55 protein-coding genes and 1 pseudogene (1 of these 56 only partly in view) are annotated in these 53,980 nt (G+C 67.1%); 29 read left to right on the top strand and 27 right to left on the bottom strand.

Features of this window, described 5'->3' with window-relative positions:
* Positions 1 to 82 precede the first annotated feature (82 nt).
* The 3 genes from LGY53_RS22125 to LGY53_RS22115 are packed head-to-tail and all read right to left on the bottom strand — an operon-like array spanning position 83 to position 1,828.
* Complete coding sequence (locus LGY53_RS22125) at positions 83 to 454, bottom strand: DUF3817 domain-containing protein (protein ID WP_374111212.1); 372 nt, start codon at positions 452 to 454, stop codon at positions 83 to 85.
* Positions 451 to 903 carry a transcriptional regulator gene (locus LGY53_RS22120; protein WP_167472557.1) on the bottom strand — a complete coding sequence of 151 codons (453 nt, stop codon included), beginning with the start codon at positions 901 to 903 and terminating at the stop codon, positions 451 to 453. The genes LGY53_RS22125 and LGY53_RS22120 overlap by 4 nt, the downstream gene beginning before the upstream one ends.
* Positions 904 to 952: 49 nt before the next feature.
* Positions 953 to 1,828 carry an oxidoreductase gene (locus tag LGY53_RS22115; protein ID WP_225728600.1) on the bottom strand — a complete coding sequence of 292 codons (876 nt, stop codon included), beginning with the start codon at positions 1,826 to 1,828 and terminating at the stop codon, positions 953 to 955.
* Positions 1,829 to 1,976: 148 nt separating this feature from the next.
* On the opposite strand from LGY53_RS22115, the gene LGY53_RS22110 reads away from it, so the two are divergent.
* From LGY53_RS22110 to LGY53_RS22085, 6 genes are all read left to right on the top strand, one after another.
* Positions 1,977 to 2,606: a TetR/AcrR family transcriptional regulator gene (locus LGY53_RS22110; RefSeq protein ID WP_225728599.1), complete on the top strand. Its 630-nt coding sequence runs from the start codon at positions 1,977 to 1,979 to the stop codon at positions 2,604 to 2,606.
* Between the two features lie 88 nt (positions 2,607 to 2,694).
* Positions 2,695 to 4,728 carry an MDR family MFS transporter gene (locus LGY53_RS22105; RefSeq protein ID WP_225728598.1) on the top strand — a complete coding sequence of 678 codons (2,034 nt, stop codon included), beginning with the start codon at positions 2,695 to 2,697 and terminating at the stop codon, positions 4,726 to 4,728.
* 58 nt (positions 4,729 to 4,786) lie between these two features.
* Positions 4,787 to 5,449: a PadR family transcriptional regulator gene (locus LGY53_RS22100; RefSeq protein WP_225728597.1), complete on the top strand. Its 663-nt coding sequence runs from the start codon at positions 4,787 to 4,789 to the stop codon at positions 5,447 to 5,449.
* 181 nt (positions 5,450 to 5,630) lie between these two features.
* Positions 5,631 to 6,839, top strand: a complete 1,209-nt coding sequence (locus tag LGY53_RS22095) for an FAD-dependent monooxygenase (protein ID WP_225728596.1) — start codon at positions 5,631 to 5,633, stop codon at positions 6,837 to 6,839.
* A gap of 179 nt (positions 6,840 to 7,018) precedes the next feature.
* Positions 7,019 to 8,218, top strand: a complete 1,200-nt coding sequence (locus LGY53_RS22090) for an NAD(P)/FAD-dependent oxidoreductase (protein ID WP_225728595.1) — start codon at positions 7,019 to 7,021, stop codon at positions 8,216 to 8,218.
* 34 nt (positions 8,219 to 8,252) lie between these two features.
* Positions 8,253 to 9,173 (top strand): LysR family transcriptional regulator, encoded by a 921-nt coding sequence (locus LGY53_RS22085; RefSeq protein WP_225728594.1) that lies wholly within the window; start codon positions 8,253 to 8,255, stop codon positions 9,171 to 9,173.
* A 75-nt stretch (positions 9,174 to 9,248) separates the two neighbouring features.
* On the opposite strand, the gene LGY53_RS22080 is transcribed toward LGY53_RS22085, so the two are convergent.
* Positions 9,249 to 10,061: a helix-turn-helix domain-containing protein gene (locus LGY53_RS22080; protein ID WP_225728593.1), complete on the bottom strand. Its 813-nt coding sequence runs from the start codon at positions 10,059 to 10,061 to the stop codon at positions 9,249 to 9,251.
* 133 nt (positions 10,062 to 10,194) lie between these two features.
* Here LGY53_RS22080 and LGY53_RS22075 point away from each other — a divergent pair, with 133 nt between their 5' ends.
* Together LGY53_RS22075 and LGY53_RS22070 are read left to right on the top strand one after the other, a co-directional pair.
* The gene (locus tag LGY53_RS22075; protein ID WP_225728592.1) at positions 10,195 to 10,641 is read left to right on the top strand and encodes a hypothetical protein; all 447 of its coding nucleotides are present in this window, start codon (positions 10,195 to 10,197) and stop codon (positions 10,639 to 10,641) included.
* Complete coding sequence (locus LGY53_RS22070; RefSeq protein WP_225728591.1) at positions 10,638 to 11,654, top strand: NAD(P)-dependent alcohol dehydrogenase; 1,017 nt, start codon at positions 10,638 to 10,640, stop codon at positions 11,652 to 11,654. The genes LGY53_RS22075 and LGY53_RS22070 overlap by 4 nt, the downstream gene beginning before the upstream one ends.
* 6 nt (positions 11,655 to 11,660) lie before the next feature.
* Here the strand turns inward: LGY53_RS22070 and LGY53_RS22065 are convergent, their stop codons facing one another.
* On the bottom strand, positions 11,661 to 11,885 hold the full coding sequence (locus tag LGY53_RS22065) for a hypothetical protein (protein WP_225728590.1): 225 nt from the start codon (positions 11,883 to 11,885) through the stop codon (positions 11,661 to 11,663).
* A 35-nt stretch (positions 11,886 to 11,920) separates the two neighbouring features.
* Positions 11,921 to 12,637 carry an HNH endonuclease family protein gene (locus tag LGY53_RS22060; protein ID WP_225728589.1) on the bottom strand — a complete coding sequence of 239 codons (717 nt, stop codon included), beginning with the start codon at positions 12,635 to 12,637 and terminating at the stop codon, positions 11,921 to 11,923.
* A gap of 669 nt (positions 12,638 to 13,306) precedes the next feature.
* Between LGY53_RS22060 and LGY53_RS22055 the strand changes: the two genes are divergently transcribed.
* Complete coding sequence (locus LGY53_RS22055; protein ID WP_225728588.1) at positions 13,307 to 14,179, top strand: haloalkane dehalogenase; 873 nt, start codon at positions 13,307 to 13,309, stop codon at positions 14,177 to 14,179.
* An 85-nt stretch (positions 14,180 to 14,264) separates the two neighbouring features.
* Complete coding sequence (locus LGY53_RS22050; protein WP_225728587.1) at positions 14,265 to 15,131, top strand: RNA polymerase sigma factor; 867 nt, start codon at positions 14,265 to 14,267, stop codon at positions 15,129 to 15,131.
* Here LGY53_RS22050 and LGY53_RS22045 read toward each other — a convergent pair.
* A complete protein-coding gene (locus tag LGY53_RS22045) occupies positions 15,128 to 16,249 on the bottom strand; it encodes a TDT family transporter (RefSeq protein WP_225728586.1) in 1,122 nt (373 codons plus the stop codon). The genes LGY53_RS22050 and LGY53_RS22045 overlap by 4 nt on opposite strands.
* 71 nt (positions 16,250 to 16,320) lie before the next feature.
* Here LGY53_RS22045 and LGY53_RS22040 point away from each other — a divergent pair, with 71 nt between their 5' ends.
* Entirely contained in the window at positions 16,321 to 17,241 is a 921-nt protein-coding gene (locus LGY53_RS22040; RefSeq protein WP_225728585.1) for a LysR family transcriptional regulator, read from the top strand.
* 3 nt (positions 17,242 to 17,244) lie between these two features.
* Here the strand turns inward: LGY53_RS22040 and LGY53_RS22035 are convergent, their stop codons facing one another.
* The 4 genes from LGY53_RS22035 to LGY53_RS22020 form a co-directional block, all read right to left on the bottom strand.
* Positions 17,245 to 17,901 carry a phosphate uptake regulator PhoU gene (locus LGY53_RS22035; protein WP_225728584.1) on the bottom strand — a complete coding sequence of 219 codons (657 nt, stop codon included), beginning with the start codon at positions 17,899 to 17,901 and terminating at the stop codon, positions 17,245 to 17,247.
* Between the two features lie 68 nt (positions 17,902 to 17,969).
* Positions 17,970 to 18,344 carry a DUF4377 domain-containing protein gene (locus tag LGY53_RS22030; protein ID WP_225728583.1) on the bottom strand — a complete coding sequence of 125 codons (375 nt, stop codon included), beginning with the start codon at positions 18,342 to 18,344 and terminating at the stop codon, positions 17,970 to 17,972.
* A 57-nt stretch (positions 18,345 to 18,401) separates the two neighbouring features.
* Positions 18,402 to 19,259 carry a family 16 glycosylhydrolase gene (locus tag LGY53_RS22025; RefSeq protein WP_225728582.1) on the bottom strand — a complete coding sequence of 286 codons (858 nt, stop codon included), beginning with the start codon at positions 19,257 to 19,259 and terminating at the stop codon, positions 18,402 to 18,404.
* Positions 19,260 to 19,383: 124 nt separating this feature from the next.
* Entirely contained in the window at positions 19,384 to 19,785 is a 402-nt protein-coding gene (locus tag LGY53_RS22020; RefSeq protein ID WP_225728581.1) for a PPOX class F420-dependent oxidoreductase, read from the bottom strand.
* A gap of 131 nt (positions 19,786 to 19,916) precedes the next feature.
* Between LGY53_RS22020 and LGY53_RS22015 the strand changes: the two genes are divergently transcribed.
* The 13 genes from LGY53_RS22015 to LGY53_RS21955 all read left to right on the top strand — a co-directional run bounded on the left by LGY53_RS22015 (position 19,917) and on the right by LGY53_RS21955 (position 32,723).
* The gene (locus tag LGY53_RS22015) at positions 19,917 to 21,008 is read left to right on the top strand and encodes a calcium:proton antiporter (protein WP_374111216.1); all 1,092 of its coding nucleotides are present in this window, start codon (positions 19,917 to 19,919) and stop codon (positions 21,006 to 21,008) included.
* 367 nt (positions 21,009 to 21,375) lie between these two features.
* Entirely contained in the window at positions 21,376 to 22,215 is an 840-nt protein-coding gene (locus tag LGY53_RS22010) for an ABC transporter permease (protein WP_167472576.1), read from the top strand.
* Entirely contained in the window at positions 22,215 to 23,078 is an 864-nt protein-coding gene (locus LGY53_RS22005) for an MlaE family ABC transporter permease (protein WP_374111211.1), read from the top strand. Before LGY53_RS22010 ends, LGY53_RS22005 begins: the two co-directional genes overlap by 1 nt.
* A 3-nt stretch (positions 23,079 to 23,081) precedes the next feature.
* Positions 23,082 to 24,131 (top strand): mammalian cell entry protein, encoded by a 1,050-nt coding sequence (locus tag LGY53_RS22000; RefSeq protein ID WP_225728580.1) that lies wholly within the window; start codon positions 23,082 to 23,084, stop codon positions 24,129 to 24,131.
* Positions 24,128 to 25,132: an MlaD family protein gene (locus LGY53_RS21995; RefSeq protein ID WP_225728579.1), complete on the top strand. Its 1,005-nt coding sequence runs from the start codon at positions 24,128 to 24,130 to the stop codon at positions 25,130 to 25,132. The genes LGY53_RS22000 and LGY53_RS21995 overlap by 4 nt, the downstream gene beginning before the upstream one ends.
* Entirely contained in the window at positions 25,129 to 26,154 is a 1,026-nt protein-coding gene (locus LGY53_RS21990; protein ID WP_225728611.1) for an MlaD family protein, read from the top strand. The genes LGY53_RS21995 and LGY53_RS21990 overlap by 4 nt, the downstream gene beginning before the upstream one ends.
* Complete coding sequence (locus tag LGY53_RS21985) at positions 26,154 to 27,257, top strand: MlaD family protein (protein ID WP_225728578.1); 1,104 nt, start codon at positions 26,154 to 26,156, stop codon at positions 27,255 to 27,257. Before LGY53_RS21990 ends, LGY53_RS21985 begins: the two co-directional genes overlap by 1 nt.
* Positions 27,254 to 28,300: an MlaD family protein gene (locus LGY53_RS21980; RefSeq protein ID WP_225728577.1), complete on the top strand. Its 1,047-nt coding sequence runs from the start codon at positions 27,254 to 27,256 to the stop codon at positions 28,298 to 28,300. Before LGY53_RS21985 ends, LGY53_RS21980 begins: the two co-directional genes overlap by 4 nt.
* Positions 28,297 to 29,253, top strand: coding sequence for an MlaD family protein (locus tag LGY53_RS21975; RefSeq protein WP_225728576.1), 957 nt, complete (start codon positions 28,297 to 28,299; stop codon positions 29,251 to 29,253). Before LGY53_RS21980 ends, LGY53_RS21975 begins: the two co-directional genes overlap by 4 nt.
* Positions 29,254 to 29,364: 111 nt before the next feature.
* Positions 29,365 to 29,733, top strand: a complete 369-nt coding sequence (locus LGY53_RS21970; protein ID WP_225728575.1) for a hypothetical protein — start codon at positions 29,365 to 29,367, stop codon at positions 29,731 to 29,733.
* A gap of 80 nt (positions 29,734 to 29,813) precedes the next feature.
* The gene (locus tag LGY53_RS21965) at positions 29,814 to 30,980 is read left to right on the top strand and encodes a histidine kinase (RefSeq protein WP_225728574.1); all 1,167 of its coding nucleotides are present in this window, start codon (positions 29,814 to 29,816) and stop codon (positions 30,978 to 30,980) included.
* Complete coding sequence (locus LGY53_RS21960) at positions 30,977 to 31,624, top strand: response regulator transcription factor (protein WP_225728573.1); 648 nt, start codon at positions 30,977 to 30,979, stop codon at positions 31,622 to 31,624. Before LGY53_RS21965 ends, LGY53_RS21960 begins: the two co-directional genes overlap by 4 nt.
* Before the next feature lie 85 nt (positions 31,625 to 31,709).
* On the top strand, positions 31,710 to 32,723 hold the full coding sequence (locus LGY53_RS21955) for a DUF418 domain-containing protein (protein ID WP_225728572.1): 1,014 nt from the start codon (positions 31,710 to 31,712) through the stop codon (positions 32,721 to 32,723).
* Between the two features lie 2 nt (positions 32,724 to 32,725).
* Here the strand turns inward: LGY53_RS21955 and LGY53_RS44180 are convergent, their stop codons facing one another.
* The gene (locus LGY53_RS44180) at positions 32,726 to 33,889 is read right to left on the bottom strand and encodes a cytochrome P450 (protein ID WP_225728571.1); all 1,164 of its coding nucleotides are present in this window, start codon (positions 33,887 to 33,889) and stop codon (positions 32,726 to 32,728) included.
* Positions 33,890 to 34,240: 351 nt separating this feature from the next.
* A pseudogene (locus tag LGY53_RS44460) lies at positions 34,241 to 34,732 on the bottom strand (SDR family oxidoreductase); the annotation flags it as partial.
* A gap of 146 nt (positions 34,733 to 34,878) precedes the next feature.
* On the opposite strand from LGY53_RS44460, the gene LGY53_RS43970 reads away from it, so the two are divergent.
* Positions 34,879 to 35,736, top strand: coding sequence for an AraC family transcriptional regulator (locus tag LGY53_RS43970; RefSeq protein ID WP_225728569.1), 858 nt, complete (start codon positions 34,879 to 34,881; stop codon positions 35,734 to 35,736).
* A gap of 173 nt (positions 35,737 to 35,909) precedes the next feature.
* On the opposite strand, the gene LGY53_RS21935 is transcribed toward LGY53_RS43970, so the two are convergent.
* Both LGY53_RS21935 and LGY53_RS21930 read right to left on the bottom strand, forming a co-directional pair.
* Entirely contained in the window at positions 35,910 to 36,629 is a 720-nt protein-coding gene (locus LGY53_RS21935) for a VIT family protein (protein WP_374111210.1), read from the bottom strand.
* Between the two features lie 64 nt (positions 36,630 to 36,693).
* Complete coding sequence (locus LGY53_RS21930; protein ID WP_225728568.1) at positions 36,694 to 37,929, bottom strand: NAD(P)/FAD-dependent oxidoreductase; 1,236 nt, start codon at positions 37,927 to 37,929, stop codon at positions 36,694 to 36,696.
* Between the two features lie 96 nt (positions 37,930 to 38,025).
* Here LGY53_RS21930 and LGY53_RS21925 point away from each other — a divergent pair, with 96 nt between their 5' ends.
* Positions 38,026 to 38,481, top strand: a complete 456-nt coding sequence (locus tag LGY53_RS21925) for a MarR family winged helix-turn-helix transcriptional regulator (RefSeq protein ID WP_225728567.1) — start codon at positions 38,026 to 38,028, stop codon at positions 38,479 to 38,481.
* On the opposite strand, the gene LGY53_RS21920 is transcribed toward LGY53_RS21925, so the two are convergent.
* A complete protein-coding gene (locus LGY53_RS21920; protein ID WP_225728566.1) occupies positions 38,478 to 39,632 on the bottom strand; it encodes a cytochrome P450 in 1,155 nt (384 codons plus the stop codon). The two genes, LGY53_RS21925 and LGY53_RS21920, sit on opposite strands and share 4 nt — an antisense overlap.
* Positions 39,632 to 40,444: an AraC family transcriptional regulator gene (locus LGY53_RS21915; RefSeq protein WP_225728565.1), complete on the bottom strand. Its 813-nt coding sequence runs from the start codon at positions 40,442 to 40,444 to the stop codon at positions 39,632 to 39,634. Before LGY53_RS21915 ends, LGY53_RS21920 begins: the two co-directional genes overlap by 1 nt.
* Positions 40,445 to 40,476: 32 nt before the next feature.
* On the opposite strand from LGY53_RS21915, the gene LGY53_RS21910 reads away from it, so the two are divergent.
* Positions 40,477 to 40,848 (top strand): DUF4345 domain-containing protein, encoded by a 372-nt coding sequence (locus LGY53_RS21910; RefSeq protein WP_225728564.1) that lies wholly within the window; start codon positions 40,477 to 40,479, stop codon positions 40,846 to 40,848.
* Between the two features lie 122 nt (positions 40,849 to 40,970).
* On the opposite strand, the gene LGY53_RS21905 is transcribed toward LGY53_RS21910, so the two are convergent.
* The 7 genes from LGY53_RS21905 to LGY53_RS21875 form a co-directional block, all read right to left on the bottom strand.
* On the bottom strand, positions 40,971 to 41,645 hold the full coding sequence (locus LGY53_RS21905; RefSeq protein ID WP_225728563.1) for a hypothetical protein: 675 nt from the start codon (positions 41,643 to 41,645) through the stop codon (positions 40,971 to 40,973).
* A gap of 332 nt (positions 41,646 to 41,977) precedes the next feature.
* Positions 41,978 to 44,866 (bottom strand): BTAD domain-containing putative transcriptional regulator, encoded by a 2,889-nt coding sequence (locus LGY53_RS21900; RefSeq protein ID WP_225728562.1) that lies wholly within the window; start codon positions 44,864 to 44,866, stop codon positions 41,978 to 41,980.
* Between the two features lie 185 nt (positions 44,867 to 45,051).
* Positions 45,052 to 45,999 (bottom strand): metallophosphoesterase, encoded by a 948-nt coding sequence (locus tag LGY53_RS21895; protein ID WP_225728561.1) that lies wholly within the window; start codon positions 45,997 to 45,999, stop codon positions 45,052 to 45,054.
* Entirely contained in the window at positions 45,996 to 46,550 is a 555-nt protein-coding gene (locus tag LGY53_RS21890; RefSeq protein ID WP_225728560.1) for a cupredoxin family copper-binding protein, read from the bottom strand. The genes LGY53_RS21895 and LGY53_RS21890 overlap by 4 nt, the downstream gene beginning before the upstream one ends.
* An 85-nt stretch (positions 46,551 to 46,635) precedes the next feature.
* Entirely contained in the window at positions 46,636 to 47,319 is a 684-nt protein-coding gene (locus LGY53_RS21885) for a ubiquinol-cytochrome c reductase iron-sulfur subunit (protein ID WP_225728559.1), read from the bottom strand.
* Positions 47,320 to 47,874: an RNA polymerase sigma factor gene (locus LGY53_RS21880; RefSeq protein WP_225728558.1), complete on the bottom strand. Its 555-nt coding sequence runs from the start codon at positions 47,872 to 47,874 to the stop codon at positions 47,320 to 47,322.
* 102 nt (positions 47,875 to 47,976) lie between these two features.
* Entirely contained in the window at positions 47,977 to 48,993 is a 1,017-nt protein-coding gene (locus tag LGY53_RS21875; protein ID WP_225728557.1) for an AraC family transcriptional regulator, read from the bottom strand.
* A gap of 69 nt (positions 48,994 to 49,062) precedes the next feature.
* On the opposite strand from LGY53_RS21875, the gene LGY53_RS21870 reads away from it, so the two are divergent.
* A complete protein-coding gene (locus LGY53_RS21870; RefSeq protein WP_225728556.1) occupies positions 49,063 to 50,556 on the top strand; it encodes an NAD(P)/FAD-dependent oxidoreductase in 1,494 nt (497 codons plus the stop codon).
* A gap of 83 nt (positions 50,557 to 50,639) precedes the next feature.
* Complete coding sequence (locus LGY53_RS21865; RefSeq protein WP_225728555.1) at positions 50,640 to 51,056, top strand: nitroreductase family deazaflavin-dependent oxidoreductase; 417 nt, start codon at positions 50,640 to 50,642, stop codon at positions 51,054 to 51,056.
* On the opposite strand, the gene LGY53_RS21860 is transcribed toward LGY53_RS21865, so the two are convergent.
* From LGY53_RS21860 to LGY53_RS21850, 3 genes are all read right to left on the bottom strand, one after another.
* Entirely contained in the window at positions 51,053 to 51,562 is a 510-nt protein-coding gene (locus LGY53_RS21860) for a hypothetical protein (protein WP_225728554.1), read from the bottom strand. The genes LGY53_RS21865 and LGY53_RS21860 overlap by 4 nt on opposite strands.
* A complete protein-coding gene (locus tag LGY53_RS21855) occupies positions 51,559 to 52,608 on the bottom strand; it encodes a MerR family transcriptional regulator (RefSeq protein WP_225728553.1) in 1,050 nt (349 codons plus the stop codon). Before LGY53_RS21855 ends, LGY53_RS21860 begins: the two co-directional genes overlap by 4 nt.
* Positions 52,609 to 52,904: 296 nt before the next feature.
* Positions 52,905 to 53,980: the 3' portion of an MFS transporter gene (locus LGY53_RS21850; protein ID WP_225728552.1), read on the bottom strand. 280 nt of this gene lie beyond the right edge of the window; the window shows 1,076 of its 1,356 coding nt (coding positions 281-1,356); the start codon falls outside the window, past its right edge; the stop codon is at positions 52,905 to 52,907.

Genomic DNA, 53,980 nt, shown 5'->3' with positions numbered 1-53,980 from the left:
TCTGGCGCAAGACAGCCGAGGAAATCCTCGACTCCCTCGCACGATATTTGCAACGAATTTCAGGCGCAGAACACTAGGGCACTCAGAGGTTGAAGTCGCGCTTGACCTTCGCGGCGTTCCAGTGCTCGACGAAGAACGACAGCAGCGGGATGGTTCCGGCGATCAGGGTGCCGACGGTTCGCATGATCGGCCAGCGCACCTTGACCGAGAGGTCGGCGGCGGTGAGCAGGTAGACGAAGTACACCCAGCCGTGCACGACGGCGATCCAGTTGGGGGTGTGCACGCCGAATCCGTACTTGGCGATCATCTCACCGGTCAGAAGCAGCAGCCACAGGCCGGTGGTCCAGGCGAGTACCCGGTAGCGCAGCAGCGCACTCGCGATCTTCGCGGTATTCGGTTGGGCCGCGGCGGTTTTCGTCGGCGCGGTGGCGGTCTGGTGCTCGCTGGCGGTCAACCGGCGCTCCTCTCGGGACGGTCGGCGTGCAGGCCCGCGTCGCGGACCCGCACGTCCATATCCTTGGCGTGTAGCTCGGCCAGATACCTGTTGTATTCGGCGAGTACGGGATCCTCGTCGCGCGCGGCCTTCGGGCGCTCGGGCAGTAGGCCTGCCGGAATCTCGCGCGGCGCAACGGGTTTCGCGGGTTTCGTCGGCCGCGGCGCGGGCTGCTCGGCATCCGGCTCGGCCTCGGACTCCAACCGTACGAACCGGAAGTAGGCGAATACCGCGAACCCGGCGAACAGCGGCCACTGCAGGGCGTACCCCAGGTTCTGGCCGGTGCCGCTGGACGATTCGAACCGCTGCCACTGCCACCAACCCAGCCCGAGGCAGGCGAGGGCGGCCACGATCACCAGCGCGATGAGGGCCGGGCGATTGTGTGCCGAGCGGCGGGGTGAAGCGGACACGACTACTACGGTACCCGTCTACTACACGGTACGTAGGGGCAGGTCGAGGTCAGAATTTGTAGGTGACGCCGGTCATGCTCTCGGAGATCTCCCACAGCCGCCGCCACAGCTCCCGGTTCTGCGACAGCTTGCTGGACGGTGACGGTTCGACCGGTCCCTGGCTCTGGAACCAGCGGGTCGGCCCCCAGTAGACGTCCGGATCCGCGTCGGGCATGGTCGCGGCGAATAGCGTGGAGTGCGCGGCCTTGGCGGGTGCGTGGCCGATCAGCCGGATGAACGGCTTGCTGATGTAGTCGAGCGGTGTCTCGGTCCTGGCGAACAGGTCGGTCGCCGAGACGCCGGGATGCACGGCGTACGAGCGTTTGGTCGATCCGGATTCGGCCAGTCGCCGCTGCAGTTCTCGCGCGAACATCAGATTCGACAGTTTGGCCTGCGCGTAGGCGAGGTTGCGTTGGTAGCGGCGGTGTTCGTAATTGAGGTCGTCGATCCAGAGCTTCGGGGTCTGCTTGTGCGCGATGCTGGCCAGGGTGACCACCCGGTCGCCGATTTTGTCGAGCAGTAGGCCGGTGAGCGCGAAATGGCCGAGATGGTTGACGCCCCACTGGGTTTCGAAGCCGTCCTTGGTGCGGGAGAACGGAATGTTCATCAGGCCGGCGTTATTGATGAGGACGTCGAATTCGCCTGTCTGCCCGGCGAATTCGCGCACCGAGGCGAGGTCGGCCAGATCGAGGGCCGCCACCCGGACGTCGCCGGGGATGGCGTCGGCCACCTCCTGTGCCTTCTTCGTATTGCGGCAGGCCATGATGACGGTCGCGCCCTTGGCGGCGAGTACCTTGGTGGTCTCCGCGCCAAGGCCGCCGTTCGCGCCGGTGATGACAAAGCTGCGCCCGGTCTGGTCCGGGATCTCTGCTGGTTTCCACGCCATATGGCAACCTTACTCTGGGGTAAGTTGGGGTGGAAGAGTTATTAGCACATCTAACTATCAATTGTCCCAGACAACAATGCGGTGATTGCGTGACTCGGATCTCAGTCGCTGCAGGGTAACTCGCCAGTACTCCGATACCGTGAACGGCGTGACGATCGTTGGCAGGCAGTACGGCGGGCGGGCCGTGGTGGAACGCAAGGCCGAGCGCCGGGTGCGCTTTCTGGAGGCGGCCACCAGGATCTTCGCCGAACGCGGCTATCCGGCCTGTTCGCTGGCCGATGTGTGCGCGGCCGCCGGACTGTCCAAGCGCCAGTTCTACGAGGAATTCCAGACCCGCGAGGACGTGCTGGTCGCCGCGTACGACCGGATCCAGGACGAGGCCGCCGCCGCGATATACGCCGCGCTCACCGCGCTGCCGCCCGGCGAGGATCTGCACACCAGGCTGACCGCGCTGATCACCGCATTCCTCGAGTCGATGGGCTCGGATCCGTACCGAGCCAAGGTCGCCTTCGTCGAGGTGGTCGGGGTCAGCGAACGGATGGAGCGACACCGCCGCGAACGCAGGCACGCCTGGAGCGGTCTGCTCGACTCGCTGATCGTGCCCGCCGTCGCCCCCGGCGGCCGGACCCGCGGCGGAGCCGGTTGGGCGGCAAGCGCGCTCATCGGCGCGGTGAACGGGCTCAGTCACGAATGGCTGCTCGCCGATCCGCGCCCACCGGTGGCGGATCTGGTCGACCTGCTCGTCCCGATTGCGATCGCGCTGATCGAATTCCCCTGAGCCCGATCTGCCGAAGTAGCGGCGGCGCCGTCCCCGCCGCCCGTGTCGCTGGCCGGTGGCTGCGCAGGTCACGGCCCATACTGGGGCGATGACCAGTGCCGTTGCTGTTGCCGACAAGGCCACCGAGCCACTGAGCCGGGCCCGCATCAACATCGTCTTCGTCACCGTCTCACTCGGCATGCTGATGGCCGCGCTCGACCAGACCATCGTGTCGACGGCGCTGCCGACCATCGTCGCCGATCTCGGCGAGGCCGGGCATATGGCCTGGGTGGTCACCTCATATCTGCTCGCCGAGGCCATCGCCACCGCACTCGCCGGCAAATTCGGTGACCTGTTCGGCCGCAAACTGGTCTTCCAGCTGAGCGGCGTCATCTTCATCGCCGGCTCGATGATCGCCGGCCTGGCGCACGGCATGACGCTGCTGGTGATCGCCCGCGCCATCCAGGGTTTCGGCGGCGGCGGGTTGATGGTGACCTCGATGGCGTTGATCGCCGATGTGATCCCGATGCGCGAGCGCGGCAAGTACACCGGCGCGCTCGGCTCGGTCTTCGGCGTCACCACGGTGATCGGACCGACGCTCGGCGGCCTTTTCACCGACCACGCGAGCTGGCGCTGGTGCTTCTACGTCAATGTGCCGCTCGCGGTGGTCATGATCGCGATCGCGGCGCGGGCCATTCCGGCGGTGCGCTCGACGATCCGGCCGATCGTCGACCACGCCGGTATCGCGCTGGTGGCACTGGCCACCACCTGCCTGATACTCGCGCTGGAGTGGGGCGGGCAGGAGTATCCGTGGGGTTCCAGGACGATCATCGGGCTGTTCATCGGCGCCGCCGTGCTGTTCGTCGCGTTCGTCGTCGCGGAGCTGCGGGCGAAGGAACCGATGCTGCCGATGGGTCTGTTCCGCAGCAATGTGTTCACGGTTTGTTCGATCCTGAGCTTCATCGTCGGGTTCGCGATGCTCGGCGCGATGACCTATCTGCCCGCGTATCTGCAGTATGTGGACGGGGTTTCGGCGACGCTGTCGGGATTGCGCACGCTGCCCTTGGTGGTCGGCCTGTTCACCACATCGATCCTGTCCGGGCAGATCGTCGGGACGACGGGGCGCTACAAGTACTTTCCGGTCGTGGGCACCGCGGTGATGTCCGTGGGGCTCTATCTGATGTCGACGATGGGCCGCGACACCGGGTTCTGGCGGGAATCGCTCTACATGTTGATCCTCGGGCTCGGCATCGGCCTGACCATGCAGGTGCTGACGATCGTCGTGCAGAACACTGTCCCGTACGCGCAGCTCGGCACCGCGACCTCCGGTGTCACCTTCTTCCGCACACTCGGAAGTACGTTCGGCACCGCGATTTTCGGCACCCTATACAGCAACCAGCTGAAGCCGAATCTGACCGAGGCGCTCACCGGCGTTCGGGTGGTGCCCCCGGCCGCGGCGGCGAATCCGCAACTGCTGCGGGCGCTTCCACCGGAGCTGGCGAATCCGATCATCGACGCCTATGCGCTGACCATCGATCATGTCTTCAAATGGGTTGTGCCGGTTGCGGTTCTGGGCTTCCTGGTGTCCTGGCTGCTGAAGCAGGTGCCGCTGCGGGACAGTTCGAAATCGGTGGCAGGCGATCTGGGCGAGGGGTTTTCGGTGCCCGACTCGCCGGACCGGGTGGTGCTACTGGAGCGTGCCGTCGCCGCGACGATGCGAAAGGCGCGGGCGGAGGGCGAATTCGGGCCGGACATCCTCGACCGCGCGGGTTCGGAACTCACCCGCGGGCAGGTCTGGGCGCTCGGACAGGTGTATCTGCACAACCGGATTCGGGGCGCGGCGACCTTGGATGCGATCGCGCACGCGCACAAACTGCCCGACGACATCATCGAACCGGTCTACGACCAGGTGACGAGTGCGGGATACGTTGCGCGCGAAGGGGATCGGCTGCTGCTCACCGAATCCGGCAAGGTCGAGGTGGACCGGGTGCACGCGGCGTGGCGGCGTTGGCTGGACGACCGGCTCGACGATTGGGATCTCACCGATCCGGACGACCGTGCTTTGCTCGACCGGGCGTTGGAGAATATCGCGACGAAGCTGCTCGACGAGGAGTCCAGGGACCGGGAATCCGCCCGGATCTGAGCCTTGCACTCCAATACTCGTCCACGTATATTCGTAGACGAGCAATGAGGAGGTGTATATGGCCAAGAAGCGCAAGGTCAACAATCTGATGGCGCTCGCGGTATTAGGTGTCGTGATCATGCGGCCGATGCACCGATACGAGATCGCGACCATGCTCAAAGCGTTCGGAAAAGACCGCGATATGGGCGTCAAATGGGGTTCGCTCTACACCGTTGTCGACAACCTCCGCAAGGCGGGTTTCCTGGAAATCGTCGGCAGCGAGCGGGCGGGCGCCCGGCCGGAACGGACGATCTACCAGATCACCGAGGCGGGGCGCGCCGAACTCTTCGATTGGACCAGGGAAGTGCTCGCCGAGCCCGAACCCGAACAGCTCCGGTTCGTCGCGGGACTGTCGCTGCTCAGCACCATCCCGCCGGACGATGTGATCGACCTGCTCGGCAGCCGGATCGAGGCGCTGCGCCGCACCATCGAGGCCGAGACCGCGGAGATCGACCAGCTGCTGCGAGACGATCTGCCGAGGCTGTTCATCGTCGAAAACCAATACCGGATAGCGATGTTGGAGGCCGAGGCGAACTGGGCCGAGGCACTGCGGAAGGAACTGGTCGACGGCAGCTTCCCTGGTGTCGACCAGTGGCGGCAGTTCCATGTCGACGGCTTACCGCCGCCAGGCATGGTCGAGCAAGCGGAGAGGAGTTTTGCCGCGGAGCGGGATAGCTCCTGAACAACCGAGAAATCGGACCCGGCGCAGGTGCGGCAACACCGGCGCCGAGCCCGATCGAACCGTCTCGAACCGCGTCCGCGTGCGCGCACCCGGCTACAAGGCTGGCAACCAAAGGATAACTGGGTGGGTGACGCGTGGGTCGGTTCGGGTTTACCAACACCGAACACGATTGGAAATCACCATGTCCGTTGTAAGAACTGCCCTGGTCATCGGCGGCGGTGTCGCCGGACCCGTCACCGCGACCGCATTGCGGATGGCCGATATCGATGCCCGGGTGTACGAGGCATATCCCGGACCGGCCTTCGGTATCGGCAGCAACCTCGCGCTGGCCCCGAATGGCGTTGCGGCACTTGACGTCATCGACGCGGGCGATGCGTTGCGTGCGGTCGCGACACCGATCTCGCACGGGTTCATGGTCCTCGGCGACCGGCGGATGCCGATGCCGCAGAGCGCCGAATTCGGCTTCGAACCGCTGCGCGCGGTCGATCGCAGCGATCTGCATCAGCTGCTGCACGATCGTGCGGTCGCCGAGGGCGTGACCTTCGAGTACAACAAGCGGCTCGTGCGGGTGGACGAACATCCGGAGGGCGTCACCGCACACTTCGCCGACGGCAGCACCGCCACCGCCGACGTGCTGATCGGCGCCGACGGCATTCGTTCGACGGTGCGCACCCTGATCGATCCGAAGGCGCCCGGCGCCGGATACACCGGCATGGTCGGTTTCGCCGTATACCTCGACAGCAGCGGGATCGAGCTCGAGCCGGAGACCATGTACTTCACCTACGGCAAGAACGCCTACTACCTGTACTGGTTGCACGGGAACGGCAAGATCTCCTGGGGTATCAACCTGCCGCACGAGTACATGACGCTGACCGAGGCCAGGTCGGTTCCGGCCGAGCACTGGCTGCGCCGGCTCCGCGAGACCTACGGTGCGGACCATCCGGCAGGCGAATTCGTCAGGCGCACAACGGCGGAAAACCTGCAGACGCAGGGTGCGCTGCACATCATGCCGCCGGTGCCGAACTGGTACCGCGGCCGCATGGTGCTGGTGGGCGACGCGGTGCACGCGCCGTCCAACAGTTCCGGTCAGGGTGCGTCGCTGGCGATCGAGAGCTCGATCCAACTGGCCCGCTGCCTGCGCGATTTCGCCGATCCGGAGTCGGCCTTCGCCGCCTATGTCGGGCTGCGGCGAAACAGGGTGGAGGGCATCACGGCGCGGGCCGCGAAGATCAACCACAGCAAGGCGCCGGGGGCGGTCGCCAAGAAGATCATGCCGGTCTTCATGCCGCTGGCGATGAAGATGATGAATATCGAGAAGACCATGCGGGCCGAACAGGGTTACCGCATCGACTGGGACGTCCCGGTGCAGCGGGAGCTGGCCGCGGCCTGATCACGCTGCGGTGGCCGGTCGTGCGTACGGCACGACCGGCTACCGAAAACGGCGGTGCCGCAACACCGCCGAAATTCTCCGAATTCAATTCGCGCGTATCCGGCTGAAGTCCGGCCATCGTCGGCGCGTGGCGTGTTCGGATTCGGCTCTGGAAATTCGAAAACGATTGGAGCACAACCATGTCCAAGGCACGTTCCGCGATCGTCATCGGCGGCGGTATTGCCGGACCCGTCACCGCGACCGCCCTGCACCAGGCGGGCATCGATGCGCGAATCTACGAGAGTTACCCGCACGAATCGCTCGGCGTCGGCGGCGGGCTCGGGCTTGCCGCCAATGGCATTGCGGCACTTGATGTCATCGGTGCGGGCGACGCGTTCCGGGCGGTGTCGGAACCGGCGCGGCGGCAGTTCATGGTGCTGGGCGGCAAGCAAATCGAATTGCCACCGGTCGACGGGATCGAACCGCTGCGATCGGTCACCCGCAGCGATCTGTACCGGGTACTGCACCAGCGGGCAGCGGATGCGGGTGTGCCGATCGAATACGGCAAACGCATCGATGGCGTCGAGGAGCACGCCTCGGGGATCACCGCGCACTTCACCGACGGCAGCACGGCCACCGCCGATGTGCTCATCGGCGCGGACGGCATCCACTCGATCGTGCGGACGCTGATCGACCCGCAGGCGCCGGGGGCGAACTACACCGGCATGCTCGCATTCGGCGCCACCGTCGATGTCGACGTCGACGTGGAGCCGGAGAGCATGTACTTCGTATTCGGCAAGAAGGCGTATTACCTGTACTGGCCGACGGCCGACGGCAAGATCGTCTGGGCCGTCAACCCGCCGCACCGGGAGTACCTGACCTTGGCCCAGGCCAAGGCGAAACCCGCCGAACACTGGCTGCGGTTGATCCGGGAGTTCTACGGCGATGACACCCCCGGTGGTGAATTCGCCCGTGCCACAACGGCGGAGAACCTGATCACCATCGGTGGCCTGCACATCATGCCGTCGGTGCCGCACTGGCACCGGGGCCGGATGGTGCTGGTGGGCGATGCGGTGCACGCGCCGTCCAACAGCACGGGTCAGGGCGCGTCGCTGGCCATCGAAAGTGCCGTCCAGTTGGCCCGGTGCCTGCGCGACCTGCCGGATGCCGCCTCGGCGTTCGCCGCCTACGAGCGGTTGCGCCGGGCCCGGGTGGAGAAGATCGCCGCCCGCGGTGCGCAGATGAATCATCAGAAGACGCTGGGACCGATCGCCAGAATGGTGATGCCGAAGGTCATGCCGATCTTTATGCGGATGGCCAGCGCCCAGAAGGTGACGCGGGACGAACAGAGCTATCGGATCGACTGGGATGCGCCCGTGCAGCAGGAACTGGCCGCCTGACGCCGCGTTATTCGATAGCGAATAGACTGCCGCCGTGGCCGATAGGAATTCCGATGGCAGTCCGGATCTGAACCAACTGCGCACCTTCCTCGCCGTCCACCGCGCCGGTTCGATCACCGCGGGCGCGCGGCTGATCGGGCTCTCCCAACCCACAGTGACCGCCCAGCTGCAGGCGCTGGAGAAGCGGCTCGGCTATCGGCTGTTCGAACGGTTGCCGCGCGGGGTCGCGCCGACGGCGGCGGCCGACGAATTGGCCGCGCGGGTGGCCGAACCGCTCGATCTGCTCGAGCTTGCGGTGGGCGGTCGGCGGGCCGCACCGGCCGGGCAACCGCCGGTGCGGCTCGGTGGTCCCGCGGAAATGCTTGCGGTGCAAGCCGTTCCGGTGCTCGCCCCGCTCGTTTCGGATGGCGTTCGGTTACACGTCACGGCCGGATTGTCGGAGGAACTGCTGATCGAGCTGCGGGCGGGCGAACTCGACCTGGTGGTGTCGACGGTCCGGCCGCGCGGGCGGGCCGTCGTCGCGGAACCGCTCAGCGACGAGGAATTCGTGCTGGTGGCCGCGCCCGATACGGCGGCGCGGGTCGATCTCGCGCGGCTGAGCCGGGAGGGGCCCGCGCTGCTGGCTGACCTTCCGCTGGTGAGCTACGCGCCGGATATGCCGATACTGCGGCGGTATTGGCGGCATGTGTTCGGCGTGCGGCTCACCCGTTCCGCGGCCGTCGTGGTCGCGGATCTGCGGGCGGTGCGGTCGGCGGTTGTCGCGGGCGGCGGGATCAGCGTGCTGCCGCGTTATCTATGCGCGGACGAATTAGCTTGCGGCGCACTGGTTCCACTGCTGGAGCCGGAGGATCCGCCGATCAATACCGGGTTTCTGGTGCGGCGGCCGGGCACGGTTGTGCGACCGCATGTGGAGCTGGTCGCGCGGCGGCTGCTCACGGCCGGGCGTTCCTGGTGAGTTGTCTCGGCGGTGGACTGCCCTTGGGAGAGTGCCAATTCGGCAATTCGAAGGCGGATTATCTTGCGCGCGTGGTCAATTCAGTAGCGCGCTGTCGGATCGGCGCTCGGCGCGGACGCGGAGGATGGCCGCGGTCTGCGCATCGGCGGGCAGGAAGGCCTCCAGGAACAGCTCGTTCAGCGTGATGTCGGCCGCGGTGGCGAACGAGGTGAAGGTGGTGATCAGGCGCAGTTCACCGTCGTCGCCGCGCAACCGCAGCGGCACCGCGAAGCCGAGGTGGTCGGGACCCGGATTCAGTTCCGGCAGATAGCCTTCCAGCTCGGCGATGAGTTCGTCGAGTTCCGGATCCGGGCTGCGCAGCGCGCGGGCGCGCAGGTTCTCGGTGATGTGCCTGCCCCATTCCGGCAGGTTGAGTACCCGCTTGGCCAGTCCGTCGGGGTGCAGTGCGAGCCGCAGAATACTGATCGGCGGTTCCAGCAATTCCGGTGCGGCGCCCTCGGTGAACACGTCGAATGCGGCATTGGCGGCGAGCAGGATGCCGTGCGGGCGAACGACGATCGCCGGATAGGGGAGGTGTCCGTCGAGGATCGTCCGCAGTGCGTCGCGCACCGGAGCCAGCTCCGGTTTGTCGAAATCCGATTCCGGGAAGATCGGCGCGTAACCGGCGGCGAGCAACAGCGCATTGCGTTCGCGCAGCGAAAGGTCCAGCGATTCGGCCAGCCGGATGACCATGGTGCGGCCCGGGTGCGACCGCCCCTGCTCCAGGAAGCTCAGGTAGCGCTGGCTGGTGTCGGCGCGAATGGCCAGATCCAGCTGGCTGACCCGGCGCAGGGTGCGCCAGTGCCGCAGCTGTTTCGCGAAGCCGTTTGGGTGCAGCGCTGTCGTCATGATTCCAGTAGAAACCGCCGGCGGGCACAGTGCTATTCCCTGGAGGGAATGATGAACCGCATTCTCGGCGGGGCCTCGGGTATTCCCTCGAGGGAATCGCGGACCTCGGCGTCCCGTGGCCAAACTCGTCGGCATGAGCAAGCAATACACCGATGGCGAGCTGGCGGACTTCACGCAGCGCTGGGTCGCGATATGGAATGAGGCGGATCCGGCGTTACGGCACAAGCGGGTTCGCGAGGTCTGGGCCGCGGACGGCGTGCAAGTGCTCGTCGATCCGCCGGTGGAGATGCGGGAACAGGCCGCGAGCCTGGCGATTCCGGCGCCGCCGTTGACGGTGCACGGCCAGGAGGCGATGGAGCGCCGGGTGACCCGGGCGTACGAAATGTTCATCGCACCTGGCGAATACGTCTTCGAGCCCGAGGAACCGGCGACCAATCTGCCCACCGGGTTGATCGGTCTGCACTGGAAGATGGTGACGCGGGCCGACGGCGCGAAGGCGGGCGGCGGCTACGACGTCTTCGGACTCGACGCGCAGGGCCGCGTGCTCACCTGCCACCAGTACATCGAGGATGTGCGATGAAAGGCGTTGCGTATCACCTCGAACCGCTGCGCGACCTCGCGGGATTGAGCACCCGGCCGCAGTCACGGCCGGAGCCGGGGCCGCATCAGGTGGTGATCGAGGTGCGGGCGGCGAGCCTCAACCGGCGAGATCTGATGCTGATGGACGGCACCTATCCGCTGCCCGCCGAGCCGGGAATCGTCCCGCTGTCGGATGGTGTCGGGGTGGTTGTCGCGGTGGGCGAAAAGGTGACTCGGGCCGCGCTCGGCGACCGGGTCACCGCGGCCTACTACCCGCACTACATCGACGGACCACAGCGGCTGGCACACGTCCGCCAGCAGTACGGCGCCAACTTCGACGGCATGCTCGCCACTTACGCACTGCTGGAAGAGGATTCGGTGGTGCACGTGCCGGAATACCTCACCGATGCGGAGGCGGCGTCGCTGACCTGCGCCGGTGTGGTGTCCTGGGCCGCGCTCACCAAACCGGTTCCGGTGCGGCCCGATGAGTCGGTGCTGACCGTCGGCACCGGAACCGTCGCGATCTTCGCCGCGCAATTCGGCAAACTCCTTGGTGGGCGGGTTATTTCGATAACCTCGACCGAGCGCAAGGCCGAGCGGCTGCGCAAGCTCGGCGTCGACGAGGTGGTGGTGCGGGCCGAGCATCCGGACTGGGAAAGGCGGGTGCTGGAACTCACCGACGGCGACGGCGTCGATCATGTGGTGGACGCGGTGGGCATGTCGACGGTGGCGAAATCGGTGCGGTCGGGCGCGTACAACGCGCGGATCACCATGATCGGCGCCATGCCGACCGGCGAAAACGCCACCGGCGGTGACCTATTCGGCGATAAATACCTGTCGATCAGGAAGATCGCGGTCGGCAGCCGCGCCGATTTCGAGGCCATGAATGCCGCCATGGCCGAGCATCGGATGCGTCCGGTGATCGATCGGGAGTTCTCGTTCGACGAGGCGGTCGAGGCCTATCGCTACTTCCGTGACGAGAATCCGTTCGGCAAGGTGATCGTCACGATGTGAGCGTGTTCATGCCTCGAAAGGCACGGTGTTGCCTGCGGTGTCGCGCATTCCGGCCGTCGCTTCGATAGCGGCCGCCAATTCCGCGGCGGCGGTCCAGGTGCGGGCCGGGTCGCCCGCGAGATTGCCGATGGTGAGCCAGGTTTCGGTCTCGCGATAGCGGACCAGGCCGCGGCCCGCCCCGTCGATGGTGACATCGAGGTCACCGGAAACCGTCCCCTCCTCGTCGGTCATGACGGCTGCCGTGGTGGAAAGCTCGATGATGTCGGCTATTTGAACGCTCCTCGCTTGACGCAATCGTCGACCGCGGCACGCAGCGCGGTCTGTTCGGCGGAGTCGATCTTCAGCGCGTATTTTACTTTGACCTGGACATACCGGCCGACATAGGCACACCGGAAGTTGCCGGGCGGCAGGTAATTCGCCGCGTCCTGGTCACCCTTCGACCTGTTGGCCGACGGATCGGAGGCGACGAGGTTGAGTGCGTCGTTGGCGATCCGGCGGCGGGTGTCGTCGTCGCGGGTGTCGGCGCCGGAACGCCACGCCTCCGCCAGCGGGACAATGTGTTCGGCGTCGACGCCGGACGGGTCGGTGATCCACTTGTACGGCCCCACCTGGCCGGTCTTGCGGTCGATGACGCCGTACTGATCGCGCCAGCCGCCGCCGCGGCCGATCGACAGTTCGCAGGTTTTCGGATCGAGGCGGACCGAGCCGGTGGCATCGCGCAGCAGCATCACGTCGCGGGTGGTGCACTTGGCGTACTGCGCGTATTCGGCGCCGAATCCGTGTTCCGGCTTGTTGAGATCCCAGTGCGGGAACTTCTCCCTGCTGTAGCCGGTCATCGGATTCTCCGGCGCGACAGCGAGTTTGGTCAGCAGGTCGGTGATGTCCCGGCGGGAGATCGCGGTGTCCGGGGTGCGGGGCGCCGGGCCGTCGGTGTCCTTGCGCGCTTCGACGAGGGCGTAGACGACGGTTATGAGGACGGCCAAGAGAATAGGAGTGCATACGGCGATCGCCCGCCGCATCCGTCGCGGCGCAAACCTCATCTGTACTGCCCCAACCTCATCGCATCCGAAAAGAACCGGGCGTCAAGGTACCTGGTGGCGGCGTGGCCGGAAGTCATTGCCGGATATGACGTTCGGCACAGCTTGTGATCGGCGCTGCTGCGGCGGATTTCGGTGGCCGGAAATGGACCAACCCCCGAGTCGCCGTGCCGGCGCCGACTCGGGGGTTGGCGAATCACAAACCGAGAGCGACCTCTTGGCGGCGGGCGGGCGGTTGTCCCTTCCGTTCTCCCCGCGCTGCCGGGTCCACGAGGCTGATGAGGGGGAGCCTCGAAGAGCCGGGCCGCCGGGCCGCTCTCGTTCGTGACGATCTTGGTGCGAGTTCTGCTGAACTCGCCATCATCTACGTAATAAGACAGTAGATATTGGGTTACCGTTTGGCAAGTCATCCCCCTGGCTTCGGTGAACTTCTAAGGTGTTCCTCAGCTAAGCTGCCGTTTCTACTACCCTTCTACGGAAAGCGATTGAAATCGCAAGGAATTCGAGTGACGGGCATCACAAGAAATTCGCCGCGGCGGCGGTCACAGACGGCGCGAACCGCGTGTCCAACCGGGTGTAGGCGACAAAGCCACCACATCCGAAGGGACGGACATCATGCCCACCGTCGACGTTCTCGACTCCTACCTCAACTACCGCGACGCCGGTTCCGGCGCGATCCCGGTCGTCTTCCTGCACGGCAATCCGACCTCGTCGTACCTGTGGCGCAAGGTGATTCCGCACGTCACCGGGCAAACCCGGGCGCTTGCGCCGGATCTGGTCGGGATGGGCGAATCCGGCAAGCCCGATAGCGCGTACCGGTTCGCCGATCACGCCCGCTACCTGGACGCCTGGTTCGACGCGCTCGGGCTCGACCAGGTGGTGATCGTCGGCCACGACTGGGGCGGCGCGCTCGGAATGGACTGGGTCGCAAGGCATCCCGGCCGCGTCCGGGGCATCGCGGTGGTCGAGACGTTCCTGCGCCCGATGCGCTGGGACGAACTGCCCCCGCTCGGGGCGGACATGTTCCGCAAGTTCCGCTCACCCGAGGGTGAGCGAATGGTGTTGCAGGAGAACGCCTTCATCGAGGTGAATCTGCGACTCCAGGCCAAGCTCTCGCCCGAGGACCACGATGTCTACCGCGCGCCGTACCCGACGCCGGAATCGCGCAGGCCGATGCTGGCCTGGTCCCGCGAATTCCCGCTCGACGGTGAACCGGCCGATGTGGTCGCCATCGTCGAGAACTACGACCGGTGGGCCGCCGCCAGCCCGGAGGTGCCGAAGCTGCTGATGGGCCTGGAAGGCGGTGTCGGGCTCGGCTCGCCGGAGGTGATCGAATGGGCCGCAGGCACTTTCGCCGCCGCCGAGGTCGCGGCGATCCCGCCCGCCGGACACCACTGCCCGGAGGATCGGCCCGACGAGATCGGCGCCGCCGTCGCCGCTTGGATCCGTCGGCACAACCTGGTCGACACCGCCGCCGCGGTTTCGTGATGCACTGCCCGCCTGGTGGGCCGGTCGGCTCACCAGGCAGCGCGTCGCTGTTGCCGGAGGTGGACGGTGACCGAAGAATGGGTGGGTGAGTTCGGAAGAGGTGGCCGATCGGGCCGCGCTGGACGCGGAGCGGGCGCTGGTCGGCAGGGCGGTCGCGGGCGATCCGGTCGCGGTCGCGGAAGTTGTTCGGCTGCTGCAGGATCCGCTGTATCGGTTGGCGCTGCGGATGGTGTGGCGGCCGGCCGACGCCGAGGACGCCACCCAGGAGATCATGCTGCGGGTGCTCGGCAAACTTGATACGTGGCGGGCCGAGGCGCGGTTGTTGACCTGGGCGTATCGCGTCGGGGCCAATTATCTGATCAACCTGCGCAGGCAGACGCCGCAGGAGGCGGCGCAGCTCAGCCTCGACACCTACCGGGAGGGTTTGGCCGACGGACTGGCGGAGGCGGACTACCGCGGCCCGGAGGCGCGGCTGCTGACCGACGAGGTGCGGCTGAACTGTAGCCAGGCGATGCTGCAATGCCTGGCCCGCGACGAGCGGATCGCCTTCGTCCTCTCCGATGTCTTCGAGCTGAGCTCACCCGATGCGGCCTGGATACTCGACATCACCCCCGAGGCGTATCGGAAACGCTTGGCGCGCGCCAAGAAGCGGCTCGGCAACTTCCTGAGCTCGTCCTGCGGCATCGCCGATCCGAAGGCGTTCTGCCGGTGTGCGCGCCGGGTGGACAAGGCGATGGAACTCGGCCGGGTCGATCCCCGGCGGCTGCGCTTCGCCACCCATCCGATCGCGCCGGGTGGGCGTGGCGTCCGCGAGGCGGAGCAGCAGATGGTCCGGCTGCACGATGCGGCCGCGGTCATCCGCGTCCATCCCGATTACGCTGCGCCCCAAGCGAAAATGGACGCCATCGCCGGTCTGCTGGAGTCGGGTCGCTTTCCGCTGCTCGGTGATTAGCGAGCGGGGGCGAACAGGTCCCCGGTGACCACGCCGCGCACGGTGCGGGTGGCGACAACGGCCCATGCGGCGACAAGCAGCGCGTACAGCACCACCGCGGCGGCTCCGAAAAGGTATGCGCCCGTGTGCGAATAGAGCACGGTGCTGCCGGTGACGCAGGTGCCGAGCGGGAAGGTGAAACCCCACCATGTCATGGTGAAGGCGAATTCTCCTGTGCGAGCGGCCCGCACGGTGATGGCGATGGCGAGTGCCAGCCACAGCATCGCGAAACCCCAGATCACGACCCCGTATACGACGGAGAAGGCAGTCAGCGCCCCGGCGTATTCGGGTAGTCCGTCTGGTGCCGCGTTGGCGAGCAGTCCCGCGGCCGTGACGGATTGACCGAGCGGGCCGAGTACGATCCACAGCGTCGGCACCAGTCCCGTTGCCGGAATGCCGAAGTGGATCAGCCGCGACCAGATCATGCTGATGGTGATGAGCGCCGCGATCAGGCTCACGCCGAACATCGCGAGACAGACCAGCATCAAGGTCAGCCGCGGTTGGCCCGCTGGAGTGTAAGGGATGAGCAGCGGACCGAGCGCCGCGGACACCATCGGCGGCACCACGGGCATCAGCCAGCCGCCGAAGGCCGCGTCGGGTTCGCTGCGGCGACCCGTGAACATGCGATACGGCACGGCGAACGCGGTCAGCAGGCCGAGCACGGTGCCCGCCGACCACAGCACCCAGTCCACCGCGACGGCGGCGTCGAGGCCGATCACGTCCCGGCCCAGCAGCAGCGCGCCCGCGCCGACGGTGAGCAGCGCCATCGGCGGCGCGCCGAAGAACTGCGACATCACCGGATGGTCGCGGTGCTCGCGCGCGGTATCCGGATAGCGCAGATGGTGCGCGACCCAGCCCGCGCTCAGCGCGACCAGCAACACCGCCGCGAGCAGCCACACCGCGGTCGCCGCGCCGCGCAGGCCAGGGAAGCGCAGCGGCAGCGTGGCGGCGGCATTGGCGACGATGCCGGTGCCCATCACCACGGCGAACCAGTTGGGGCCGAGGTTGCGCACCATGGCGGGCCCGGCCGAGCGCGGGCGCACGCCGGTGGTGGGGCGGATGGTGACTGTTGCGGTCATGGATTCCAGCATCGCGGCGGGCCGGGGTGCCGGGTAGCTGTCTTGTAACTATGGATGCATAGACTCGTTCTATGCCCCTATCGCCGCGTGTACCCGATCTGGCCGCACTGGATCTGCTGCTTTCGGTGATCGAACTCGGCAGCCTCGGCCGGGCCGCGGCCGCGCACGGCATCAGTCAGCCGTCGGCGTCATCGCGGATCCGCTATCTGGAGAAGCTGGTCGGCACGCCGGTCCTGGAGCGGACCACGCTCGGCTCCCGCCCGACCAAGGCCGGGGCGCTGATCGCGGAATGGGCCAGGGCCGTCGTCGACGCGGCGGCACAGTTGGACGCGGGCATCGAAACCCTACGCGCCGAACGCAATTCACAGCTGAGGGTGGCGGCCAGCCAAACCGTCGCGGAATATCTCTTCCCCGGATGGCTGATGGCGCTGCGGAATACCGCGCCCGAGACCGCCATCGCCCTCGAATCCGGCAATTCCGTGCACGTCGCGAACGAGGTGCTCGACGGCAGGGCGGCGATCGGATTCGTCGAAAGCCCGCTGGCCTTCCGCGGATTGGCGACGCAGCCGGTCGCGCACGACCGGCTGGTGGTCGTGATCGCACCGCGGCACGAATGGGCCCGCCGCGGTCGGGTCACCGTGGATGAGTTGGCGAAAACCGCACTCATCCAACGGGAACCGGGTTCGGGGACCCGAAGCTACTTCGAATACGCCATGTCCGAACGCATTCCGGGCTGGTCGCCGAACGTCGCCCTCGAATTGTCCTCCACCACCGCCATCAAGACCGCGGCGGCCTCGGGTGTCGGGCCCGCCGTGCTAAGTTCACTCGCCGTCGCCGCCGAAATCGGCGCGGGCGTCCTCGTCGCGCCCGAGGTCACCGGACTCGATCTGAACCGGACGCTGCGGGCCGTCTGGGTGAAGGGGCGGCGGCCGACCGGTCCGGCGCGCGAGCTGTTCGATATCGCGCGGCGGGAGGTCGCGGCTTCGGGGTGAGATCTATTCCGGATCGTCGCTCGATTGGGCGGTGGGCGGAATCCCGGTGTCCAGGAAGCGAATCAACCGATCGATCCGGTCGGTATGGTCTACGCAGCGCTCCAGATTGTGGCCGAGCAGTGCGATATCGATGGCCGTATCGGTGGGTTCGGTGGAATTGCCGAGCGCGGTGTGCAACTGGTGGTGCAGTTGTTCCATCGGATGTGCGGCGGTTCCGGCGTCGGCGTCCTGGCGCCCACCCGCGACGGCATCGCCCGCGCGCTCGGTGCGGCGCGCGGCCAATCCGCACATCGCCGCGAGTATGGCCATGATCTGTTGCGGCGCAACGTGTTCCGGATACGAGCGGTAGACCTGCTGCGCCACCCGGCTGATCAGCCAGCCGATCCGGGACAGCTCACCCGCGATCTGGATGGCGGTGACGACATGTCGCAGATCCCTGGCCACCGGCGCCTGCAGCGCGAGCAGCACGACCGTGCGCGCCTCACAGGCGCCGTACATCTTCTGCAGTTGCTCGTCGAATGCGAAAACCTCATAGGTGGCGGTGAGATCGGCGTCGACCAGGGCGTCGGTGACCCGTTCGGCGGCGTCGTGGGCGAGCCGGCACATTCGCGTCAAATCCTCTGTCAACGCGATGAGCTCATGAGTGAACTGAGTCCGCACTTCGCAAATTCTCGCCTATGCCCGCGGCACTGGACGATCGATCCCACGATGTTCACAGATTGACGTTGCTAAACCTTGTCCTTGCGAACCACATCGACCAGTCGCAGCGTCACCGACGATGCGTCCGCGGGCGGATTCGGCACCGGCGTTTCCTCGACTTTCAACTGGTAGAGGTACCCAGGCTCATAGTCGAAACCCGCGATGCGGTCGTAGAACAGCTCCCATTCGCTGTCCGGATTCCGTTTGACCTGTAGACAGGTCATCGGCGCGACGCCTTGACAGGGCTTCGTCTCACCGGCGACCCAGAGATCGATCACCTTCGACCGCACCGCGGAAGTCGTTGGCGCCGCGGGCGGCTCGGCCTTCCGCTCGGATCCGCAGGCGGTGAGCGCCACCGCGAGCGTCAACCCCGCGAGCACCGCCCTGCCTCGGCATAGCTGCATGGCATGAAGCATACGGATCCGGAATGCGAACCGAGCTCATCGCCGCGGGGGCAATCCTCACGCGATCGCCGTGTACACCCGCACATAATCTACGAGCAGGTTGGCCGGAAATACCGTCGCGGCGTCGGGCGGTCCGGGCCAGGTGCCGCCGACGGCGAGATTCAGCAGCAGATGGAATGGGTGATCGAAGACCCAGGTCTGTCCCTCGCGGAAATCGGCCTTGTCGATGCTGTAGTAGCGGGTGTCGTCGATCAGCCAGTCGATGCGGGTCGGGCCCCACTCGACGGCGTAGGTGTGGAAGTCATCGGCCAACCGCTGCCCGTCGGGGAGCCGATAGCTGTCGGTCATGCCCGGGTCGACGAAACCTGGTCCGTGCGCGGAGGCATGCACCGTGCCGGGGTCGTCGCCGACGGTTTCCATCACATCGATCTCACCGTTGTTCGGCCACGGGTGGGTGTCGATATCGGTGCCCATCATCCAGAACGCGGGCCACAGTCCCTTGCCGTCCGGAATTCGCATGCGCGCTTCGAAGCGACCATAGGTCTGGTCGAATTTCGTGAGGGTGGTGATGCGTCCGGAGGTGATATCGCAGGGGCCATACGGGCACGGCGTCATTCCCGGCAGTTGTTCGCGGCGGGCCGAAATCACCAGATGACCCTGTCCATCGGTCGAAACGTTCGCCGGGCGGTCGGTGTAGTACTGCCATTCCTGATTGCCCCATTGGGGTTCGCCGCCCCGGTCGTAAACCCAGCTGTTCGAGTCGGGGCGACCGCCCGCCGGACCGTTGAACTCATCGGACCAGACGAGCTGCCAGCCCGCCGCGGTCGGCTTCGGCTCGGCGCTCGCGCAGGCCGAGGTCGATATCGAGATCAGGACCAGCGCCGCGGCGACGGATCTGGTTGACAGTAGGGACATTTCGCGTCTGCTCCCGGTGCTGTTTCGGTGATGGGGAGCATCCTGTCAGTGATGTTCTGAAGGAATTATTAATCTCACGGATCGCACCGCCGCGATCGCCGATCCCGGCGGTGCGATCGATCGGTCAGTCGCGGGTGGCGGCGTTGCCGTAGAAACCGGTCGGCCGCACGGCGATCGCGACCCGGTCCTTGGCGTCCGGGGGTACCACCGGGCCGTTGTCGTAGCGCTCGGAAAGCCTTGTGTAGAGCGCACCTTCGGGATCGGCGTCGATGTGGTCGACCACGCCGCGAACCTCGAGGTAGCGGTAGGGATTGTCCGGATCGAAGATCGAGATCGATACCCGCGGCTCGCTGGCGACGTTCTTGAACTTCTGCCGGTAGTTGGTGTGGGTGAACCAGATGAATTCGCCGTCCCACACGAACCACATCGGGTTCACCTGCGGGGCACCGTCCGGCCGGGTGGTGCCCAGGCTCGCGTAGACGGGGCGCTCCAACAGGTCGCGGGCCTTCTCGGGAATCTCGGTCATGGTGTCCCTCTGTTCTCGATCAACAGTTGCACAGTGATCGAACCGCACCGCGCCGTGCGCACCACTATCGGGTCGAGTCCGGCGCGTTGCGAATGTCTCGTTTGCCCGGACGCTGGGAGTTCGCTGGGATGATGGACGGCATGATGCGACTGCTGACCCGACACTGGACGACCTTGGTTCCCTTGCTCGCCGCGGTGGTTCTGGCAATCGCATGGTTCACCCATCCCTCGGGTCCGGCCGTGATCGTGGTGGTGTTGGCACTGGTCGGGGCGGTGCTTTCGGCCGTGCAACACGCCGAGGTGGTCGCGCATCGGGTGGGGGAGCCGTTCGGTTCGCTGGTGCTCGCGGTGGCCGTCACCGTGATCGAGGTCGGCCTGATCCTGACCTTGATGGCGTCCGGCGGTGACGATGCCTCGTCGCTGGCTCGGGATACGGTCTTCGCGGCGGTGATGATCACCTGCAACGGCATCTTCGGGTTGTCGCTGTTGGTCGGCGCGGTGCGCAGGCGGGTGGCGGAGTTCAATGCCGAGGGCACCGGTGCGGCACTGGCGACGGTTGCGACGCTCGCCACGCTCAGCCTGGTGCTGCCGACGTTCACCACGAGTAAGCCCGGTCCGGAGTTCTCCGGCTCGCAGCTGGCCTTCGCCGCGGTGGCGTCGCTATTGCTCTACGGGTTGTTCGTCATGGTGCAGACGGTTCGGCATCCGGATGACTTCCTACCGGTCGAATCGGCGGGAGCAGCGGATGAACACGGCGAAACCCCTTCTGCCGCAGCGGCATTGGTGAGTCTCGGGCTGCTGCTGGTCGCGCTGGTCGGCGTGGTCGGGCTCGCGAAGATGGTGTCGCCGTCGATCGAGAACGGCGTGAACGCCGCGGGGCTGCCGCGGTCGGCGGTCGGCGTGGTGATCGCCATGCTGGTGCTGTTGCCGGAAACGCTGGCCGCCGTGCGCGCCGCCCGCCGCGACCGGGTGCAGACGAGCCTGAATCTCGCGCTCGGTTCCGCGATGGCGAGTATCGGCCTGACCATTCCGGCGATCGCCATGGCCACGATCTGGATTTCGACGCCGTTGACGCTCGGGCTCGGCGCGACACAGATGGTGCTGCTGGCGTTGACGGTGGTGGTGGGTGTGCTCACCGTGGTCCCGGGCCGGGCCACCCTGCTGCAGGGCGGTGTGCATCTGGTGTTGTTCGCGGCGTTCGTCTTTCTCGCGGTAAGTCCGTAAACCTAGCAATCGTTTGGTTAAGAGGGTCGCTGTTGTTCGGGCCGACCTGGCCCTGCCGGTGTTTCTCGCACACGAGGGCGGTGGTCGATGGGCTCGCGATGGTTCCCGGGCGGGTCACTTTGCCGCAAGGCGGCGTTCATCTCGGCTTTTGTGTCCCCCGCCGCAAGTCCCCAATGTGCGTGATATCGCTCACGAATAACAAATACACATGATCGATTCCGCGAATAAGTGGTCAGCATCACGCCAAAACGATTTTGTAGTGACCATAGGTAACGATTAGCTTGGCGAAAACGGGCAGTGGTGCCGGAATCGGAGAGTGCGTCATGATTTTGGACACAGCACGCGCTGTGACTCAGGGAACTCGTCCATGACGAGCGGGACGCAAGCTCCGGAAACCGCGGTCGATGTCGTTCGGAAGAATTTCTCGGACACCGTGGTCTCCTCGCTGCGGACGTTCGGCCGCGCGGTCGGGCTCGCGCAGGAGGCGGTGACCGGCGGAATCGGCGATATCGCGCGCGCCCGCTTCCAATGGCGCGAAACACTGCTGCAGGCCTGGCGATTGGTGACCGTCACCGCCTTGCCCGCCATCCTGATCGCCATTCCGTTCGGGGTGATCGTCTCCATCCAGGTCGGCAATCTGATCCACACCCTCGGCGCGGATTCACTGCTCGGCGCGACCGGCGGGCTCGGCGTCATCAAGCAGGGCGCCCCGCTGGCCACCGGCTTCCTACTCGGCGGGGCCGGTGCGGCCGCGATCGCCGCCGACCTCGGCGCGCGCACCATCCGCGAGGAGATCGACGCGCTCAATACGATGGGCATCAGCCCGGTGCACCGGCTGGTGGTCCCGCGGATGGCGGCCATGCTCATCGTCGCGCCGCTGCTGAATATCCTGATCATCTTCGTCGGCATCCTGGCCGGCTATGCGGTGGCCATCGGCGGACAGGGCGTGACGCCCGGAAGTTATTGGGCCACTTTCGGATCCTTCACCACCACCGCGGATGTGTGGGTGTCGCTGGTGAAGGCGCTGATCTTCGGCTTCCTGGTGGTGGTGATCGCCTGCCAGCGGGGCCTGGAGGCCAAGGGCGGCCCGCGCGGCGTCGCCGACGCGGTGAACGCGGCCGTGGTGCTCTCGGTGGTATCCATCGTGATCGTCAATCTGGTGGCGGCGCAGATCACCGCCATGTTCCTGCCGACGAGGCTGGCCTGATGGCAACGTCCTACGCCCCCAAGGGGTTTCATTGGCTCCGGCGTTACTACCGGCGGGGCAGCCGGGTGCTGCGCGCGGTGGATTCGTTCGGCTTCGTCGCGATCTTCGTCTGGCAGGTGCTCTCGGCGATTCCGTTGACGCTCAAGCGGTATCGCGGCGAGACCATGCGCGCCATCACCGATATGACCTGGGGGCGTGGGTCGGTCATCGTCGGCGGCGGCACCGTGCCGATGATGATCGTGCTCGGCCTGGTCATGGGCGCCTCGGTGGCCGTGGAATCCTTTGCGACACTGAGCATGCTGGGGATGGGCCCGGTCACCGGCGTCGTCTCGGCCTATGCGACGACGCGTGAGCTCGCGCCGATCGCGGCGGCCATCGGCTTCGCCGCGCAGGCGGGCTGCCGGATCACCGCGGAGATCGGGTCCATGCGCATCTCCGAGGAGATCGACGCGATCGAGGCGCTCGGCCTGCGCTCGGTGCCGTTCGTGGTGACCACCCGGGTGGTCGCGGGCGCGCTGGCCATCGTGCCCACCTTTTTGATCGCGCTGATCCTCAGCTACGCGGCGTGCCGCGGGCTGATCACCTTGGTGCACAACCAATCCGCCGGCGTGTACGACCACTACTTCTTCCAGTTCGTCTCCGGTTTCGACGTGATCGCCGCGGTGATCAAGGTGGCCATCTTCGGCACCGTGGTGATCCTGGTGCACAGCTATTACGGATTCTTCGCCACCGGCGGGCCCGAGGGCGTCGGCGTCGCGTCCGGGCGCGCGGTACGCACCAGCTTCGTCGCCATCATCGCCATCGACATGGTGCTGTCCATCGCCCTGTGGGGCTTCAACGCGGCCATCAGTTTCACGGGGTAGCGGATGCCGAAATACGGATTGCCGGGAGTCGCCGCCGACCGCCGCCGGGCGCGCACGGTCGGCGGGCTGATCGTCGCGCTGGTCGTGGCGGTGGCCGTCGCGACGGTCGTCTACCGCGATATACGCGGCGCGGATGGATTGCGAATCGCCTTGCACACCGAGCAGATCGGTGACGGCGTCGCCGAGGGCACCCAGGTGCGACTCGACGGCGTGCTGGTCGGCAAGGTGGCGCGGATCGCACCGGATGTGCTCGGCACCCAGCGAATCACCTTGCAGCTGGACAGTTCTCGGTTGTTCGGCATCGACGACAGCCTGCGGGTCGATTACGCGCCCGCCAACCTGTTCGGCATCAGCGAACTCGAATTGCGGCGCGGTCCAGGCGGTTCCCCGCTTCGGGCGGATCAGGTGATCGACCTGACCGGCCGCCGCGCCGCAGATGTCTACGACGCGACGATGGGCAGCATCCTGCGCAGCCTGTCCCAGGTCGGCGCGAGCGTGCTGACCCCGCAGATGGTTCAGGTGATCGCCCAGGTCTCCTCGGACTTCCAGGCGTTCACCCCGCTGGTGCAGGCGCTGATCACGGTGGCGCGCACCATCGCCGACAACCAGACCATGAAACCGTCGGAGCTGGCGGGCAAATTGGGGCCCGCATTCGACGGCGGCGGCCGCTTCGCCGGTTCGGTGATCCAGGCCCTGGACGGGATCAACGACATCAACGTGCTGAAAGGCGATCGCGCGCACTACGATTCGGGCGTCGCGGCGATGACCGGACAGATCCTGCCCGGCCTGGCCACCACCGGGAACACCGCGGGCAAATACTTCGGCGACGGCGCCGACACCCTCGCGCCGGTGCTGCGGGTGCTGGCGCAGATGGTGCCCCGCCCGCAGCAGTCGGCCGCCGAACTGCGCGAATTGCTCACCCGGCTGCGCGCGGCCATGCCGGATACACCGGACGGCCCCGTGCTCAACGTCGAGGCGGATCTGCGTGGGGTGCCGGGACTTTCGGTGCCGCTGCTCGGCCTCGGCGCACCGATTCCCGGAGGTGCCCGATGACGGTACGCGGCGCGGCATGGCGGCTCGGACTCTTCGCGGCGGTGATGATGGTGGTGCTCGCGCTGGTGCTCACCGCGATCAAGCGGCCCGTCGCCGGTGACACCGAGGCGCACGACGCGATCTTCACCGACGCCAACGGGTTGAAGGTCGGCGACGACGTGCGTATGTACGGCGTGCAGGTCGGCAAGGTGGAGGGCATATCGCTGGAGGGCGACAAGGCCAAAGTGCGGCTCACCGTCAAGACCGCGACGCCGATCTACGACAACAGCACCCTGGCCATCCGCTACCAGAACCTCACCGGCCAGCGCTATATCGACCTGCAGCAGCAACCGAATCCGGGCGTCCGGCTCCCCGCGAACGCGCGCATCGACGCCAAGATGACGCTGCCGTCGTTCGATGTGACGAGCCTGTTCAACGGTCTGAAACCGGTGCTGGCCACCATGTCTCCGGAAACGGTCAACCAGTTCACCGAGAGCATGCTCGCGGTGCTGCAGGGCGACGGCAACGGGCTCGGCCCGGCGCTGGACGCCATCGGCAAGCTGAGCAAGTACGCGAGCGACCGGCAGGCGGTGATCGGGACCGTGGTGCGGAATATGTCCGATCTCGCCGACAAGGTCGGCGGGCGGGTGCACTATCTGGTGCCGCTGTTGGCCCGGCTGACCGATATCTTCCAGGCGCTGCAGCAGAACATCGGCGGCCTGGCGGAATTCGCGATGAGCGCGCCGTCGGTGCTCGGACCGGTGGACCGGCTGCTGTCCACCATCGGGCTGACCAAGGACAGCGGACAGGATCTGGATGCGTTGATCCGCAGCCTGTTTCCGGATCCGAAGCAGGCCGTCGAGGTATTCGGCAGGCTGCCCGGCCTGTTGAGCGCGATCGACGCCTCGCTGCCGCGCACCGTCGCGGGCTGGCAGCCGGAGTGCAGTAAGGGGACCATGCAGGCGCCCGCGCCGCTGCGGATGCTCATCGCGGGACAGCAGGTGACGCTGTGCAACGGATGACCAAGTGGCGCAACTGGTTCGGTGGTGATCGGCCGGTGACGGACGAGCCGACCCGGCTGCGCAGACAGGTGCGGCTCGGCATCGTCGGCGCGGTGCTGGTGGTGATCGCGCTCGCCGCGGCCGCGGTGCTGTACGTGGTGCCGTTCGGCAAGGCCACCTATACCGCGGAGCTTTCCGAGGCGCAGTCGGTGCGCGCGGGCGATGACATCCGGCTGGCCGGTATCACGGTGGGTTCGGTGAAATCGCTGGAGCTGAAACCGGATCGGGTGATCATGAAGTTCACCGTCGATTCCGGTGTGTTCGTCGGCGACGAATCCTCGCTCGACGTGCGGATGCTCACGGTGGTCGGCGGACACTACGTCGCGCTGTTCCCGGCGGGCGCGAAACCGCTCGGCGGCAAGGTGATTCCGGCGGACCGGGTGCGGCTGCCCTACAGCCTGGTGCAGACCTTCCAGGACGCGACGACACCGCTGAACCAGATCGACGGCAGCACCCTGCGGAAAAACCTTGCCACGCTGGACAGTTCGCTGGCCAAGGCGCCGGAGAGCCTGCGCACCACCCTGGACACCCTCGGCGGTTACGTCGACGCCATCAACCGGCAGCGCACCCAGGTGTCGAATGCCGTCGCGGTGGCTGACGAATACATCTCGCTCTACGACGGCGCCAAAACCGATCTCGGCAGGCTGATGGACAACTCCAATCTGCTGGAGACCGTACTGCTCGACAAGCGCGCCGAACTGCGCGAATCCATCGCGCTGCTCACCAGCGTGCTGCAGCGCGTCGCCGCGCTCGCGCCGAGTTGGGACGACAAGCTGAAACCGCTGGCACAGCAACTAGCCGACGCACTGCCCCGGCTGGAACAGCTCGGACAGCAGTTGCAGCCGATGATCGATTCGGTGCACGACCTGCAGGCGAAGGTGCGCCAGTGGCTGCCGGACGGCGGGGTGGTGGTCGATCAGTCGGGTCGGACCGTGCAGGCCCCCGCAGGCGTCTGCGTCCCGTTGCCCGGAAAGGCGTGCTGATGCTGAAGCGGGTACTCGGTTCGCGGGCGTTCATGTCGATCGCCGGTGCGGTGGTGGTCGCCGCGGTCGCGGTGGCCGGATACTTCATCGTCTTCGATCCGCTGAAGGAAACCCGATCCTATTGCGCCGTAATGTCCGACAGCATCGGTCTCTACCCGGGCAACCAGGTGACCATGCGCGGCATCGTGGTCGGCAGCGTCACCTCGGTGCGCAATCAGGGCAAGCAGGTGCGGGTGGACTTCGACGTCGACGCGAAATATCCGGTGTACGCCGATGCCGCGGCCACCACGGTCTCGGATACCGTTGTCGCCGATCGCAATCTGGCCGTGCTCAACAGCGGTAAGGATCTGCGCCGCTGGGACGGCGGCCAGTGCATCACCAATACCTTGACGCCCAAGAGCCTCACCGAAACCCTCACCGCGCTCGCGCAATTGGCCGATCAGCTGAACGGCCCCGATGCGGCACAGCAGAATTCGCTGTCCAACGGCCTGGCCGCACTCGACGCCGCGACCTCGGGCACCGGGCCGCAGTTCAACGAGCTGGTGCGCAAACTCGGTTCGGCCCTCCAGTCGCCGGACGCCGATATCGCCCATCTGGCAGGTATTTTCGACACCTTCTCCTCGGTATCGAAGAAGGTCAACGAGCACTGGGGTGATCTGCGGTCGATGCTCACCCGAATGGGTCCGGCGCTGAACCAGGCCAGCACCGAACTGCTCGGGCCCGGCGCGGAACTGTTCGACGCGCTGCGCCAGGTGCTGCCGGTGCTCAACGACATCACCACCATGTTCGGCGACACCATCCTGAAGGGCCTGGACGCCACGGTGCCGCTGATAAAACTGTTGCGCGCCAACGTCGGATCGCTGCGCGACATCGTATTGATGACGCCGGTGCTGACCAATGCGTTCCAGTCCGTCACCGATACGTCCACCGGCGCGCCGGGCATCACCTACGCCCCACCGCGGGTGCGGATTCCGGCGCAGAACGCCGAACAGGTTTGCGCGGCGGTGAACGCGGTGTCGCCGGGCCGGTGCGCGGGCGCGGGCGATGGCATGGTCGATGTGGAACTGGTCCAGCTGGTGCTGGGATTGGCAGGTGCGCGATGAGGCGTAATCCATTGCGGCGCACCGTGCTCGCGCTGGCGGCCACGGTCGGTCTGGCCGCCGGCGGATGCGCGTTCGATCCGTCGTCGGTGCCGGTGCCCGGCACCGACGTCTCCGGACCGACCTATCCGATCAAGATCGAGTTCGCGAATGTGCTGAACCTGCCCGCCAAGGCCAAGGTGATCGCGAACGGCGCGCAGGTCGGCACCGTCGAGAAGGTCACGGTGGTGCCGTCGAGCCGGGCGCGCGGCGGCTATGTCGTTGTCGACGCCGACATTTCGTCCTCGGCGCGGTTACCCGCCAACACGGTCGCCGAGCTGCGGCAGAACACCGTGCTCGGTGATATCCACATCGCGTTGACCACGCCGCCCGACGGTTTCGGTGCGCTGCTCGCCCCGGGCGGCACCATCGGCATCGATCGCACGAAACCGCCGGTGCAGCTGGAGGATACGATGGCCGCGCTGGCCTTCTTCGTGCAGGGCGGCGCGGTCGGGCAGATCCAGGACATCATGACCCGGTTCAACGCGGTGCTGCCGAAGGATCCGAAGGACACCGCGCGCATCTCCGGCGTGATGGGCGCCGACGCCGCCGATCTGGCCGCCAATCTCGACCAGGTGGACAAGCTGATCGACGGGCTGGCCACGAATGCCGAAGTGCTGCACGATATTCGGCCGGAGCTGGACCGGATCCTGCGCCCCGAGTCGGTGCAGCAGGTGACCGGCGCCGTGCAATCCATCCAGGGGGTCACCAAGGTATTCGGCGCGCTCGGTCCGGTCGGCGACTCGCTGGCCTGGCTGGCCCCGCTGCTGCAGAGCCAGGATGCCGCGCTGCAGGCGCTGGTTCCGCTGCTCACCGGCGGCCAGCTGGATCTGCGACAGCCGTCGAATCTGGCCATGCTGGTCGCGCTGTTGCGGGACAAGATAATTCCGTTCGCCGAACACGGACCCAAGGTGAATCTCACCGGGGCGACCGTGAATTCGATGCCCGAGCAGGACCAGATCGACCGGATCATCAAGACCCTGCGCATGATCGGAGCCGTGCGATGAAAGTCGGTTCGCTGGCCTCCCTCGGCGGCATCGCGGCCATCACCGTGCTCGGCGCGGGCTACCTCACCTTCGGTGTGGTGCGCGCCGATCCGTTCGCCGAATACACGAATGCCTCGATGGTGCTGCGGGATTCGGGCGGGCTGGGCGCGGGCTCGCCGATTCTGCTCACCGGCATCCCGGTCGGCAAGGTGACCGCCGTCGACAACACCGCATCGGGCGTCGAGGTCCGGTTCCGGGTGAAGCGCGAACAGCGGCTGCCCACCGACAGCACCATCACCATCGAGCAGCTGTCCGCGCTCGGCGAGCCGTATGTGCAGTTCGTGCCCAAGGGCGACGGCGGGCCGTATCTGCAGGACGGTCAGCGGCTGGACACCAAGTCGGTCACCGCGCCGCTGTCGATTCCGGAGGTGGCCAGGCTGGTCACCAAGACGATGAACCAGTTGGATCCGAAGGTGGTCGGCTCGCTGGTGGACACCATGGGCCGCGCCATCTCCGGCACCGAGGCGACGATGCCGCAGCTCGCGCGCTCCGGCGACCTGCTCGCCTCCACCATCATGAGCCGCGCGCCCAAAATCGCCGAACTGTTCAACAGTTTCCAGCAGGCCGCGGGCGATATCGACTGGGCAGGGCCCGCGACATCGGATGCCGCGCCGAATCTGGTGCAATTCGAGAAATCGCTCGCGGCGCTGGTCGAGGCGGTCGGCCGGTTGGTGAATACGCCGGGTAATCCGGACGTCTATTTGCAGGGCAATGGGCTGGCGCCTTTTCTGGCGAAGGTGACCGAGTGGCTGAACAAGGTGGGGCCCGATATCAAGGAAATGCTGCCCGGCCTGCGCCCGCTGACCGACGCGATTACCGCGACCGGGCCGCAGCTCGATATCAGCGCATTGATTTCGCAGGCGCTGCAGCAGACCGGTGACGACGCCGTGAAGGTGCGGGTAACCGTCAAATAGGCCGCGATAACACCTTCGTATCAAATAGGAGCAAACGTTCAGCAATTGGATAGGTTGTGACGGATGAGCTTGTCGTTACGGTAGTTACTACTGCGAAACGAGGGCCAGGCGATGACGCAACCCGGCGGTCCCGATACGGGCAATCCGAATACCACCCGGATACTGGCCATCGCGGCGGTCGTCGTCGCCGTCCTCGCGCTGGTGGTCGCGCTCGCGCTGATGCTGCGCCCCGACAACGAGCCGCCCAAAGCCCCGGCCTGGCCGATCCCGACCGGCGTCACCGTCTCCCCGACAGTGCGTCCGACCAGCCCGCCGCCCCCGATCCCCCCGTCGATCACCCCGCCCACCCCGGTCGTGCCGCCGCTACCCGCAGGCCGAATCGGCGACGATTGCTCGCACGACGGAATCGTCGCGCAATGGGATCTGCGCAACGGCGAATTGGTCTGCGTTCCGCAGGAACAGGGCGAACCGACTCAGTAGGTATTCGCCCGTTCGTCCGGCCGGACATCTCGTCCGATGGGAGGAACCGGAGGTGCTATTGGCCGGGCATTATTGGGCGCGTGTTCGATTCCGGGGTGACGCGTGGCGTCGATTGGCTGCTCGACGGGCGCTCGCTGCCGGCGCGCACGGGGGTGTTGATGCTGCTCGCGGTGGGGTGTCTCGCGCTGCTCTCGAAGGATGCCGGACCGGTCGATTGGGGGATCGGGCTGGTGGCGGTGCTGGTCACGGCCAGTGGCGTGCGCTGGCCGCTGACCACGGCGCTCATCGAATCAGGGCTGCTGGTGCTCGGATTCACGGTCGGCAATGCCGGGCCGCTGGTGGCGAAGGTCGGCGCGGGTATCGCGCTGACCGAACTGGCCGCCCGGCGCGGCGGCTGGCCGCCGCTGCTGGCCGCGGCCGCGCAGGCCGGGGCCTACCTGCTGCACGGCGGCGAATTCGCCGCCGACGGATATCGCGCGCTGGTCATGGCCGGTTTCCCGCTGCTGATCGGCGGGCTGCTGCGGACCGCGCGGGAAAGCGCCGACCGGGCGCGGCAGGCGGCCGACGAACTCGCGCAGCGGCGCGAAGCCGATATCGCGGCGGCCAGGGCCGTCGAGCGCACCGCCATCGCCCGCGAACTGCACGACCTGATCGCCCACCATGTTTCGTCCACCGTGCTGCGGGTCGGCGTGGCCCGGCACGCGGTACCGGACACACCGCCCGCGGTGCGCGCGGTGCTGGACGACATCCACGCCAGCGGCACCGAGACCCTCGCCGATCTGCGGCTGCTCGTCTCGGTGCTGCGCGACCCGGCCATGACCGGCGAATCCTTCACCGCCCCAGCCGATCTGCCCGACGCGCTGAGCGCCATCACCGACCGCGCCCGGCAACTCGGCCACACCGTCGACGTAAGGATCGACGACGCGGTGACCGGCACGGACGCACTGCGCGCCCTCACCCTGCTGCGGCTCACCCAGGAAGGTATGACGAACCTCGTGAAATATGCGCCGGACGCCGTCGCTCGGCTCTCCATTGCCGTCGCACCCGACGGGTGGATCGATTTTTCGTTGTGCGACAACGGAATCCGGTCTCGGCGTGCGGCATCGGCCGTCGCGGGCGGCGGACTCGGGCTGATCGGCCTGCGTGAACGCGTCGAACTGCTCGGCGGCGAATTCGACGCGGGCCCAACCGATCCCGGGTGGCGACTGGCGGCGCGCCTACCCGCACCGGTCCGGGGTGCGGCATGACCGTTCGGGTATTGCTCGTCGACGATCAGCAGCTGGTCCGGGCCGGTCTGCGCATGCTGTGCGATACCGACGCCACGCTGGAGGTGGTGGGGGAGGCCGGTAACGGAAACGAGGCGGTGCGGCTCGCCGACCGGCTGATTCCGGACGTGGTGCTGATGGATCTGCGGATGCCGGGCATGGACGGAATCCGGGCCACCGAACGGATTCTCGCGGCCAGGCCCGGCATCCGAGTGCTCGCGCTGACCACCTTCGACGATGACGACCACCTGTATCCGGCTTTGAACGCGGGCGTATGCGGATTTCTCGTCAAGGACGCATCGCCCACCGACCTGCTCGACGGCATCCGCCGGGCCGCCTCCGGCGAACGGCCCTTCGCCCCCGCCGTGCTGCACCGGCTGGTCGACGCCGCCGTCGCCGCACGGGATCTGCCCGCGGAACCCGCTGCGCCGCAAGGACTCACCCCGCGCGAGGCCGATGTGCTCGCCCTGGTGGCCGCCGGTCTGTCGAATGCCGAGATCGCCGCGCGGCTGCATCTCGGCATTACCACGGTGAAGACCCACGTCGCCAACCTGCTGGCGAAAACGGGGACGACCAACCGGGTTCGGCTCGCCGTGCTCGGCATCCGGTTGGCCCCACCCGACTGAATGAACGGGCGGGCCCGCGGAACTATGTGCGACACCGCACCGCGGGAACCGTCCGGTCGGGTCGCCGGTGGATACCGTGAGAGCTATGAGGTCCCAACTCGCCGCCCGCCCGCGCATTCACGAGCTGGACGCGGTTCGTGGGTTCGCGCTGTGCGGCATCCTCGTGGTGAATATCTGGCAGCTCACCGGCATGCGCGAGACCAAGGCGCCCGGCGTGCTCGACCAGCGGCGGCAGGTGCTTTCGCTGCTGTTCGAGGGCCGTTTCTTCCCGATCTTCTCGTTCCTTTTCGGGCTGAGCTTCGCGTTATTCCTGGAGCGGGCCGCCGACCGCACCGATCGTCCGCGAGTCGTGCTGGTGCGCAGGCTGATCGCGCTCGCCGGATTCGGCCTGATCCACCACATCTTCCAGCCCGGCGAAGCGCTCTTGCCTTACGCCATAGTCGGATTGATGATCCTGCTGCCGGCCACCGCGCTGCCACGGTGGGTGGTGTTGCTGGCCGGGCTCAGCGGAACCATTGCGGTACCGCTCCTGCTCGGCGGCGGATTCGGTTTGGTGCCCGGACTTTTCCTGCTCGGGCTGGCCGCGGCCCGCTTCGACGTCGTGCCGAACCTGAACCGCCGGAGTTGGCTGGTCGCCTTGATTTTCGTGGTCGCCGCACCCGCCGCCGTCGTGGCGGGCATCTGGCAGTACCGCACGCCGTTACTCGATCTGGGCAGTCCGGCCCCGGCCGTCGCCGGACTGATCGGCGCGCTCGCCTACCTGAGCGGACTATTGCTGTTGCTGCGCACCGAATTCGGCGAGCCGCTCAGCGAGCTGCTCGAACCGCTCGGCAGGATGGCGCTGACCAACTACCTTTCCGCGACCGCGCTGGTGCTGATCGCCGAACACTATCTGCGATTACATGATTCGACCCGCTACGGCATGCTGCTCGCATTGGCCGCGGCAATCATCGTGGTACAGACGGTATTCAGCTACTGGTGGCTGCGGTGGTTCCGCTACGGTCCGCTCGAATGGATATGGCGCTGCCTCACCTGGTGGCAGCTGGTGCCGAATCGGCTCACCAGGGACGAGCGCCGACGACTCGCGCAGCGGTGGTGAGATCAGGCGAGGCGCACCGGCAAGGTCAGCGGGCCGCGATGCCGGAATCCGGAACGCCAGCCGAGCGTCGATTCCGCGACGGTGAGTGCGATCTCGGGCCAGCGGGTGAAAACCTGGTCGATGGTGGTTGCGGTGACGGTGTGTACCAGCGCGGTGCCCAGGCAGGCGTGGGTGCCGTAGCCGAGGCCGAGCTGGGGATTCCGGCTTCGGGTGAGATCCAATTCGCTTGGCGCATCGAAGATGTCCGGGTCGTGGTTGGCCGATGCGAGGCAGAGCAGGACGGTCTGGCCCGCTTTGATGGTGTGGGTGCCGATGGTCAGATCGGTCAGGGCGAAGCGCGGCCCGGCCAGCACCTGCGGGGACAGGTGGCGCAGTAGTTCGTCGACGGCCCGATGAGAGTTCGCCGGATCACCCAGCAGCGGCCGCTGGTCCGGACGATTCAGCAGGACGAGTATCCCGCCCGCGATCAGATCGGCGAGCACCTCATACCAGACGAAGAGCAGATAGAACAGCAGGCCCGTCAGCTCGTCGTCGTCGAGTTGACCGGCGTGGTGCGCCGCGACGAGACGGCCGAGGACGGTACCGCCGCGCGGCCGCTCCTTCGTTATCGTGATGGCGGACACCATGTTGCCTAGGGTGTCCCTGGCCCTCGGTGCGCCCGCTGACGGCAGCAGCGTCGAATTCGACCATGCCACAAGGGCTTCCCGCGCTGGCCCGGTAAGCCCGAGTAGCTCACCGAGCACCGCGGCGGGCAGCGGCACCGCGAGCCGCTCGACCAGATCCACCTCGTCTTCCGAATCCAGTTCGCGCAGTACGGAGTCCACCAAACCCGGTGCACGGTAGGTCCATTCGGCCAGCCGTCGTGGCGACAACTCTCCGGTGACTATCCGGCGGAACCGGGCGAGCTCTTCGGGGTTTGCGTTATTGAAGTTGACCTCCAGCTGCGGCGGCAGCGCGAACCCGCGGTAGTCATCCGAATTCGCGTGCCGCACATGGGTGGACAGCCGCTCATCCAGCAGCCCAGCCCGCACCTGCGAGTACCGCGTGACGAGCCACGCGGGTGGCCCATCCGGTGTCCGTATCCGGTGCACACCCCCATCGGCCCGCAATCGGTCCAGCGTCGCCCACGGATCCGCCGCGAACCTGGTATCGAATACCTCGATCACCCGGCCATCGTCGCATCCCGGGATGGCCGGTGCCTACTTCCGGCGCCAGACCCGATCCACATAGGCTTCGAAATCCCTTGCGGGACGGCCTAGTACGCGCTGCACGCCGTCGGTCGGCGGAGTGTTTGCCCCGGTGCGCATCAGCTCGAACATGACGCCCAGTTCGGTCGCGACCGCCGCCGGATAACCCGCGGCGAGCAGTTCGTCCTCGTAGGCCTGCGGTGTCAGCTCGGCGTACTCGATGGTGCGCCCGGATACCGCGGCGATGGCCGCCACGGCCTCCGCGAAGGTGATGGCGCGTGGGCCGGACAGCTCATAGATCTGTCCGGCGTGCCCATCGCGGGTGAGCAACGCCGCGGCCACGTCGGCGACATCTTCCGCGTCGATGAATGATTCGCCGACCGCGCCGATCGGGAGGGCTAGTCGTCCCGCCAGCAATGGTGCGTGCCAAAGGTCTTCATCGAAGTTCTGATCGAAGTTGTTGGCGCGGATGATCGTCCAGTCCACGCCCGCGGCGCGGACAGCGTCCTCGGCGGCTGTCATCCCATTGCCGAACCGTCCGCCGGTGTGTTCGATGCCACGTCCGGACAGCACGACGAACCGCCGCACACCGCTCGCCACCGCCCGAGTGACGAAGGGGGACACCGGCGCCGGATCTTCCGGCGCGATCAGATAGACCGCGTCCGCCTCCGCCAGCGGCGCAGTCCACGAATCGGGTTCGGACCAGTCGAAGCGCACCTCGCCGGATCGCGATGCGGCAAGCACCTTTTCGCCCCCGTCGCGCAGCCGTCCGACCACGCGCCGTCCCGTTTTACCCGTCGCGCCGAATACCAGAATTGTCATGCTTCGAGTCAATCGCGGCGGCCGTCGGCGAACCATCGGCGAACGTCCTCGATCCATGTCCATTCGTCCGCCGAATGGGCGCTGTCGGCGAAGTCCCAAGACGCGCACGGCCGGAGCGGATGCGGAGGTACGCCTAGAGTGGCTGGGTGGACCCGTTCGACGATCTGCTGCGCAGTGTGCGCGCCGACGGTGCGATATTCGGCAAACCGGTGCTTTCGGCGCCGTTCGCGCTGCGCTTCACCGAGGGCGCCGCGCTGACGCTGTGTGTTCCGCTGCGTGGCTCGGGCTGGTTGGTCACGGCCGACCAGCGGCAACGCATCGAGGTGGGGGAGGTGGCCATCGTGCGCGGCCCGGATCCGTTCGTCTTCACCGACGATCCGGATCGCGGCGACGAGCCGACCGACATCGCGGGATGGGCGGCCGAGCAACCTACCGGCGACACCGTGCTGCTGGCCGGAACGTATCAGGTGCGCCGCGCGGTGCCCGCCCGGCTGCTGCGCGTGCTGCCGCCGCTGCTCACGGTGCCCGACGGCGAGGATTGCGCACCGCTGCGCGAGTATCTGGAAGGCCAACTGGCGGGTGGACATCCGGGCCGCCAGATCGTGCTGGATCGACTCCTCGACTGGTTGGTCTGCACCCTGCGCGACTGGTTCGACGCGACCGCGCCGGCCTGGTACCAGGCCTTGAGCGATCCGGTGATCGGGCCGGTGCTGCGGGCGATGCACGAATCACCCGGAGCGCCTTGGACATTGGCCACGTTGGCGACTGAGGCGGGTGTCTCCCGTACCACCCTGGCCAAGCGGTTCACCGACACAGTCGGCGAACCACCCCTCGCCTACCTCACCGACTGGCGGATGACGGTGGCCGCCGACCTGCTCGACGAACCGGGCGCCACCGTGAGTTCGGTCGCCCGCCGGGTCGGCTACGCCGACGCCTTCGGCTTCAGCTCAGCGTTCAAGCGGGTCCGCGGCGTCAGCCCGAGCGCCTACCTGCGCTCTGCCTGAGCCCTCCGCAATTCGGATGCGCGCGATGGCCGCATGCGCGACGATGACGGCGGAAGGGGTGGTGATCATGGGGCAAAATGCGGTGACCGTGCTCTGGCGGCCGACGGGTCCGGCGGAGCTGGCGCTGGTCGCGGGTGGTGCACCGTTTTCCGGACGATGCGCCGCTGTCGTGATCAGATTCCCGTTATCCCGGCGAGCTGGCCGATGCCGTAGGTGACGGCCATGGCCAGCGCGCCGCCGATCACTACTCGCAGTACCGCGCGGCCGCGGGAGCTGCCGCCGAAACGGGCGCTCAGCGAACCGGTGATGGCGAGTGCGATCAGGACTGCCGCGAAGGTCACCGGGATGCGGGCGGTGACCGGCGGCAGCAGGATGGCGAGCAGCGGGAGCAGCGCGCCGAGGGTGAAGGAGACGGCCGAGGAGAACGCGGCCTGCCATGGGTTTGTCAATTCGTTTGGGTTCAAACCCAATTCGGCCTCGGCGTGGGCGGTGAAGGCGTCGTGCGCGGTGAGTTCCTCGGCCACCTTGCGCGCCGTCTCCGCCGACAGTCCCTTGTCCCGGTAGATGCCCGCCAGCTCGGTCAGTTCGTAGTCGGGTTCCTCGCGCAGCTCCCTGCGCTCCTTCGCCAGCAGCGCGCGCTCGGAGTCGCGCTGGGTGCTGACCGAGACGTATTCGCCCACCGCCATGGAGATGGCGCCCGCGCTGAGCCCGGCGATGCCCGCGGTGAAGATGGCGTTGGTGCTGGTCGTCGCCGCGGCGACGCCGACGACCAGGCCGGCGGTGGACACGATGCCGTCGTTCGCGCCGAGTACGCCCGCGCGCAGCCAGTTCAGCCGCGAGGCCAGACCCTCGCCGTGCGGTTCGTGCGGATGCGCACCGGTTGGCTCGTTCACCTGCCGCAGCCTATGCCAAAGACCGGACGGTTTCGATGAGGACCGCGCGCGTTTCGGTCCCGAATTACCGGCTGGCAGGCACGGGGGTCTCGTCCCAGTGGACGCGGTGCTGGTACATCCACTGGATGCTGCCGATGCCCTGCTTCGCGGCCTTCCGGAGAAATATCGGCATCAGTTGGCGGAACACCCAGCGGCCGACGGCATTGGTGGACGAGCGCGCGGCGCTGGTCGCCGCCCCGTGCCTGACGATCCGCTCGACGCGATCCCGGCGACTTGCCTCGAAGGCGGCCAAAGCCTTTGCGGTGTCGGGAATGTCGCGCAGGCACTGGGCCAGGACGACGGCATCCTCGACCGCCAGCGAAACGCCCTGCCCGGACGATGACGCGACGGCGTGCGCGGCGTCTCCGACGATCACCATATTGTCGTTGTGCCACTTGCGCACGGACGGCATGTCGTACTGATTGAAGGCGGGCACGAAGGTCTCGTCGCCGGTGGCCGCGACGATCCGGGCGGCCGGTGTGTTGTCGACGTCGACCAGCTCGATCAGCCGCTTGCGCCAGTCGCCGGGACGGGACGCGGCGAGCTCTTCCCGCGAAAGTTCGTCGGTGGCAGGGATATTCGTGAACCACCAGATCTCACCGTCCGGTGCGACGTGGTAGCCGAAGAACGTCTGTTTGCCGACGACCATGTTGTAGTCGCCGAGCCGCAGGCCGAGCTTCTTGTACAGGGTGCGGTCGGTGACGAACCCGCCGAGCCCGTAAATGCCGAGGAAATGTGCCTTCGGTGCCGTCTGATCGATGATTTCCCTTGTGCGGGAACGGATTCCGTCTGCTCCGATGAGTAGGTCCGCGGTCGCGCTCGAGCCGTCGGCGAAGGTGACGAGTACGCCTCCGTCCGGGGTGGGCCGCGCGTCGACCATCCGCTTGTCGAATTCGAAGCGGATGCCACGGCGCACGGCCTCGTCGGTCAGTGCCCGGTACAGGTCCCGGCGTTTGACGCTGTGGGTGACGGTGCCGTCGGGCAGGGTGCCGCCGACCGGCACATCGGCGATGTGCTTGTTGGCGCTGGTGAAGAACGACAGCGTATCGGTCGGGTGGCCGATGCCGGTGACGACCGGATCGACATCGATCTGCGACAGCGCCTGCAGCCCGTTCACCGCGACCGTCAGGTACGCGCCGAGCTGTTCACCGGCCACCTCGTGGTACGCCTCGTAGACGATCGGCTCCAGTCCGGCCTTCTGCAGTGCCATCGCGGTCACGGGTCCGGCGATGCCGCCGCCGATGATCAGGGCCTTCTTCATGGTGGTTCTCCGCTTCGATCTCTCGATTGTGATGTATCTTGGTGATCAAGACATATATATCTTGAGCGTCGAGAGGTTTGAATGTCAAGAGAAAATTTGGACGAGCTTCGGGCGCGGGTCGGACTCGAGTCGCAGGCGTTCCAAGCGGCCGTCGACGACTTCGATCAGGCGGTCGCGACCGCGCTCGGCGTCAATCGGACCGATCTGCGCTGCCTGGAGGTGCTTATGCGGGGCGGGGCGACGCCCGGTGCCTTGGCCGCCGAACTGAGGCTGACCAGTGGCAGCGTGACGACGATGCTGGACCGCTTGGCCAAGCTGGATTACATTGCGCGCCACCCCGAGCCGGGGGACCGCCGTAAGGTGCTGGTCAAGATCACCCCAGACACCCAGACCCGGCTGTGGGGGATGTACGGCCCGATCGTCGAGGAAGGGCAGCGCGAATTGGCGAAATACACTGCGGCGGAACTGAAGACGATCATCGCCTTCCTGTCCGGCAGCCGCGAGTTACAGGAACGGCAACGCGGCCGGATCGCGGGGCCGGCCTCGGACTAGGGCTGGGTGCTGAGCCGAACGGGCAGTTCCGCGAGGCCGTGCGAGCGCCACGACTCGCGGTACACCAGGTTCGCGGCCGGAATCGCAAGGCGCGCATCGGGATAGCGCGTACAGAAAGCGGGCACCACCGCATCGACGATCAGATCGGTGACCTGCGCGCCGAGGCAGTAGTGCGGGCCGCGGCCGAACATCAAGCTGGGGCGGCCGTTTCGAGCCGGATCGGAATCCGCGCCGAACAGCGAGAGCAGGACGGTGTCGCCCTTCGGGATGGTTTGATCACCGAAAGTCAGGTCGGTGACGGCGAATCGGCGGATCGCGAAGGGGAGCGGATTGTGCCGTTCGATCAGTCCGGCGCGGTGGTTCGGCCAGTCGGCGATGATTGTCCGGCGGTCTTCGGTGTCGAGTAGGGCGGCGATCATCGCGCCCGGCAGTAGCGCGGCATTCTCGAGTCCCGCCAGCATCAGCAGGAAGGCCAGCGAAACCAGTTCGTCCTCGGATAGTCGATCCTCGTCGTCGCGTGCCTTGATCCAGGAACTGAGCAGATCCTCGCCCGGCGTCGACCGCTTGGCCGCGATGAGTTCCGCGATTGTTGTTGTGTACCAACCGATCGCGGCCATCAGCCGCTGTCCCGATGCCTTCGATCGCGCATCGAAGGTCATCATGGCCGTCGCGGCCTCGCGCATACCCGCGTACAGATCGCTCGGGACGCCGAGCTGTTCGGCGATCACCAGAGCGGATACCGGCATGCACAGTTCGGTCATCAAATCGACTGTGTCGCCATCTTTTTCGGACAGGGCGGTGAATACATCCGCGGCCACCCGGTCGACAGACGCGCGCAGGATCTCTGCGGACTTCCGCGAAAATGCCGGTGCGGCAAGCTTTCGTACCCGACCGTGGGTGTCGCCATCCATATTCATCAAGTTCCGGTCCAGCGCGGGGGGCAGCGTGAAGCCGGAATACCCACCGCCGGAATGCTTTTTGTCGACGCTCAGTCGGGGATCGCCGAGCAATCTCGCCACGTCGTCATAACCTGCGATCACCCAAGCCTGCTCGCCCCCAGGCAACTCCGCCTTCCGCACACCCCCACGGAACGCCTCATGCTCCGCATGCCGCCCCCGCGCCGCCGTCCCGATCGTCACCGTCTCCACCATCACCGCTCCCACTCGTCCCTGCACAATACTTCGTCCCCCATCGGTCGCAGCGTGACACCCGTGCCGAGCAACTGGGTGGCGGCGAGCCCGAAGGTGGTGCGGAAGCGGTCGGCCAGGTGCGATGGGCTCGCGAACCCCGCCGCCGCGGCCGCCGCGGTCAATGTCTGTCCATCGGCGAGATGGGTAGCGGCGAACAGGAATCGGTGCCACAACCGATATCGGCGCAGGCTCGTGCCCGTCGCCGCGCGAAACAGGTGCAGGAAGCGGGATTCCGAAAGCGCTACGCCTGCCGCGAGTTCGCGTGCGGAGGCGGTGTCGGCGGGTCGTTCCCGGATACGCCGGATAACCTCGTCGATCCGCGGATCGATATGACGCGCGGTTGTCGGCGCGGCCAGCTCTAGCCACCGTCGCGCCACTGCGTCGGAGCCGCGCGTGCACAGCGCCCCGGCACCGGCGATCAGCAGGGCCTCGCGACCGTGTTGTGTGCCGATCTTCGTGTGCTGCCGAACCATTTGCCGGATAACGGATTCCGCGCGATCGGAGCTCGGGTCGAGATAGCAGAAGACCATCCTGCCGCCGTGACAGACCAGTTGATGGGTCAATCGGGGTGGGATCAACGCGCTGCGGACGGTCTGCTCGTCGCCCGCGCCGCGCACCGTGATCGGCCCGTCGACGCCGACGGCGAGACACCATACCGATCCCGAATGCGGGGCCAGATCGAGTGCGGGCCCGGCATAAAGGGCATGACCAGGCCATATCCACACCGCCGGGTAGCAGGTTCGCGGAAGCGCGCACCCGTCCGCATCCGTCACGATGTCCTCCTCACTATGTACTGGAGGCTATCGTGACCATTGCCGTCATCGCCGTCGTCGGCCTGTTCTTCCTCGCAATGGGCATCCACGCCATCGCCGCACCCGCAATACTGGTCCGGCCCTTCGGAATTCGCCTGGATCAGGCGGTGTCCCGCGCCGAAGTGCGCGCCGTTTACGGCGGATTCGGCCTCGCGATGGCGGCCGTTCTGGCTCTCGCCGCATTCCACCCCGGTTCGCTGCGCACAGGCATCACGGTCACCGTCGCCGCCGCCCTCGGCGGCATGGCATTGGGCCGTCTCATGTCCGCCCTGCTCGGCGATCGAACCCCCTTCTACCCCAATTGGTTCTACTGCTTTGTCGAATCCGTCGCCGCCGCAGCCCTTCTACTCACCGACTACCGCTAGGTGATGCATGATCCGATTGCGCAGCAACACCACGGCTTTATCCAGGTGCCCCCGACTCGGTCCACTCCCAGGACCGGATGGTCGGACAGTAGTCGGCCGACATCGAGGGGCCAAGGGTGGCGTCAGTTGTCGGCCGATTCTTCGAATTCGACGACGACCAGGTCGTCGTGGGCGAATACGCTGACGCACAGGCTGTTTCGGTCCAGGGCCCAGCCGTGGTCGCGGCATTCGGACCAGGTTTTTCGGCGCGGGTCGAAGGTGAGTGACCAACCGTGGTCGGTGCCGAGGTGATGGCGGACGGTGTCGACGACCTCGGCGGTGGGCGCGCCGGAGGCGCCTTGGATTTCGAACCTGCGCAGGCAGATCGTCGCCGAGCCGCCACCGCAGCCGCCGTTCTCGTCGGTGCGGACCGTCAGCTCGCTCGGCACGGGGAGAAATTCCCGGCTGGACGGTGTCGAGGCGCGCTGGCCCTTCGTCGCCAGCGCGATTATCGCGTTCGTGAGCACGATGACGGTGCACAGGCCGAGGGTGAGCGCACAACCGATGAACCGCCGAATCGGCGTCGCCGCTGCCGCATCCTGTTCGGCGATCAGCCCCCAGAGGAGTACGACCACAACCGCCGCATTCAACGCGAAGGTGGCGGTCATCAACAGGTCCCGCAGGATCCATCCCTCGAAAACCGCCGCTTCGACGGCCGCGATCACCACCAGGACCGCACCGATCCGAAGACGGGTCCGGGGCGTTCGCGCCACGATCAGCCAGCACACCACGGGTAGGACAAGGACCCATCGAATCACGTTGGCCAGCCTAGGGTTTCGATACCGATCCGGCCGAACACGGGTCGAGCCCGATCCGAAGGGGATGGATCGGGCTCGACGGTTCCGCACGTGGCGGAACATTCAGGGTCGCACGAGGCGACGGGGTGGGCAGGAGATTCGGGCGGCAATGCGGCTGACCACATCGCTCACGCACCCCTCGAACGCAAGACGACCCGGTCCGGCCGTCACCGGCGGGGCGTGTCCGCGCGCGGCCTATCTCCTGGCCCACCACTGGCGATGCGTGGTGCACATCGACAACGGATGGTGCCGCCCGCGGATCGGCGGGCGATAAGTGGCGAATAAACGCTCGCTTATTTGGGAGTGGATGACGGCGAACCCGCGCTGAACAGGCTTCCGATGGTAGGCGGGGTGAGCCCGGCCCGCTGGAAAATTTCCGCGGCCTCCCGGAATTCCCGCTCCGCAGGCCCGATCAGACCGCGGCGCGACAGCACGATCGCGCGCAATGCCATGGCCCGCGCCCGGTCGATCGGATCGGCCGCCTTCGCAAGCAGGCGCAGTGCCGCGTCGGCCTGTTCCTCGGCTTTCGTGAGCTCGCCCGCCTGCAGATACACCTGGGCCAGGCGGGTGCGCGCCCAACCCTCCCAGAGTCGGACACCGTTGCGCTGGGCTGTTCGCACTGCTTCGGTGCCGAGTTCGATGGCCCTGACGTGTTCGCCGCGCATCGACATGGTCGCCGCGTATTCGTGCAGCGCCCAGCCGAGCGCCACCGGATTGGATGTTTCGCGCGCGAGCGCGATCGCCTGTTCGGCGGTGGCCATCGCGTCATCGTATTGTCCTGCCTCGCAATGGGTTCGGGTGACCAGGGCGAGTAGCAGCGCGGTCATCGAGCGGTCGCCGAGCACGCCGGCCAGCCGCAGCGCGTCCGCGAAGTGCGCCCGCGAGGCATCGATATTGCCGAGCCTGCGTTCGGCGATGGCGAGCAGGATGTCGGTGAGCACCGAGAGCCTGCGGTCGGCGTCGTCGCGCACCGGCAGCCGCGCCACCCCGCGCAGATGACGCAGGCTCGCCGCGACCTCGCCGAGCCCGACCTGCAGAATGGCGCCGAGCGCCACCCGGATCCGCCGCTCGATCGCCGGATTTCCGGCGCGGACGGCCGCGTCGAGCAGCGATTCCAGCGCGCCGGCCAGCTCACGCGCCGCGGTTCCGACATCCATCAGCTCGGCCATCACCCAGGCCAGGTCGGCCGCCACCGCCAGCGCCTGCCCGCCGATTCTGGCGGCCTGCTTGTGCAGGGCGATCACCACCGGACGCTCGGTGTCGTTCCACGCCTGCCCGTAGGAGCCGTCGGTGAAGGCGCGTCCCGGTACCGCGGTCGGCACCAGCAGGCGGGTGGTGTTGCTGAAGTCGATGACCCCGAGCAGGTTCTTGACGCTGGCCAGGTAGTACCCGAGCAGCCGCACCAGCACATCGGATTCGTCCTCGTCGGCCACTTCGCGCGCGAAAAGCCGCAGCAGGTCGTGGAATCGGTACCGGCCCGGCGTCGTCGTCTCCAAAAGGCTTAGATCCACCAGGGATTCGCAGACCTGTTCGGCCTCGTCGACTGCGACGTCGAGCATTGCGGCGACCCCCTCCACCGGCAGGTCGGGCACCTCGGCCAAAGCGAGTGTGCGAAAAGCCTTGGCCTGCTTCGCATTCAGCTGGCCATAGCCGAGCCGGAAGGCTGCCTCCACACCGAGTTCGCCGGTGCGCAGCAGCGCGAGCCTGCCGCGTTCGTCGGCGAGCCGGTTCGCGAACGATTCGATGGTCCAGCGCGGCCGCACCGCGAGCCGGGCGCCGACGATGCGCACCGCGAGCGGCAGGTAACCGCAGTGCGCGACAATCGCACGCGCCGCATCGGCCTCGGCCGCGACGCGTTGCGCGCCGAGTATCCGGGTGAGCAGGGTGAGCGCCTCGTCGGCGGCGAGGACGTCGAGGCGGGTGCGCCGCACGGCGGGCAGTTCGGTGAGTGTGGAGCGGCTGGTGATCAGTACCGCGGTGCCCGGCGTCCCGGCCAGCAGCGGGGCGAGTTGGGCGCTGTCCCTTGCGTTGTCGAGCAGCAGCAGCATTCTTTTGCCCGATAACCGGGTGCGCAGCAGCGCGGCGCGCTCGTCGACGGAGGGCGGAATATCGCCCTCCGGCACGCCGAGCGCGCGCAGGAAACCGCCGACCGCGTCGCCGGGTGGTGTCGGCACCGGATCGACGCCGTGCAGGTTCACATACAGTTGCCCGTCGGGGAAGTGGTCGCGGATACTGTGCGCGACATGCAGTGCGAGCGCGGTCTTCCCGACGCCGCCCATCCCGCCGACCGCCGAAATCGCCACTGCCCCACCATCATCGGTCAGCTGTGCGGCCAGGGCTTCGACGATATCCTCGCGCCCGGTGAAATCGGCGATATCGGGCGGTAATTGGGCGGGCGGCGGTTCGGCCTGTCGCGATGGTGTTCCCGGCGCGGGCATTTCGGCGCGAAGGATCTTTTCGTGTACCGCGGTGAGCTCCGGGCCCGGCTCGACGCCGATGCCCTCCACCAGCGCCCGGCGGGCGTGCGCGTACGCGTCGAGTGCCTCGGCCTGGCGGCCGCTGTGATACAGCGCTGTCATCAACAGCGCCCGGAACCGTTCCCGCAGCGGATACACCTCGATGAGCGGACCCAGTTCGGTGACGGCCTCCGCATCGCGCCCGATCTCGATATCGAGCGCGAGCCGGTCCTCCAGGATCGCCAGCCGCCACTGTTCCAACCGGGAACGCTGCCGCTCGGCGAACGGGCCCGGCAGCCCGCTCAGCGCCGGCCCGCGCCAGGCGGACAGCGCCGCGACCAGCGCGTCGCGCGCTGCGGCCGGATCGCTGGGTCGCAGCCGCTGCGCGGCCGCGACCAGCCGCTCGACCTCCGCGACATCGATCGACTCCGGCGGGATACGCAGCGCGTAGCCGTCGCCGACCGAAACCAGCAGCGTCGACCGGCCGCGCGCGGCGCGGTCGGGTTCCAGCGCGCGCCGCAACTGAGCGACATGGGTGCGCAGTGCCGCGATGGCCCGCGGCACCGGCTGGTCGCCCCAGATCGCCTCGACCAATTCCGCCGCCGCCACCGCCTTGCCGACGCGCAGCAACAGCACAGCCAATACGGCGCGCCGCTGTGGTGGTCCGAGATCCAGCGGCGCCTCCCCGCGCCAACCCTGAACCTCGCCAAGAACTACGAAACGCAAATAATCGACCTCCCGGACAACGGCAGTTTACGTGCTGCCGGTATATCCGGCTCGTTCATTCACCGACTATTCGTCGTTGATTTCGAGTTCAGAAGTTTAAGGGTTGGTCACCTGTGCTGGCGAGGGGCCGCGCCGACAGAGGGATTGACGTGGATTGTCCGCCCCGTCGGCGCCGCCGTCCCGGATCATCGCAGCGGCGCCTCCTTGAGTGCCAGTTGCTTGCTGCCGCGCAGGAAAGTGACCTCGCGAATCCCCAATGCGTCGTGCAACTTTCCCGCGGGCAGCGTCACCGGTTTGGGCGCAGGCCCGTCGCCCGGCTTCGGCAGCGGATAGGCGGTGGTGGTGCCGCTGTGGAAGGTGATGTTGCCCTCGGTTTTCGTGAACAGTTGGTGCACATGGCCGTTGAGGCAGGTCACCGACGAGAACCGGCGCAGGTAGCTCAGCGCCTGGGTGGCATCGTCAGTGCCCCAACCCCATTCGGGATACATCGCGAACAGCGGCACATGGCTGAACACGATGATGGGCGTATCGCTGGAGAGCCCGGCCACATCCTTTTGCACGAAATCCAGCTGATCCTGCCCGAGATGACCGAGCAGCTTCATATTCAACGTGTTCACCAACCCGATGATGTGCACGCCCGCGATATCGAAGCTGTACCAGCCGTCGCCCCGGGTGCCCGCCCCGAACGCCGCGCGATATTTCTGGCCCGCGTCGTCGATCGAATCATGTTCTCCCGGAACGGTGAACACGTGCGGCGTATTGGTATCCATCAGCATCTGCTTCACCTGATCGAACTGTTCCGGGGTCGCCAGGTGGGTGAGATCGCCGGTGTGGATCACGAAATCCGGTGTGTAGCCGAGTGAATTGATCTGTCCGATGGCCTCGCTGAATGTCGCGGTGACATCGGTGTTCGCCGGGCCGTCGAAGCCGAGGTGGCTGTCGCTGATCTGCGCGAAACGCAGATCCGGCCGGGCGGCGACGGCGGGCGGTGCGCCGGCGATCTGTGAGATCACCTCGCCGCCGATCACCGAAAGTCCCACTGCCGCACCGAACCACGCGGAATGGCGCAGCAGCTGGCGCCGGGTCATCGCATGCGGGTCGCGCGGGTCGTAATCGTTGTCCTCGGCGATCATTTGGTCACCACCACGGTGCCGTGCATGAACGGATGAATGGTGCAGATGTATTCGTAGGTACCGGGTTTGGTGAACGTGAAGGTGTATGTGGCGTTGGTGCCCATGCCGGGGGAGTGGAAGCTGGCATCGTTGGCGGCGACGGTGTGTGGCTCCTCATCCTTATTGGTCCAGGTCACCGTGGTGCCGGCGGGCACAGTGAGCTTCGCGGGCGCGAATGCGAAGTTCTGGATGTTCACCGCGTTGGCCGCGGTCGGCGCGGCGCTGGGACTTGTCGCGGGGCTGGGACTTGTCGCGGGGCTGGGACTTGTCGCGGGGTTGGGGCTTGCCGCGCCGCTCGGCGCCTGCGCGACGGTCGCCGTGGGCGGGGCCATGCCGGTCATCCCGTGGCCCGGGAATCCCGGTGTCGGACCGGCGGTTTGGTGGAAGTCGATGGTGGGCGCCGCATCTTTGTCCGGCGTCGATCCGCCGCCGCACGCGGCGATGAGCAGCATGCTCGATGCGCCGAGGAATGCGGCGGCGGCGATCCGTGATCGGGTGCGAACGGGTGTCATGTCACCTGGTCTCCAGCTCTGTGCTAGGGGCTCGGTCCGCGCGCGGACCTCTTGGTGACAGATATGAGCGGGTGTTACACGGCGGTCATGCGGGTTTGGCCGGTGCGAAAACCTCGATCACGCCGGCGTTCTCGCGGACCTGCAGCTGCGGCAGCGGCGCCGGGGAGACGGGCAGCTGGTGGGTGAGCACCTGGCCGGTCACCGTGAAGGAGGTGGAATGGCACGGGCAGCGCAGCCTGTCGTCGCCGCTGTCGAACCACAAGCGGCAGCCCTGATGGGTGCACACACCCGAGACACCGACGATCGCGCCGCGCACCCTGCGCACGAATCCGGTCACGGTGCCGACGTCGAAGGGGCGCGTCATGCCTTCCGTCACATCGGAACTCGCCGCGACCGCCAGCCAGGTGCCGTTGGTCGGCACCAGCGATGCCGCGACCTCCCGCGACGGTCCCGGCGACGCGGTGACGACCCGGTCGGCTACGACCCCGGTGGCCGCTGCCGCCGCCGCGATCGAGGTTCCCGCGATGAACTGCCTGCGCCTTCCGCTGAATCGCTTGACCGGCAACGTATCCGGCGGATCGAGCGACTCGGCCAATCGGTCGCCGAGCCGGTCGACGAAGTCCGGGTCCGGTGTGTCGTCACCGCGTGCGGCCCGCAATTCGATTGCGGCCCTGAGCTCCTCGGCCTCGGCCGGATCGGGCCGGAAGTCGTGCGGCCTGCGCCCGCGCAGCAGTGCGCCGACGTATCGGCGCATATCCCGCTCGCTCATCTAACCCATCTCCTCGACCTTTGCCGCCATCCGCAGCGCCCGATGCTGCAGTACCCGTGCGTTGACCATGGTGACGCCGAGCTCGGCCGCCGCCTCCTTGATCGAATATGCCTGTAGGAAGCGCAATTCCAGGATTCGACGGTAGCGATCGGGCAACCGTTCCAGTACCTTCCGCGCGCGCTCCGGGGCGTCGCTCACCACCGGATCCGGCTCGTCGGTCATCGGCAGATCCGTCTCGATCGCGGTGAGTTCGACGCCGAGGCGCTGGCGCCAATGTTGCGCCAGCACCGTTTTCGCGGTGGCGCGCAGGTAGGTCCGCACCTCGGGAATGCTCGCCGAAACCCGCAGCGGGCGCAATGCCGCGAGGAAAACCTCGGCGGTCAGGTCCTCGGCATCGGGCCGGTTGCCGACCTTGGCGAACATCAACCGGTACACCCAGCCGACATTATCCTGGTAGACCGCGTTCCAGTCGGCGTACGCATCCGCCGCCACCACCCGCAGCTCTCGCCCGGGTCTCGGGTCCGGCGTGCTCCCGGACCGCGCGTGTCCCTGCATGAACAGTGCCCTCCGAAGGTACGTCTGGACCAGCTGACCGGTCCTTGGGCTGGTACCCATGGGAGTTACACGGTGTCCGGGGCTCGGCCGTTCAGCGGAGAATCAGCTGGTTGCGGGAATTCCGGCGCGGCGGATGGCGGAAGGCGTTGTGCCCCACCAGCGTCGGCAGCATCGAGTGAAGGTTGCCTGTTCGGCGAGGCCGATCAGGGACGCGACCTGGCTCATCGGCATATCGGTTGTGGTCAGGTAGCGGCGGGCGGCGTCGCGCCGGGTGTCGTCGAGGATCACCGCGAAGGAGGCGCCCTCGGCGGCGAGGCGGCGCTGTAGCGTACGCGGATGAATCATCAAAAGCCCTGCCACACTGCCTATTTCGGGCGGCGAGGTGCCGAGGAGCTGCTGCACGGCGGCGCGTACCTGCGGGACGATGGAGGCGTCCCGGCCGCCGGATTGCTGGGCCAGAAATGCCATCGCCAGCCGATGCAGCTTCTCGTCGCCACCCGAAAGTTGCTGAGTGGCCAGGCTTTTCGGAACTCTGAGGGCGGTCGCCGGACGTTCGATACGCACCGGCGCACCGTAGAAATCCTCGTATCTCGTGAGCGCGGTGAGCGGGCGATACGACAGTTCCACCGAGCGCAGTCCGTAATTCTCGGTGACCAGGCGCTGAATCATGTGGTGCACGAACGCGAGTCCCAGATCCATGCCCTGCACTTCGGGCGGCAACCCCGGCGTCAGGCCGTACTGGATCGCGATCACGCCGCGATCGCCGTACGGGTCCGGTTCGACGGAGACTTTGATGGACCGCGCGTGCAGGTACAGATACCGTGCGGAGCATTCCAGCACGTCGGCCAGCGTCGGCGAATTCCGGATCGCCAGGGCGAGCGGCCCGAGCATGTCGAGATCCTGCCGCTCGGCAATGCGCAGGCCGAGGTCGGGGCAGCGCAGCCGGCGGGCGGCCAGCTCGAGCACCGCGCCCACCGCGCGGTCGGGGACCAGCAGGTCGTCGGTGTCGAGTGCGGCGAGCGGCAGCCCGCACGCCGCGGCCAGTTCCTCGGCGTTGCCGCCCAGCTCCGCGACGGTGGCACGGAAGCCGCGCAGGCCCGCCGATCGAATCACCGTCATGTCGTCCAGAATCAAATAGTTGTCGCGCAAAGTCAAGAATGGTGCTTGACATGCTCGCACACTTGAACCATGACCGAACATCTCGACGTCGTGATCGTCGGCGCAGGCCTGTCCGGAATCGGTGCCGCCTACCGGCTGCAGACCGAATGCTCCGGTAAGTCGTATGCCATTCTCGAAGCTCGCGATTCGATGGGCGGCACCTGGGATCTGTTCCGCTATCCCGGCGTTCGGTCCGACTCGGATATGTTCACCCTCGGCTATCCGTTCAAACCGTGGCGCGACGCCAAATCCATTGCCGACGGCCCGTCGATTCTGCGGTACATCAAGGAAACCGCCGCGGAGAACGATATCGACCGGCACATCCGGTACGGCACGAAGGTGGAGGCGGCCGACTGGTCCTCCGAAAATGCCCGCTGGACACTGACATTGGCGCGCCGCGACGATTCCGGTGCGGTGGTACGGAGCGAGCTGACCTGCAACTTCATCTACGCGTGTGCGGGCTACTACAACTACGAACGCGGATACTCGCCCGAATTCCCGGGTGCGGCAACGTTTTCCGGTCGCATTGTGCACCCGCAGTTCTGGCCGGAGGATCTGGATTACGCGGGCAAGCGGGTGGTGGTGATCGGCAGCGGCGCCACCGCGGTGACCCTGGTCCCCGCCATGGCGGAGCAGGCCGAGCTGGTGACCATGCTGCAGCGCACACCCACCTGGATCAGCGCCGTGCCCGGCCGCGACAAGCAAGCCGACCGGATCCGGGAACTGCTGCCGCCCAAGCTGGCCCACCGCGTGATCCGGACCAAGAACATCCTGTTCGGCATCGGCTTCTACCAGTACTGCCGTCGCCGTCCAGAAGCGGCGCGAAAGCTGTTGACCGGCTTGACGACTCGAATTCTCGGCGACGAAAAGCTGGTCGCCGAACATTTCACGCCGACATACAACCCGTGGGATCAGCGCCTGTGCGCCGTCCCGAACGCCGACTTCTTCAAGGCCATGAAGAAGGGTAAGGCGGAGGTTGTCACCGACCGAATCGAAACCTTTGTGCCAGAAGGGATCCGGCTCGAATCCGGGCGCACGCTCGCGGCGGACGTCATCATCACCGCGACCGGGCTGGATCTGCTCGCCTTCGGCGGTATCGGACTCCGGGTGGACGGTAAGCCGGTGACCCTGTCCGAGCGATTCGTCTGGCAGGGCACGATGCTGTCCGGCCTGCCCAACTTCGCCATCTGCGTCGGCTACACCAACGCTTCATGGACGCTGCGCGGCGACCTGACCTCGCGGCTGGTGTGCAAGGTGCTGAACTATATGGACCGCAAGGGTTTCGCCGCCGTCGTGCCCGAGCCCAAGGGCAAACTCACCGAACATCCGCTGCTGGATCTGACCTCCGGCTATATCCAGCGCTCGATCGGCGATTTCCCGCGCCAGGGCAGCAGGCATCCGTGGAAGGTGCGGCAGAACTATCTGCTCGATTCGGCCACCACCATGCGCACCGACCTGAGCAAGACCCTTATGCCGGTGCCGCGTTCAGGTGTCCGGGAGCCGGAGCTGTCCGCGGCGCGATGATCAATTGCCCGGCCGGGGCGTCATCGTGAACTAATCTCAGCGAAGAGGGTCGCGCGGCGACCCCCGACCGGAGGAGCAGGTGCGTGGCGGACAACTGGAACGACAAGATCATCGCGGAATTCCACGCGAACGGGGGCAAGGTCGGCGGCCCCTTCGCCGGGAAGGATCTGCTGCTGCTCACCAGCACCGGCGCGAAATCCGGTCTGCCGCGGACCAACCCGCTGGCCTTCATCCGCGACGGCGACCGTGTCGTGATCATCGCGTCCAAGGCGGGCGCGCCCACCAACCCGGACTGGTACTACAACCTGCTGGCCAACCCCGAGGCCACCGTGGAGATCGGCACCGAGCGGTTCCGGGCCACCGCGACGCCGATCACCAGCGGGCCGGAACGCGACCGGCTCTATGCCGCAATGGTTTCCGTCATGCCCGGATTCGCGGACTACGAGAAGAACACGACCAGGGTGATTCCGGTCGTGGTGCTCGAACTCGAGAAGGACTAGCTCGGCCGTCCGGTCGGAGCCGACGCGCGAGGTTCGGTGTCGCGCGCGAGGATCGCCTGCTCGACCTCGACGACGGCGGTGCGGATGACATTGCCGTATTCGTCATCGGGGAGTTCGTCGAGGCCGGTGCGTGCGGCGGCGAGCTGTTCGGCCGCCGCGTCGAACGAGCCGAGACGGCGGTAGTTGTCGGCCAGATTCAGGTGCAGCGAGGGGTAAAACCCGCGCACGCTGAGTGATTCGTGATACCGCTTGGCGCGCTCGTCGGTGAGACTGTCCGCGGCGTCGAGGGCGCGGATATCCCAGGCGAGTGCCTGCGCCGCATCGTCGTACAGGTCGGCGAGGTAGTGTGCGAGCGCGCAGCGATGCAGCGGATCGCCTTGCGGCCTAAGGGTTTGCCAGATCTCGTTGAGTTCGCGTCGCGCGGTGTCGGGGTCGCCCTCGCGGCCTCGGGCAACCGCGTTGGTGATCGCGGCCATCGTGGCGTCGGATTCGGTTGTGACAGTCATGATTCTCCTTCGTTGTTGCGAATCGGCATGGCCAGCGTGGTTAGCTCGCCGTCGGTCGCGGAACGGACGACGACCGGTTGATCGGCGGCCGAAATATCAAGCATCACTTCGGGTCCCAGTGCGGTGGAGACGGCCGAACGCAGCAGTGCCGAATCGAAGGTGATGTCGATACTCGGGCCGGTGACAGTGGCGGGCAGCCGCCCGGCCTTGCCCGCGGTGAGTGACTGCGTCGCCTCGTCGATCGAAAAGGGCACGGGCCCAAGGGTTTCGGTGGCCTCGATGAGTAGCTCGCGGGCCAGCACGACGCGGGTTCGCACCGGAGCCAATGCCGTGAGCATCGCTCGATAGTCAGGGAAGGGTTCGTCGATCACCGTGCACCCGCGGGTGGCCGAACCGTCGGTCACCAGCAGTTCGGTCTCGCGCCGGTCCAATTCGACCTCGGGAACCGAGCGTAGCCAGGCGGTGATCGCCGCGAGCTCGCCCGCCGCCACCACCAGCGTCCAGGCGTCTGCGGCGGACGGTCGTGGCGCGATGCCCCGGGTGGACAGCCGGTAGCGATCGGTCGCAGTCAGTGTCAGCGAATCGGCGGTCGCTTCGACCAGAATTCCGGTCAGCACCGGTATTTCGGGGTCGCGCGCGGCCGCGGGCCACACCTGTTCGATGGCGTGGGCCAGGGCGGGACCCGGCACTCTTATGCGGTGTCGTGCCGCCGAGCCGAGCAACCCCTTGAGCGTGGGCGCGAGCTCCGCCGCAATGCGCGCCTTGCGGGCCAACTCCGCGACATGATCGTCGAGCAATTTCTCGGCATCCGCAGCGCTTCCGGTCAGAATTCGCGCGACCTGTTCCAGGGGCAGCCCGATCTCGCGGAGCTGCCGAATGAGCACGGCCCGTTCGCGCTGCGATTCGGCGTAATACCGATAGCCGGTCGCCGCGTCGACCCGCGCGGGCGCCAACAGGCCGCAGTCGTCGTAGAACCGCAGTGCGCTCGGCGTGAGCCCGCACGAGCGGGCCAGCGCACCGATGGTTATCAGCTCGTCAGTTGCCACATCGACATTCTGGAGCTTCAAGTAACTCGAAGGTCAAACGAATGCCGGGGCCGGATTTCGACACACCCTTCGAAACCCGGCCCCGGACTTACTCGATCGGGCGGCGGAACGGCCGACTGGGCGCCGTCCCGGTCCCGCACCGTCGAGGTGAACGGGCGCGCCTCGGATTGCCCGTCACTTCCCGGACGATGACGCGGCGTCATCGGCGCGTCATCGTCCATTCAATCCGGTGCCGGGGCATTTTCGAATAGGCCACCGTCACAGTGGTTTTCGCGGCGTTCTGGGCTAATGCACAATCAGGCCGCGCGCCGGGTGTTGGCCAGGACCGCCAGGACGACGACCACTGCCGCCGTAATGACCACACCCGTGGTGGGCAGCCCCGACAGGGTGCCGAAGATCGCGACGCCGAGCGCGGTGCCGGTTTGCCGCGCGGCATTCAGCGCGCCCTGACCGGTGGCCGCGAATTCGAGCGGCACCGCGGCCGACATGTCGGCGATATACGCGGGTGTCGCGAGCGGACCGCCGACCCCGATCAGCACCTCGACCAGGAACAACACCCACAGCGAAGTGCCGCAGGTGCTCAGCACGACACCCCCCGCGAGGGTTACCGCCATACCCGCGATCATCAGCGGCCGCGCGCCGTACCTGGCGACGAGACGACCGGTGAGCGTCGGCACCAGGATGATCGGCACGGTCATCGGCAGGAAGGCCAGTCCGGCGGTGAGTGCCGTCATACCCCTGGCCTCGACCATCCACTGCGACATGCTGAAAAGCAGCCCGTAGTAAACCAATTGGGCGACGATCGCGACCAGTAGATCCACCCGCACCCTGGTGAGCCGCAGCAGCGCGGGCGGCAGCACCGGAGCCGCCGCGCGGCGGTGGGCCGCAGGTAGGGCCGAAAAGGCAAGGGCGGCAACGACGCACGCCGCGATAGGGGAGAATCGGGCCCAGCCGCCGGTCCCGCCGTCGACCAGTCCGAAGGTGAGCGCGGTCAGCGCCAGCACGGTGAGCGAAATGCCGTATTTGTCAAAGGGTTTCGCGATACCGGTGGGATGCTCGCGGAGTCCGCGCGCGGCCAGGAAGGCCAGCAGCGCGATCGGCGGGTTCACCAGGAACACCAGCCGCCAGCCGTCGAGCGCCACCAGCGCGCCACCGAAAACCGGACCGGCCGCGATCGCGACACCGGTGATCGCGATCAGCGCGCCGATCCGCCGCGACCGCACCGCCGTATCCGGGTACAGCACCGCGAGCAGCGCCATCGACGCGGGCACCAGGCCGGCCGCCGGGATGCCGAGCAGCGCCCGGCCCGCGATGAGCACACCGACATTCGACGCCGCCGCGCACAGCACGGATACCGCGGCGAAGGCGGCCA

It is taken from the genome of Nocardia sp. JCM 34519.1 (assembly GCF_020361265.1).
GTDB lineage: Bacteria > Actinomycetota > Actinomycetes > Mycobacteriales > Mycobacteriaceae > Nocardia > Nocardia arthritidis_A.
The sequence above is the reverse complement of the archived record's forward strand: the minus strand, read 5'-3'. Positions and strand labels throughout refer to the sequence as shown.

Coding starts and splice junctions, on each gene's coding strand:
- LGY53_RS21895 (WP_225728561.1), bottom strand. CDS start 45,999: ATGATCGCCGAGGACAACGATTACGACCCGCGCGACCCGCATGCGATG.
- LGY53_RS21985 (WP_225728578.1), top strand. CDS start 26,154: ATGCTGAAGCGGGTACTCGGTTCGCGGGCGTTCATGTCGATCGCCGGT.
- LGY53_RS22040 (WP_225728585.1), top strand. CDS start 16,321: ATGCCCCTATCGCCGCGTGTACCCGATCTGGCCGCACTGGATCTGCTG.
- LGY53_RS21860 (WP_225728554.1), bottom strand. CDS start 51,562: ATGACTGTCACAACCGAATCCGACGCCACGATGGCCGCGATCACCAAC.
- LGY53_RS22115 (WP_225728600.1), bottom strand. CDS start 1,828: ATGGCGTGGAAACCAGCAGAGATCCCGGACCAGACCGGGCGCAGCTTT.
- LGY53_RS21990 (WP_225728611.1), top strand. CDS start 25,129: ATGACCAAGTGGCGCAACTGGTTCGGTGGTGATCGGCCGGTGACGGAC.
- LGY53_RS22070 (WP_225728591.1), top strand. CDS start 10,638: ATGAAAGGCGTTGCGTATCACCTCGAACCGCTGCGCGACCTCGCGGGA.
- LGY53_RS22075 (WP_225728592.1), top strand. CDS start 10,195: ATGAGCAAGCAATACACCGATGGCGAGCTGGCGGACTTCACGCAGCGC.
- LGY53_RS22045 (WP_225728586.1), bottom strand. CDS start 16,249: ATGACCGCAACAGTCACCATCCGCCCCACCACCGGCGTGCGCCCGCGC.
- LGY53_RS22055 (WP_225728588.1), top strand. CDS start 13,307: ATGCCCACCGTCGACGTTCTCGACTCCTACCTCAACTACCGCGACGCC.
- LGY53_RS22080 (WP_225728593.1), bottom strand. CDS start 10,061: ATGACGACAGCGCTGCACCCAAACGGCTTCGCGAAACAGCTGCGGCAC.
- LGY53_RS21885 (WP_225728559.1), bottom strand. CDS start 47,319: ATGAGCGAGCGGGATATGCGCCGATACGTCGGCGCACTGCTGCGCGGG.
- LGY53_RS22090 (WP_225728595.1), top strand. CDS start 7,019: ATGTCCAAGGCACGTTCCGCGATCGTCATCGGCGGCGGTATTGCCGGA.
- LGY53_RS21890 (WP_225728560.1), bottom strand. CDS start 46,550: ATGACACCCGTTCGCACCCGATCACGGATCGCCGCCGCCGCATTCCTC.
- LGY53_RS22005 (WP_374111211.1), top strand. CDS start 22,215: ATGGCAACGTCCTACGCCCCCAAGGGGTTTCATTGGCTCCGGCGTTAC.
- LGY53_RS22000 (WP_225728580.1), top strand. CDS start 23,082: ATGCCGAAATACGGATTGCCGGGAGTCGCCGCCGACCGCCGCCGGGCG.
- LGY53_RS21960 (WP_225728573.1), top strand. CDS start 30,977: ATGACCGTTCGGGTATTGCTCGTCGACGATCAGCAGCTGGTCCGGGCC.
- LGY53_RS21870 (WP_225728556.1), top strand. CDS start 49,063: ATGACCGAACATCTCGACGTCGTGATCGTCGGCGCAGGCCTGTCCGGA.
- LGY53_RS21920 (WP_225728566.1), bottom strand. CDS start 39,632: ATGGTGGAGACGGTGACGATCGGGACGGCGGCGCGGGGGCGGCATGCG.
- LGY53_RS21980 (WP_225728577.1), top strand. CDS start 27,254: ATGAGGCGTAATCCATTGCGGCGCACCGTGCTCGCGCTGGCGGCCACG.
- LGY53_RS22010 (WP_167472576.1), top strand. CDS start 21,376: ATGACGAGCGGGACGCAAGCTCCGGAAACCGCGGTCGATGTCGTTCGG.
- LGY53_RS21880 (WP_225728558.1), bottom strand. CDS start 47,874: ATGCAGGGACACGCGCGGTCCGGGAGCACGCCGGACCCGAGACCCGGG.
- LGY53_RS21995 (WP_225728579.1), top strand. CDS start 24,128: ATGACGGTACGCGGCGCGGCATGGCGGCTCGGACTCTTCGCGGCGGTG.
- LGY53_RS22020 (WP_225728581.1), bottom strand. CDS start 19,785: ATGACCGAGATTCCCGAGAAGGCCCGCGACCTGTTGGAGCGCCCCGTC.
- LGY53_RS22105 (WP_225728598.1), top strand. CDS start 2,695: ATGACCAGTGCCGTTGCTGTTGCCGACAAGGCCACCGAGCCACTGAGC.
- LGY53_RS22095 (WP_225728596.1), top strand. CDS start 5,631: ATGTCCGTTGTAAGAACTGCCCTGGTCATCGGCGGCGGTGTCGCCGGA.
- LGY53_RS22100 (WP_225728597.1), top strand. CDS start 4,787: ATGGCCAAGAAGCGCAAGGTCAACAATCTGATGGCGCTCGCGGTATTA.
- LGY53_RS22025 (WP_225728582.1), bottom strand. CDS start 19,259: ATGTCCCTACTGTCAACCAGATCCGTCGCCGCGGCGCTGGTCCTGATC.
- LGY53_RS21970 (WP_225728575.1), top strand. CDS start 29,365: ATGACGCAACCCGGCGGTCCCGATACGGGCAATCCGAATACCACCCGG.
- LGY53_RS21930 (WP_225728568.1), bottom strand. CDS start 37,929: ATGAAGAAGGCCCTGATCATCGGCGGCGGCATCGCCGGACCCGTGACC.
- LGY53_RS22015 (WP_374111216.1), top strand. CDS start 19,917: ATGGACGGCATGATGCGACTGCTGACCCGACACTGGACGACCTTGGTT.
- LGY53_RS22030 (WP_225728583.1), bottom strand. CDS start 18,344: ATGCAGCTATGCCGAGGCAGGGCGGTGCTCGCGGGGTTGACGCTCGCG.
- LGY53_RS22065 (WP_225728590.1), bottom strand. CDS start 11,885: ATGACCGACGAGGAGGGGACGGTTTCCGGTGACCTCGATGTCACCATC.
- LGY53_RS21875 (WP_225728557.1), bottom strand. CDS start 48,993: ATGACGGTGATTCGATCGGCGGGCCTGCGCGGCTTCCGTGCCACCGTC.
- LGY53_RS21955 (WP_225728572.1), top strand. CDS start 31,710: ATGAGGTCCCAACTCGCCGCCCGCCCGCGCATTCACGAGCTGGACGCG.
- LGY53_RS21975 (WP_225728576.1), top strand. CDS start 28,297: ATGAAAGTCGGTTCGCTGGCCTCCCTCGGCGGCATCGCGGCCATCACC.